The sequence below is a fragment of the Kitasatospora sp. NPDC056181 genome, from assembly GCF_042266225.1.
Taxonomy (GTDB): domain Bacteria; phylum Actinomycetota; class Actinomycetes; order Streptomycetales; family Streptomycetaceae; genus Kitasatospora.
The window spans coordinates 1-56,137 of the sequence record NZ_JBHJUK010000018.1 but is presented as its reverse complement, the minus strand read 5'-3'; the positions used below and the strand labels follow the sequence as shown (position 1 = coordinate 56,137).

Here is a 56,137-nt window from a genome sequence, read left to right as displayed (position 1 = left end):
GCCCTCGTTGTCCTGGTTGGGCCACTTGCGGTCCTTGAGCAGGTAGTCCAGGTTGCCGCCGGCGGCGGGGTCGAGGAACTCCTTGGACGCCTGCGGGTTGTGGCTCATCGCCCGCATCAGGCCGCCCATCGGGTCGGTCGACCTGTCGCCCGCCACGGAGTAGAAGGGCCCCCAGAGTTCCTCGCCCTTGCGCTTGCTGTGCCTCTCGTAGTCGACGAGGTCGTTGCCGACCCTCTCCAGGAACCCCTTGTCGTAGTTCCCGCCGGCACCCATCAGCTGGGTGAGCGCCGGGTAGTTCTCGTTGAAGCCGGCCGCCGAACCACCCTGCTTGCGGGCGGCCTTGAGCAGGTTGTCCTCCCAGTCCTTGCCCATGCCGCCGTCCTTGGTGGCGGTGGCCAACACCTGGGAGAGGCTGCCGTAGATGTCCTGGTAGTCCTTGGCGTCGTGGTCGCCGTGGGCGTAGCCGTTGTAGGCCTTCGAGTACTCCAGCAGCGCCTCGGGGCCGGTCTTGCCGCCCAGGTTGAGGCTGTTGAGCAGCGTGGTGGAGAAGTCCTTCGAACCGGAGTCGGCGGCCATCAGGTTCTGCAGCCGCTTGCGCTCCTCGTCGGAGAGGGTGCCGCCCTTGCCCATCAGGTCGGCGGCCCGCCGGGCGTCGGCCACGTCGCCGCCGCCGTACGGGTGGGCGTTGAAGGCGGTGGTGCTGGTGCCGACGTCGCTCTGCAGGGCGGACGAGGCGCGCTGGTCGGCGGCGGTGGCCTTCGCGACGGCCTGGGCGATCCGGGTGGTCATCGCCTCGCCCTTGGCCTTCATGTCGGCCTGGTACGCGCGTACGGTGTCTTGGAAGTCGGGGTCGTTGTGGCCCTCGCTGGACAGCGGCGGCCAGCTGACCGTCCCGTCGTCGGCGACGACGAGCTTCTGCTCGTTCGCTTCCTGCAGCGCGGTGTCGAGGTCCTTGCGGGCCGCGGTGAAGTCCTCGCCCGCGTCCCGGATGATCGCGGCGAGGGCGTTGGCGACACCGGTGGCCTGGCTGAAGTCGGTGTCGATGCCCTGGAGGGCCCGGCTCGCGTCGTCGGCGGCCCCGCCCTGCCAGCCCGCCCGCTGCGGGGTGTTGACGAGCTCCCGGCCCACCCGGCCGTCCAGTGACTCCAGCGCCTTGGCCATGTTGGTCCAGGCCTCGGCGGTCTCCGTGACGCCGGAGAAGTCGGCCTCGCGCAGTTCCTTGAAGGACACCATGATCCCTGGGCTCCTCTCTCTTCTCGCGGGTCTCAGGCGCCGAAACCGGCGGTGGTGGCGTGCTCGTTGGCGTGGTAGTTGCGCTGGGTGCTGTCGAGCTTCTCGGCGGTGCCGGTCAGCTTGTCGTGCAGCGTCCTGCACTGCTGCAGCCAGCGCTCGGTGGAGGCGGTGAGCGCGCCGCCGAAGGAGAAGCCGCGGATCCTGGTGGCCGCCGTGCTCGCGTGCTCGGCGAGGTTGTTGCCGCCCTTGCCGTTGGCGTTGTCGAGATCGGTGGCGATCTGCCGGGCGATCCCGGCCGAGGCGTTGAGCTCATGCGGGTTGTCGAGCCGGGTGGTGGGCGCGGTCGGGGCCGGGCCGGGGGAGGGGCTCGGCGTGGGGGCCGCGAAGGGGGAGGTGCCCGGCGCGGAGATCGGGACGACGGTGCCCGGTGCCGGGTTGAGCGGCGCGCCCGGCGGGGACGCCGGTGCGACCGGTCCGGTGGTGAATCCTGGGTTACCCATGTGCGTCTGCTCTCTTTCCTCCGGCTGGGGGCCGGAACCCCTCCGAGCAAGCAGGACGGCCCTGTTGGTCCCTCCGTCGGTGTACCGACGCACCCTTCGTGGTCGCGGTTGCACGGAGCGCGTCAAGGATCCGCGAAGGAGGGGAAGGGCCTGGTGCGGGGGCGATGGCCGGGCCTGGTGCGGGGGTGGCGGCGGGGCCGGGCGTCGGGGGGCGGGGGATGAGGCGTGGTGTCGGGGCGGCGGAAGAGCCGGGTGCGGGGGTGGCGGCGGGGCCTGGTGTCGGGGCGGCGGAAGGGCCGGGTGCGGGGGTGGCGGCGGGGCCTGGTGCCGAGGGCGCCGGAAGGGCCGGGTGTCGGGGGCCGAAGGTCTTGTTACCGGCGAGTCGCTTCCCTATCATCGCGAGTGTGACAGCTTTACTGTCAAACCCCGAAAGGGCTGTAGCCAGTGCATGACTCCAGCAGTCCCGGCCCGCTGGCCGGCGTCCGGGTGGTCGAGCTCGCGGGGATCGGGCCCGGCCCCTTCGCCGCCATGCTGCTGGCCGACCTCGGTGCCGACGTGGTCCGGGTGGACCGGCCCGACCCCTCACCGGTCGCCCCCGACCCCGCGTTCGACGTCACCAACCGCAACAAGCGCTCGGTGCTGGTCGACCTCAAGTCCCCCGAGGGGCCCGGCCAGGTGCTCGACCTGGTCGGGCGCGCCCACCTGCTGATCGAGGGCTACCGCCCCGGCGTCGCCGAGCGCCTCGGCGTCGGCCCGGAAGCCTGCCTCGCCCGCAACCCGGCCCTGGTCTACGGCCGGATGACCGGCTGGGGCCAGCACGGCCCGCTCGCCGCCCGGGCCGGTCACGACATCGGCTACTCGGCGGTGGCCGGCGTCCTCGGCATGATCGGACCGGCCGGCGGCCCGCCCGCCATCCCCGTCAACCTGCTCGGCGACTTCGCCGGCGGCTCGCTCTACCTGGTCGTGGGCCTGCTCGCCGCACTCCACCACGCCCGCGAGACCGGTACCGGCCAGGTCGTCGACGCCGCCATCGTGGACGGCGCGGCCCATCTCACCTCCGTGTTCTGGGGCCTGCTCGCCTCCGGCCAGTGGCAGGACCGCCGGGGCGTCAACCTGCTCGACGGCGGAGCCCCCTGCTACTCCGTCTACCAGGCCAAGGACGGCGGCCACCTCGCCGTCGGCGCGCTGGAGCCGCAGTTCTACGCCGAGTTCGCCCGGCTGCTGGGGCTCGGCCCCGACGCGCCCGGCCAGTGGGAGACGGCCCGCTGGCCCGAACTGCGGGCCCTGATCGCCGCCCGCTTCGCCACCCGGACCAGGGCCGAGTGGGAGAGCGTCTTCGCCGGCTCCGACGCCTGCGTCGAACCGGTACTGACGCTGCACCAGGCCGCCGCGTCCGAGCACCTCACGGCCCGCCGGACGTACGTCGAGGCGGACGGCTTCACCCAGCCCGCCCCCGCACCCCGGTTCTCCGCCACCCCCGGCGCGCTGCGCCGCCCGCCCGCCAGGCCGGGCGCGGACACCGTCGAGGTCGCCCGGGACTGGGGCGTGCCCGGACTCCTGTCCTCCGAGACCTCATCCGACTCCCAGGCCCGATAAGGAGCTTGCCGTGGAACGCGACATCTACACCGAGGAGCACGAGGACTTCCGGACGACCGTCAGGTCCTTCCTCGCCAAGGAGGTGCTGCCGCACTACGACCGGTGGGAGCAGGCCGGCATCGTGGACCGCTCCGCCTGGCTGGCCGCCGGCCGGCAGGGCCTGCTCGGCCTCGCCGTCCCCGAGGAGTACGGCGGCGGGGGCAGCACCGACTTCCGCTACGCGGCGGTGCTGGCCGAGGAGTTCGCCCGGGCCAGCGCCTCCGGCCTGGCGCTCGGCCTGCACAACGACATCATCGGCCCGTACCTCACCTCGCTCGCGACCGACGAGCAGAAGCGCCGCTGGCTGCCCGGGTTCTGCACCGGCGAGCTGATCACCGCCATCGCGATGACCGAACCCGGCGCCGGCTCCGACCTCCAGGGCATCCGCACCCACGCCGTCGACCAGGGCGACCACTACCTGCTCAACGGCGCCAAGACCTTCATCTCCAACGGCATCCTCGCCGACCTGGTGGTCGTGGTCGCCCGCACCACCCCCGAGGGCGGGGCGCACGGCCTCAGCCTGCTGGTGGTCGAGCGCGGCACGCCCGGCTTCGAGCGCGGCCGCAACCTCGACAAGATCGGCCAGAAGTCCCAGGACACCGCCGAGTTGTTCTTCGAGGACGTGCGCGTCCCGAAGGAGAACCTGCTCGGCGAGGAGAACCGCGGCTTCGTCCACCTGATGCAGAACCTCGCCCAGGAGCGGCTCACCATCGCCGCCGCCGCGATCGCCGGCGCCGAGCACCTGGTCGAGATCACCACCGCGTACGTGAAGCAGCGCGAGGCCTTCGGCCGGCCGCTCGCCAAGCTCCAGCACGTCCGCTTCGAGATCGCCGAGCTCGCCACCGAGTGCGCCGTGACCCGCGCCTTCGTGGACCGCTGCATCACCGAGCACAACCGCTACGCGCTCACCCCGGCGGACGCCTCGATGGCCAAGTGGTGGGCCACCGAACTGCAGAAGCGCACCGCCGACCGCTGCCTCCAACTGCACGGCGGATACGGGTACATGAGCGAGTTCCCGGTCGCGCGCGCCTTCACCGACGGGCGCATCCAGACCATCTACGGCGGCACCACCGAGATCATGAAAGAGATCGTCGGCCGCTCCATCCTCGGCTGAGGTCCCTCTTCAACCCCCTGCCCCCGAAAGGCGTTTCCACCGTGACCACCGAAGCGTACGTCTACGACGCGATCCGCACCCCGCGCGGCCGGGGCAAGGCCGCCGGCTCCCTGCACGGCACCAAGCCGATCGACCTGGTCGTCGGCCTGATCCACGAGCTGCGCCGCCGCTTCCCCGACCTGGACCCGGCCGCCGTCGACGACATCGTGCTCGGCGTGGTCAGCCCGATCGGCGACCAGGGATCCGACATCGCCCGGATCGCCGCCATCGCGGCAGGCCTGCCCGACACGGTGGCCGGCGTCCAGGAGAACCGGTTCTGCGCCTCCGGCCTGGAGGCCGTCAACCTGGCCGCGGCCAAGGTCCGTTCGGGCTGGGAGGACCTCATCCTGGCCGGCGGGGTCGAGTCGATGTCCCGGGTGAAGATGGGCTCCGACGGCGGCGCCTGGGCGATGGACCCGATGACCAGCTACGAGACCAACTTCGTGCCCCAGGGCATCGGTGCCGACCTGATCGCCACCATCGAGGGCCTCTCCCGGACCGACGTGGACGCCTTCGCCGCCGAGTCCCAGGCCCGCGCCGCCAAGGCTCAGGCCGACGGGCTGTTCGACCGCTCGGTCGTCCCGGTCCTCGACCGCAACGGCCTGGTCGTCCTGGAGCGCGACGAGTTCATCCGCCCCGGCACCACCGTGGAGACCCTGGCCGGCCTCAAGCCCTCCTTCGCCGCCATCGGCGACGCCGGCGGCTTCGACGCCGTCGCCCTGCAGAAGTACCACTGGGTGGAGGCGATCGACCACGTCCACCACGCCGGCAACTCCTCCGGCATCGTGGACGGCGCCGCCCTGGTCGCCATCGGCAACCGCGAGGTCGGCGAGCGGTACGGGCTGCGCCCGCGCGCCCGGATCGTCTCCGCCGCCGTCTCCGGCTCCGAGCCCACCATCATGCTCACCGGTCCGGCCCCCGCCACCCGCAAGGCGCTCGCCAAGGCCGGGCTGACCGCCGCCGACATCGACCTGGTCGAGATCAACGAGGCCTTCGCGGCCGTCGCCCTGCGCTTCATCCGCGAACTGGGCTTCCGGCACGACCAGGTGAACGTCAACGGCGGTGCGATCGCCCTCGGCCACCCGCTCGGCGCCACCGGCGCGATGCTCCTCGGCACCGTGATCGACGAACTGGAGCGGCGCGACCTGCGCTACGGCCTGGTCACCCTCTGCGTCGGCGGCGGCATGGGCATCGCCACCATCGTCGAGCGCATCTGACCCCGTCGCATCCGACCTCCTCATTTCCCCGGAGACCCGAACATGAGTGACACCACCACCATCCGCTGGGAGCAGGACCAGGACGGCGTGGTCACCCTCGTCCTCGACGACCCCACCCAGTCCGTCAACACCATGAACGAGGCCTTCACGGCCGACCTCGGCACCACCGTCGAGCGCCTGGCCGGCCTCGGCGACGAACTGCGCGGCGTCGTCATCACCTCCGCGAAGAAGACGTTCTTCGCCGGGGGCGACCTCAAGATGCTCTCCGCCGCCCGCCCCGAGGACGCCGCCGCCGTCTTCGAGAAGTCGATGCGGATCAAGCGCGCCCTGCGCCGGCTAGAGACGCTCGGCAAGCCGGTGGTCGCCGCCGTCAACGGCAGCGCCCTCGGCGGCGGCCTGGAGCTCGCCCTGGCCTGCCACCACCGGATCGCCCTGAACACCCCCGCCAGCCGGATCGGCCTGCCCGAGGTCACCCTCGGCCTGCTCCCGGGCGGCGGCGGGATCGTCCGCACGGTCCGGCTGTTCGGCATCGCCGACGCCCTGCTGAAGGTGCTCCTCCAGGGTCGCCAGTACCGCCCGGCGCAGGCGCTCCAGCACGGACTGGTCCACGAACTGGTCGACACCCCGGAGGAGCTGGCCGCCCGGGCGCGCGCCTGGATCGATGCCAACCCGACCGCCGTCCAGCCCTGGGACGTCAAGGGCTACAAGATCCCCGGCGGCACCCCCAGCACCCCCGCGCTCGCCGCCAACCTGCCCGCCTTCCCGTCCAACCTGCGCAAGCAGCTGGCCGGCGCCCCCTACCCCGCCCCGCGCAACGTGCTGGCGGCGGCGGTGGAGAGCGCCCAGGTGGACGTCGACACCGCGATGGTGATCGAGGCCCGGTACTTCACCGAGCTGGCCTGCGGGCAGACCAGCAAGAACATGATCCAGGCGCTCTTCTTCGACATGCAGGCGGTCAACTCCGGGGCCGGCCGTCCCAGCGCCTTCGAGAAGCGGACGGTCCGCAAGGTCGCCGTGCTCGGCGCCGGCATGATGGGCGCGGGCATCGCCTACACCTGCGCCAGGGCCGGCATCGAGGTGCTGCTGAAGGACGTCACCGTCGAGGCCGCCGAGCGCGGCAAGGCCTACTCCGCCGGCCTGCTGGAGAAGGCCGTCGCGCGCGGCCGCTCCACCGAGGCGCAGCGCGAGGAGCTGCTCGCCCGGATCACCCCCACCGCCGATGCCGCCGATCTCGCCGGCTGCGACGCGGTGATCGAGGCCGTCTTCGAGAACCCCGAGCTGAAGCACAAGGTCTTCCAGGAGATCGAGGGCGTGGTGGCGCCGGACGCGCTGCTCTGCTCCAACACCTCCACCCTGCCGATCGGACTGCTCGCCGAGGGCGTCCAGCGCACCACCGACTTCATCGGCCTGCACTTCTTCTCGCCGGTCGACAAGATGCGGCTGGTGGAGATCATCCGCGGCCCGCAGACCGGTGACGAGGCGCTGGCCCGCGCCTTCGACCTGGTCCGGCAGATCGACCGGACGCCGATCGTGGTCAACGACTCGCGCGGCTTCTTCACCTCCCGGGTGATCGGCCAGTTCATCAACGAGGGCGTCGCGATGGTCGGCGAGGGCGTCGACCCCTCCTCCGTCGAGCAGGCCGCCGCCCAGGCCGGCTACCCCGCCAAGGTGCTCTCGCTGCTCGACGAGCTCACGCTCACCCTGCCCCGCAAGATCCGCAACGAGTACCGGCGCGCGGCCGAGGCGGCCGGCGGCAGCTGGACCGCCCACCCGGCCGACGCCGTGGTGGACCGGATGGTCGACGAGTTCGGCCGCCCCGGCCGCAGCGGCGGCGCCGGCTTCTACGAGTACGGCGAGGACGGCAGGCGCGGGCGGCTCTGGCCCGGGCTGCGCGAGCACTTCACGCGTGCCGACGTCGCGGTGCCGTTCGAGGACCTCAAGGAGCGGATGCTCTTCAGCGAGGCGCTGGACTCGGTCCGCTGCCTGGAGGAGGGCGTGCTGACCTCGGTCGCCGACGGCAACGTGGGCTCGATCCTCGGCATCGGCTTCCCGGCCTGGACCGGCGGCGTCTTCCAGTACATCAACGGGTACGAGGGCGGCCCGGCCGGCTTCGCGGCCCGCGCCCGCGAACTGGCCGCCGCGTACGGCGAGCGGTTCGCGCCGCCCGCCCTCCTGGAGCGGATCGCGGCGGAGGGGCGGACGTTCACGGACTGACGTTCACCGACCGGTGGTCACGGACCGGTGGTCACGGACCGGTGGTCACCGACTGGTGATCACCGACTGGTTCGGGCGCCTGAGGTCGGGGGCTGAGGTCGGTGCCTGAGGCCGGGGGCTGGGGCCGGGTCCGGGTCCGGGTTCCGGGGCCGGCGCCCGGCGGGTCCGGGCGCCCGGTCAGCTGGGCGAGTCCGTGGTGTTCCTCGCGGCCTCGCCCAGCTCCTCCTTGAGGGAGCGCTGGAACGCCGTCACCAGCGCCTGCGCGACCATCGGCTGGATGTGGTCGGTCAGCGCCTTCATCCGTTCCAGCTCCGCCGGCCCGGGCTCGCTCTCCCGGTACGGCTTCCACACGGTCTCGCGGAACAGCCGCTGCAGCTCGTGCGCCGTCGCCCGGCTGTGCTCCAGCACGACGGCGCGCGCGGCCAGCAGCGTCTCCAACGGGATCGGCACGTCCAGGATCCGCACGCCGAGCGGCAGCAGCCCCGGGTCCACCCGGAACACCTCGGCGTCCGCCGTCCGCTCCAGCGCCCCCATCGCGCCCAGCCGGTCCAGCTGCGCCTCCGACAGCGCCTGCCCGGCCCGCCGCTCCAGCTGTGCCCGGCTGACCTCCTCCACCGCCTCCGGCGTCCACGACGCCACCAGGGCCCGGTGGATCGCCAGGTCCAGGGAGGTGCTGTCCTGCGGCAGCCGCGCCAGGTACCGCTCGATCGCCGCCAGCGTCAGCCCCTGTCGCTGCAACTCCTCGATCAGCTCCAGCCGGTCCAGGTGCTCCGGTCCGTAGAGGCCCACCCGCCGGGGCCCCAGCTCCGGCGGCGGCAGCAGACCCTTCGTCCCGTAGAACCGCACGGTCCGCACCGTCACCCCCGCCCGCGCCGCGAGCTCGTCGACCGTCAGCCGCGCCTCCACGCCCTCCCGCGCCCCCATCCGACGTCTCCACCTCTGTAGCACCAGTGCTGTGACAGCAGCAGTGTGACAGTGCTGGCCCACACGGGTCCACCACTGCCCCGGGGCAGCCGGGGCCCGTAGGCCGTGCCTGCGGCCGGGCTTGCGGGGGCCCGCCAGGGCCCTGCCGGAGCCTTCGGCGGGGCCTGCGGGGCCTGCGGCGCGAACCCCGTCGGTGGGGGACGGCCTGCGGCCCCTCGGGCTGGGGCGGAGGGGGCGGAGGGGGCGCAGGCCGGCGGTGGGTCGGCGTCGGGCCGGCGTCGGACCGGTTCAGGGGCGGGCGGGTGCGGGCCCGCTCAGGAGCGGGCCGGTCCTGCCGGGGCGGACTCGGCCAGCTCGGGGTGGTGGCGGCGGGTGACCTCGGGGTGGGCCCGGGTGTAGCCCTTCCACTCGTTGAGGCCGAACTCGGCGAAGAGCGGGTTCGCCGGGTCCTGGGTGGCGCCGGGGGCGTGGTGCGCCAGGGGGAAGTCGAGCGGCTCTATGTGGGCGTCGAGGCGCGGGTTGTAGAAGAACGGGACGGAGAAGCGCTCCCGCGCGCCGGGCGGGCTGACCACGCGGTGACTGGTCGCCTTGAGGTAGCCGTCGGTGGCGACCTCCAACAGCTCGCCCAGGTTGACCACGAAGGCGCCCTCCATCGGCGGGACCTCCAGGAAGCCGCCGTCCGGACGTTCCACCTGGAGGCCGCCCACGGTGTCTTGGAGGAGGAGGGTGATGAAGCCGTAGTCCTTGTGCGCACCGACTCCCTGGCCGGCGCCGTCGGGGGCCGTCCCCGGGTAGCGGACCAGCTTCAGCCGCAGGTGCGGGTGGCCGTCGAAGGCGTAGTCGTAGAAGTCGGGCCGGGCACCGATCGCGGTGAGCAGCTCGTGCAGCAGCCGCTTGGCGACGTCGCCGAGGCGGTCGATCCAGCCGAGCGCGGCGGTGCGCAGCTCCGGGAGCGCCGCAGGCCACTGGTTCGGACCCTCCAGCCACCAGTACGGCGGCTCGCTGCTGCCCGGGACGTGCGGGGGCAGCTCGGCGCCGATGTCCAGCTGGTCGCGCCAGTCCTGGCTGCCGCCGGTGCGCTCGTCGCCGGTGCGGGTGTAGCCGCGGTAGTGCGGGGAGTTGAGGTTGCTCACGCCGAGCCGGTCGGCCTCGGGCAGGGTGAAGAAGGCCCGCATCGCCGCCGTGAGGGCGGCCGTCTCGGCCGGGGTCACTCCGTGGCCGACGAGCTGGAAGAAGCCGACGCCGGTGGCCGCGGCCCGCAGCTCGTCGTGCAGCCGGAGGCGGTCCTCGGGGCTGCCGTCGGCGAGCGAGAGGTCGATCACCGGGAGGGCGCCTGCGGAGGCGTCGGCGGAGGTGCCGGCGGGGGCATCCGTGGGCGTGCCCGCAGGGGTGGTCGAGCGGGCGTCCGCGGAGGCGGACGGGGTGGTGGAGGAGTGCTGCTGCGTCATGGGTGACATCCGCTGGGTCTCGTCCCGACCGTTCCCGGTGATCGACCGGGGGCGCCGGGCCACGCCTGGTGCGGCGGGTGCCCGGGGGCCGGGAAGGGGGACGCGGTCTGTTGACGACCGCGCATGAGGGTGGGAGGCGCGAGGTTCAGCCGGAGCGTCGACAGGACATGGTCGTCACGCGGAGCAGGTCCACGTGGCGGCGGCGAACAAGGATGAGCACGTCACCAGCGTAAATGACGGTGGTAGCGGCGGGGAGACCCCGGTCCGAATCTGTTGTCGTGTACGTGTCGAGTGGCGGAAGTTGGTCAGACATGGAGGCTGCCGATCCCCCTGCGGTCACTGCGGTCGTTGCGGTCACCGTGATCACCGCGACCGTTCTGGTCCCCGTGGTCGTTGTGGTCGTTGAGGTAGGCCAGTACGGCGAGAACCCTCCGGTTGTCGTCGTCCGAGGGCAGGAGGTCCAGCCGGACGAAGATCGACGCGGTGTGCTTGGCGACCGCCCGTTCGGTGATCACCAACTGCTGGGCGATGGCCGCGTTCGACCGGCCCTCCGCCATCAGCGCGAGCACCTGCCGTTCGCGCGGGCTGAGCGACGCGACCGGACCCGACGAGGAGTTGTGGGTGAGCAGCCGGCTGATCACCTCCGGGTCCATGGCCGTGCCGCCCTGTGCGACCCGCCGTACCGCGTCGAGGAACTGGGTGCCGTCCATGACACGGTCCTTGAGCAGGTAGCCGATCCCGCCGCTGCCGTCCGCGAGCAGCTCGCGGGCGTAGAGCTGCTCGACGTACTGCGAGAGCACCAGGACCGGCAGCCCGGGCAGTTGCTGGCGGGCGACGAGGGCGGCCCTCAGGCCCTCGTCGGTGAACGAGGGCGGCAGCCGGACGTCCACGACGGCGATGTCCGGCCGGTCCGCGGACACTGCCGCGAGCAGCTCGGCACCGGTCTCGACGGCCGCGGTGACCGTCATGCCGTTCGCCTCCAGCAGCCGGGTCAGGCCGTCCCGGAGGAGGAAAAGGTCTTCGGCGATGACAACGCGCACGGAATCTCCAGCTGTGCGATGGTCGGGCCGCCCGGCGGGCTGCTGACGGCGAGCACCCCGTCGAACGCGGCCAGCCGGCGCTCTGTTCCGCGCAGGCCGGTTCCCTTGGACGGGTCGGCGCCGCCGTGCCCGTCGTCGGTCACCGATATCCGCAGCAGCCCGTCGGCGTCGTGGCCGATCTCGATCCAGACCCGGCCGGCCCCGGCGTGCTTGACCACGTTGGCCAGCAGCTCGCTCACCGCGAAGTAGGCCGCGGACTCGACCGGTGCGGGGGGCCGGCCCGGCAGCCCGCCGGTGACCCGGACCGGCAGCGGCAGGTCGAGTGCCATGGCGTGGACTGCGTCGGCCAGACCGCGGTCGGCGAGTACCGGTGGGTGGATGCCCCGGACCAGGTCGCGCAGTTCGCCCAGCGCCTTGGCCGAGGACGTCCGGGCCTCGGCGAGCAGCGGGCGCAGAGCCTGGGGGTCGTGGTCGAGCAGCTGCTCGGCCACGCTCAGCAGCATCCCCAGCGCCACCAGCCGGGCCTGTGCTCCGTCGTGCAGGTCCCGCTCGATCCGGCGCAGTTCGGCCGCTCCGGCGTCGATGGTGTCGGCCCGCGTTCGGGTCAGATGGCTGACCTGGAGTGCCAGCTCGGTCCGGCGGGAGGACCCCAACAGGGCACGGGCGGCCCGCTCGTGCAGCGTCAGCACGGGCCGGGCGGCCCACAGCGCGACAGGCGGCGCCAGCCAGAGCGCCATCGTGTACAGCATGAGCAGCGAGATGAACCGGCTGCCCCGGCCGAACACCTGGACCAGCGCCGGGACCATGAGCAGTGCCACGGCAGTGAGCACGACGGCGCAGCCGGACAGCACCGCCCAAGCCGTGTCGCGCCACGTCGCCGGATCACCCGGCCAGCTCCCGGCCTGGCGCCACAGCCTCCGCCAGCGCGGTCCCCTGGTGACCGTCGGCCGGTACGGCGGCGCTATCGCCGTGCCGCTCCAGAGGCCGACCAGCCGCCTCGTCTCCGCCGCCACCCAGCGCGCGGCGAGCATCCCGATCACGAGCATCGGAAGCGCCAGCAGCAGCGCCCCGGAGCGGCCGCTCGGCGCCGCGCCTCCGTAGATCACCGTGGCCGTCACCGCCAGCAGTCCCGGTGCGAGCAGCGCGGCTCCCGCCGCCCGGCCGGCCGCCCCGGTGGCCCAGCTCAGCGCCCAGACGGCGACCGGCAGCGTCGCCAGGAACATCGCGGTCAACGCACGGAACCGGTTGGGCGCGGACGAGTCGTCAGGGCCCAGCAGGGCGGCGAGCACCAGGACGGGAGCCGCCAGCACGGCAGCCGCTCCTGCCACTGCCAGGGTGACCGCGTACAGCGCGCGCACGCCGTCCCTGAGCGCTTGACCCACCCGTGCGGCCGCCCTCGCCACCACCACCGTGCTCATCACGCACCTCCCGCTGTTGCCGTGTCGTTCTGCATCGTTCCCGGCTGAGCCCGGACCGGGCCCGTCGATCAATGCGGTGGCCAGTCTGCCGGGCGGTCCACGGGCGGCGCACGGTGTCTGAACCCCGAATCCGAGGTGTACCTGAGTACACCTCAAGGAGGCCGTCCAGCCGTCTGTCGAGGCCTGGCCAGCGGTTCGTAGCGTCGTTCCCGTCAGCCGGCCCAGGGCCTTCCGAGGTCGGATCCGCTTCCGCCCGCAGTCCGGGCCGCCCTGATCCGTCCGGGGACCCGGAACCCGTTCCCGCTCCGTCATTCGTCCTCTGTCCGCTCCCACCCCGTCCTCGAACACGCCCCGTATCCCCGTTTCCGAACCGCCCCTGTTCCCGTCTCTGGAGGGCCCGTGACCGCGCCGATCATCCGGCTTCGCGATGTCAACAAGACCTACGACACGTCCGGTACCGCCCGCCCGGCGCTCGCAGGGCTGGACTTGGAGGTCCGGGCCGGCGAGGCGCTGGCCGTGCTCGGCCGCTCCGGCAGCGGCAAGTCCACCCTGCTCAACCTGATCGCCGGCCTAGACCGCCCCAGCACGGGCAGCGTGACGGTGGACGGGGTCGCCGTCCACAAGCTGGGCGAGGCCGCGCTGGCGGGGTACCGGCGAGCCCGGATCGGCATGGTGTTCCAGTTCTTCAACCTGCTGGACGACCTCACCGTCGAGGACAACGTGCTGCTCCCCGCCCAGCTCTCCGGGGTCAGCCGCGCGCGGGCCCGGGCCCGGGCCGCCGAGCTGATGGACCGGCTCGGCGTGGCCCGGCACGCCCGGACGTTTCCCGCCCTGCTCTCCGGCGGCGAACGCCAGCGCGTCGCGGTGGCCCGGGCCCTGATGAACCGGCCTCCGCTGTTGCTCGCCGACGAGCCGACCGGCGCACTGGACACCGCCTCCGCCGCCGATGTCCGGTCACTGCTCGGCGAGTTGAACGCGGAGGGCCAGACGATCCTGCTGGTCACCCACGACACGGCCCTCGCCGGGGCCTGTGCCACCCGGACGATCGAGCTCCTCGACGGCGTCCTGCACCGCGACACACTCCGTGCGGGGGCCGCCCGATGAGCGCGCTCGGCAAGGTGGTCCGGGCCGGCGTCGGCCGCAAGCGGGTGCAGACGCTGGTCATGGTGCTCACCACGATGACGGCCGTCACGGCCTGCGTCCTCGCCGCCGGGCTGCTGGCCGCGGCCCAGGGGCCGTTCGACCAGGCCTTCGCCCAGCAGCGCGGCGCTCACCTCAACGTCCTCGTGGACCAGGCGAAGGCCACCCCGACGCAGCTCGCCGCCACCGCCCACGCCCCGGGGGTGACGGCGCTGGCAGGCCCGTATCCGGCGCTGCCGCTGCGGCCGCGCGTGGGCGAGAACACCAGCGTGCTCCCGGTGGGCGGCGCACTGCCCCCGATGACCCTCGTCGCCCGTACCCTCGACGAGCCGTTGGACGGCCTACGGGTGACTCTCGGCCGATGGCTCGCAGGGCCGGGTGAGGTCGTCCTCCCGGACGGCCGCTCCCCGCTGGCCCTCGGTGACCGGATGACCTTCCCCGACCTGCCCGGCAGCCCGACGCTGACCGTGGTCGGGCTGGCCGCCTCGGTCTCCTGGAGCGCGGACGGCTGGGTCGCCCGCGAGCAGGCCGCCGCGCTCACCGCACCCGGCAGTACGGCGCAGCTGCAGCTGCTCTACCGCTTCGACCACGCCCGCACCGACACCGAGGTGGACGCCGACCGTGCGGCGCTCGCCGCCGCCCTGCCGCCGGGCGCGCTGACCGGAGCCACCTCGTACCTCCCGGCCAAGCGGAATGCCGACCGGACGGCCGAGACGTTCGTCCCGTTCGTCGTCGCCTTCGGCCTGCTCGGCCTCGCGATGTCCCTGCTGACCATCGGGGTGGTGGTCAGCGGTGCGGTCACCGCCGCCACCCGGCGGATCGGCATCCTGAAGTCGCTGGGATTCACCCCTGCGCAGGTCGCCCGCGCCTATGTGGGGCAGGCGCTCGTCCCGGCATCGGTCGGGACGGCCCTCGGCGTCCTCGGGGGGAACGCGCTGGCGGTTCCCGTCCTCGGCCTCGCGGACAAGGCGCTGCGCAGCGGATTGCTCGGCATTCCGCTCTGGGTCGACCTGGCCGTCCCGGCACTGGCGCTCGCGGCGGTCGCCGTGACGGCACTGGTGCCGGCACTTCGGGCCGGCCGGTTGCGCACCGTCGAGGCGCTCGCCGTGGGGCGGACGGCGCCGGGCAACCGACCCGGGGCCTCCCGGACCGTCGCGGCAGCCCAGCGGCTGCTGGCACGGATGCCGGTGCCACGCGCGCTGAGCCTGGGCCTGGCCGGTCCGCTCACCCGGCCGGTGCGCACGGCCACCACCGCGGCGGCGGTGCTGCTCGGAACGGTCGGGGTGACGCTCGGAGTAGGCCTGGCAGTCTCCCTGAACGGGATCCAGGACGGGCTCAACGCCGACCATGCGGGCGCGGTCGTCGCGGCTCCTCCGATGGACGGTCCGCCCGAAGCCGTCGACCGCCTGGACGAGGCTGCTGTCGCGGCCGCGATCACCGCCCGCCCGGGCACGGGGGCCTGGTTCAGCACCGGTCTCGCCCCGGTCACCGTGGCCGACCACACCGGGCGGGCCGACGTGGTCGCCTACGGGGGAGATTCCTCGCGGAGCGGGTACCGGATGATCTCCGGCCGGTGGTTCCACAGCGGGGGAGAAGCGGTGGTGGGATCCGGGTTCCTGGCCACCAACCAGGTACGGGTCGGCGACACGATCACCCTCATCGGCAACGGCCGCCGCAGCGCCCCGGTGCGGATCGTCGGCGAGGCGCTCTCCACGACCGACGTGCTCCTGACCGACCGATCGACCTTGACCCCCCTCGGTACCTCCGTCCTGCCGTCGTCCGTACGGTTCCACATCGACCTCGTGCCCGGCGTCGACCGGCAGGCCTACGCGGACGCGCTTGGCGACGCGCTGCGGCCGCTCGGCCTTGAGGCGGAGCTGGGCGGGACACAGCTGAACATCACCGTTCTCGCGATGAACTCGCTGGCCGCCGTACTCACCTTGCTGTTGGTCGCGGTGGCCGGTCTCGGGGTGCTCAACACCGTCCTGCTGGACACCCGGGAGCGGGTCCACGACCTCGGGGTGCTGAAGGCGCTCGGGATGTCGCCCCGGCAGACCGTCGGGATGGTGCTCACCTCGGTCTGCGGCAGCGGTCTTCTCGCAGGCCTGGTGGGCGTCCCGTTCGGGGTCGCCCTGCACCACTGGATAGTCCCGGCGATGGCCCGCGCCGCCGGGACTGGCGTACCCGAGGCGGACCTCGCGGTCTTCGAACCGCGCGTTGTCCTGCCGCTGATACTCGGCGGGCTGGTGATGGCGCTGCTCGGCGCCCTGCCGCCGGCCACCTGGGCGGCCCGCACGCGGACGGTGACGGCGCTGCGCACCGAGTGATGGCGCCCCGACGGCGGCACATCGCCTGACGGAGGCTTGAGCAGTTGCGCACCGTGCGGCGGCGCAGCAGGCCGCCCGGTGCCGGGCCGTCGCCCCGGAACCCGTCCTTCCAGGGCGACGGCCCGGCCCGGCCCGAGCTGGCCCGGCCCGAGCTGGCCCGGCCCGAGCTGGCGCGAGCCGGGCGAGCCGCCCGCCTCGCGCAGCCCGCCTCAGGTCAGCCGGGTGGTGGCGTACGCCTCGATGGCGTCCCGCTGGTAGGCGGCGAGGCCCGGGGCGATGGCCTCGTACGCGGCGCGCCACTGCTCGTTCTCCACGCACGAGCGGCCGATCGCGCGGTACTCCTCGGCGGAGAGCGGGCGGAGCGCGGCGACCGCCCGGTACTGCCCGTCGACCTCGGCCTGTACGGCGTCGGCGTCGGCGGGGGTACCGGCGGCCATCAGCTCGGCCAGCCTGATCATCAGCGCGGTGCGCTCGCGCTGCCCGGCCTCGATCTCGGCGTCGGTCATCGTCGCGGTCGCCCGCCCGATCGACTCGGCCAGCTCGGGGTAGTCGCGCAGGCTGTCCTCGTACTGGGCGGGCTGGATGCCCTCGAAGAGGTTCTCCGGTCGGTTGATGCCGGTCATGGGCTTACCGTCCTTCCTGGACTGTTCCAGTTCGGTGATCGTGCGGGACACGGTGGCGGCCAGGGCGGTGAGCCGGTCGCGCTCGGCGAGCAGCTGACGGTGGTGGCCCCGCAGGGCCTCCAGTTCGTCCACCTGCGAGGCCAGGATCCGGCCGACCTCGGACAGACTCACCCCGAGCGCCCGCAGAACGAGGACCTGCTGCAGCCTCAGCAATTCACGCTCCTCGTAGTAGCGGTGACCGTTGGAGCCGATCCACGCCGGTGGCAGCAGCTCGATCTCGTCGTAGTGCCGGAGCGTCCTGGCGGTCACACCGGACATCCGGGCCACCTCAGCGATCGACCAGGCCATCGCCGCCTCCTCCCACTGCGGGCGACCGGCGGCCACCGGGCGAGCCCCGGCCTCCGGCCATCACCGTTCCCACGTGTGTCACCGGGCCGGTCCGTCCGGCCCTGAACAGGACGGTAGAAGCTGCCGTTGCGGCAACTTCAAGTCCCGCGGTCGAGTCCCCGGCCCGCACCAGCCGCGCCGGCCTGATCTCAGTACTGATCGCCGAGCCAGTCCAGGGACTGCCCGTGCGGCCCGGTGAGCGCCACCGGCTGCTCGTCGAGGGCGAGTGCGAACAGCGTGCGGTCGTCCGGCACCCGCGCGGGCGGGAGCCGTCGGCCCACGGCGGGCAGGACGGCCGGAGCCTCGTTGGAGATCCAGTGCCCGGGCAGTGTCCGCATCGTCTCCGTGAACCGTTCCACCGCCTCCGGTGGCAGGTAGCTGAGCACGGCACTGTGGAACACCACCGGCGTCGCCCCTTCCGGGACCAGCGCCACCAGCTCGCATACCGCTTCGTTGAGATCACCGCGCACCAGGGCCGGCGGCTCCGCCCGGGCGACCTGCACGGCGCCGCGCAGCCGTTCCAGCCGGTGGGTCTGCTCCGGCCAGACCAGGGCCTCCAGCCAGCGCACGTCGTCCTCGTCGTGGACGTCGAGCGGGTTGAGGTCGATCCCGGCCCGCCGGACCACCTCGGGCAGCCGCGCCGGGAAGGGCACCGGGCCGGACGTCGCGCAGTCCAGTGTCACCGGGCTCTGCGCGTCGCCGAACTCCGACCGCCCGTCGTACCGGTAGCGGTACCGGTCCGGGTAGAGGCAGAGCCCGGCCGAGGCGCCCACCTCGATCAGGGCGAGCGGCTGCGGCAGGCCGGCCAGCACCGGCAGCAGGGTGGCGCAGCGGCCCGGTTCGTTGGTCTGCGTCCGGCGGCGCAGCATCGCCGCCCGGACGTCGCCCCAGTGCGCGGACGTCCAGGCCCGGAACGCCGGGTAGCCCAGGCCGGTCGGTCCGCCGAGGAGGCGGACGACGCCGAGCAGCAGGTTGGGCTGTCGTTTGCCGGCGGGCAGTTCGCCGACCAGCTCCATCAACGCCACGTCCTCGGCCGCCTGTTCGGCGAGTTCCTGGTAGCTCGGCGAGTGCCCGCGGGCCTCACGCGCCGCAAACGCCCGGTACAGCTCGCCCACGTCCGGTGCTTCCGCGCTCCGCGTCATGGTCTTCTCCTCCGTACGGTCCTCGGGGCGCCGCCTCGCGTACTCCCGGCGCGGTTGTCCGGCTACGGACGCTGCGCCCCTCACGCCCCTCATGCCCCTCGCGCCCCTCGCGTTTCCAGCGGTCCCGATTCCGGTGGTCCCCGTGATTTTGGCAGAGCCTTGTCCGCGCCTTTGCCGTCCGCTGTACGGGTGCTAACCCGCTCGCCGCGAGAGTGAATCCACGTCCGACACAGCCAACTCCCCGGAGCAGGAGCCCCGATGAACCCCAAGATCCGCACCCGCACCGTGATCGCCACGGCCGCGGCCGTCGCCGCCGTCGGCACCTTCACCGCCGGCGTCGGCGTGGCCCAGGCCGGCGACGAGCAGAGCCGGCGCGGCAAGGTCACCGAGCGCGAGATAGCCGGCCTCTTCGACCAGTGGAACGCGGCCCTGCAGACCGGCGACCCGGAGAAGGTCGCCGACCGCTACGCCCAGGACGCGGTGCTCCTGCCGACCGCCTCGCCGAAGATCCGCACCAACCACGCGGAGATCGCGGACTACTTCGAGCACTTCCTGCAGAAGAAGCCGCGCGGCGAGAAGATCCGTTCGGTGATCAACATCCTGGACGCCAACTCGGCCGTTGACGCCGGTCTCTACCGCTTCCACCTCACCGACCCGGCGACCGGTGCGACCAAGGCCGTCGAGGCCCGCTACACCTACGAGTACGAGAAGCGCGGCGGCAAGTGGCTGATCGTCAACCACCACTCCTCGGTCCTCCCGGCCGAGGGCTGAGCCCGCGCCGTACGCCGACGCCCGGGTCGTACGCCGGCGCCCGGGCCGTATGCCGGCGCCCGCGCTGTACGCCGGCGCCCGGGCGTCGGTGGCCACGCATCAACGACCGGACCAGTGGTCAGCCCGCGTCGGCTTCCGCCCTCCACATGGAGCGGAGTTGCGCGTCGACGTCGCCCGCCTGGCGAAGACCCGCCTGGTAGGCAGGTTCCCAGGCTGCGAGGTCGCCCATGTCCGGGCCGAAGGCGCGCACCGAGGCCGGGTCGGGCCCGATGGTCGCCACGGTGCCTGCCCCTACGGCCGCCAGCTGCTGGTCGAGTGGCTCGCGCGGGAACAGGTGGGCCATCGGCTCGATCACGACCAGCGTGCGGGCTCCAACGGCGAGATCGGCGTTGGGGCCCGCACGCAGGGCACCGTCCATGTACCGCCGGCCGTCGATGGCAACGGGCGGCGCGGCCCCGGGGAAGGCGCTACTCGCTGCGACCGCGTGCTCCAACGGCACGCCGCTGTCGCGGTCCCACACCACGGGCTCGCCGGTGGTTGCGTCCACGGCGGGGATCAGCAGCCGCCGCTCGGGCCACGCGTCCGCACCGATCAAGGCGGCGCGCCCCGCGATCAGCGCCTCCTCGGCCTGGGGGTCGGCGCCGTCGAGCGCGAGCCGGCCGACGCGACGCCGGGCCTCGCCGGGTTCCAGGCTGCGGTCGCCGAGTACGGCGAACACCTCGCCCCTCCGGCCGGGGTCGGTCTTGAGCCGGTGAGCCGGCTGGCGGGCCGACGTCGCGAGCCGCCCCGGGTCCTGGCCGGTGGCGAGCAGCGCTCCGACGATCGCGCCGGCCGACGTCCCGACGATCAGGTCGGCTTCGCCCAGTTCCACCCCGGCGCGGCGCAATCCGTGGGCCAGCCCTGCCATCCAGGCGGTGCCGGCGTGAGCCCCGGGACCCAGGACGAGTGCTCGGTCGAAGGTGTGCACGGTGATCTCCCCTCGTTATTGAAACAGTCGTACCATATACTCACTGATGCAGGGTCAAGTCCGAGTTGCCGAGAGGGGGTCCACCGTGGGGCGACCCGCTGATCCCACCCGGCGCGAGCGCACGCTGGAGCAGGCGACCGACTACGTGCTGGCGCACGGCTTGGCCGGGCTGAGCCTGCGGCCGTTGGCCGCAGCCCTCGACACCAGCCCACGGATGCTGCTCTACGACTTCGGCAGCAAGCAGGAGTTGGTCGCGGCGGTCCTCGCCGAGGCCCGTCGCCGAGGTGCTGTGCGCCTGGCCGGGCGCCTTCCGAGAAATACGGGCTCCGTACAGGAGCGGCTGCGTGGCATCTGGGCGTGGATCAGTGCGGACGAACGTGCGCCGTTCGTCCGGCTGTTCTTCGAGGTGCACGCCGACGGACTGGTGCACCCCGAGAACTACCCCGACCAGGGCGAGGCCATCACGGACTGGTTCGACACGCTCGGCGCCACCTTCCGCGACGTCTCCACCGGTCCTGACGACACCGTCACGCCCACGTTGGTCATGGCCGTTGTCCGGGGTCTGCTGTTCGATCTCACGGCCACCGGCGACCGCCACCGCGCCGATCGTGCGCTGGACCGCTTCGCCGAACTCCTGAACCGGTGAGCGGTCCCGGCAAGGACTCGAGGTCGAATCAAGGGTATGGATGACGGAGGCGTGGCGCTCGCAGTGGCGGGCGAGGCGGGTGGGTGGGTGGGAGGCGTTTTGCCAGGCGTGGGTGCGTTCCACGCGCCACCCCGACGTGCCACCCCGACGTGTCACCCCGGTGTGCCCGGATCCGCGCCTTCCCGCCCCTGCGCGCGATGTGGCCGAGCGGGCGCCGCGTCTGTCCTGCGGCCGGGCCACCGCCGCCGCGCCTGTCCGCGCGCCCTCTAAACCTTGGGCTGCGGGCTAAACCCGGGGCCGCGGGCTAGACCCGGGGCCGCGGGCCGGTGCGGGCGTCGGTCCGCAGGCCGGTCGCCCGCAGGCCGATCCGGACCGCCAGCCCGCCGCCGGACGCGTCCCGCAGGGCCACCGTGCCGCCGTCGTCGGTCACCAACTGCTTGACGATGGCGAGCCCGAGCCCCGAACCCGAGCGCCCGGTGAGGCCCTGACCTCGCCAGAACCGGTCGAACGCCCGGGACTGCTCGGCGGCGGACATGCCCGGGCCCTGGTCGAGCACCTCCAGCACCACCTCGTCCCCGGCCGCCGCCTCAAGCCGGACGGTGATGGTGGCGCCGTCGGGGGAGACCTCCAGGGCGTTGGAGAGCACGTTGTCCAGCACCTGGTCCAGGTTGCCGGGGCCGGCCAGGACGTGCAGGCGTTCGTCGGGGTCCCCGGTGAGCGCGATGGTCACGCCGCGCTCGTCGGCGGCGGGCCGCCAGACGCTGAGCCGCTCCTCGACCAGCTCGCGCAGCGCCAGCGGCTCCGGGGCCGAGACCTTGGCCTCGGCCCGGGCCAGCACCAGCAGGCCGCTGACCAGCCGGCTCATCCGGACGACCTCGGCGGTGGCCTGGTCCACGTCCTCGCGCACGAACTCGTCGTCGACGCCGTCGGCGATGTTGTCGAGGGAGAGCCGCAGCGCGGTGAGCGGGGTGCGCAGTTGGTGCGAGGCGTCCGCGACGAAGATCCGCTGGGAGGCGACCAGGGTGTCGAGCCGCTCGGCGCCCTGGTTCAGGGTCCGGGCCAGCGTCCGGGTCTCCTGTGGGCCGGTGACGGGGGAGCGGGCGGTGAGATCCCCGTCGCTGAACCGGCTGGCCATGTCGTTGAGCTGCCGCAGCGGCTTGGTGAGCAGCCGGGCCACGATCGCGCCGAGCCCGGCGGCCACCGCGATCACGCCGACGGCGAGGATCGCGCGGAAGCCCCAGATCCGCCAGAGCCGGTCGCTGAGGTCGGCGGTCGCGTACCGGATGCGCACCGCGCCGACGATCCGCCCCCCGCCGGTGGCACCGGTGGTACTGGTGGCACCGGCAGTGCTCCCGGCAGCACCAGTACTGGCAGGACCACCAGTGCTGGCAGGAACGGCAGTACCGGGCGCACCGACTGCACCCGCGGCACTGACGCTCGCGCCCGTTGTGCCTGTCGCCGCGCTTGCTGTTGTGCCTGTCGCCGTGCCCGCCCCGGCGCCCGCCGCATCCGACCGGGCGTGTGCGGGGACGGTGACCACCAACTCCGGTCCCCAGACGAGGCTCGAACCCCAGTCCGCCGTGCTCCGCCCGCTCCGCAGCGCGTCGGTGAAGGCCCGGTCCGCGGGGTGGGCGGGCAGGGGCAGTGGCGGAACGGCCGTCCCGTCGGCGGCCACCGCCTCCACCGTTCCCGGGGTCTCGTCCGCGTACGCCCCAGCGACCCGGGCCAGCGCCTGCCGGGCGGGCTCGTCGCCGTCGCCGAGCAGCAGCGCCATGGTGGTCGCCTCGCGGCGCACCGACTCCTCGGTGTCGCCGCGCAGCTGGGCGGTGAGCGTGAACGCCACCGGGACGGTGAACGCCGCCAGCGCCACGCCGACCAGCAGGACGTAGCTGACGATCAGCCGGCGGATCACGAAACGCGCCCACCGTCTGCCGCCGGGCCCCCAAGCGCCGGTCCCCCAAGCGCCGGTCCCCCAAGCGCCGGTCCCCCAAGTGCTGGATCCCCATGTGCCGGGCCGCCGTTCCCCAGGTTCCCGAGCGCCGGGCCCCCGTCTCCCGGGCCCCCGTCTCCCGGGCCCCCGTCCCCCGGGCCGGCGATCACCAGCCGGAAGCCCACGCCGCGCACCGCCTCGATCGCCACGGCCCCGGCGAGCTTGCGCCGCAGCGCGGCCACGTGCACGTCCAGCGTCTTGGTCGGCCCGAACCAGTTGGCGTCCCAGACCGCCTCCATGATCTGCTCGCGCGACATCAGCGCGCCCGGCTCCTCCGTCAGGAAGGCCAGCAGGTCGTACTCCTTCGGCGTGAGCGCCACCTCAGCCGCGTCCAGCCACACCCGTGCGGCCTTCCGGTCGACGGTGAGCCGTGCGCCGTACCGCTCAGGACCGGTCGTCGGCTGGGCCTTAGGTTGCACCCGCCGCATCACCGCCCTGATCCGGGCGATCACCTCGCGCACCCCGAACGGCTTGGAGACGTAGTCGTCCGCACCGATCTCCAGCCCGACGACCCGGTCCGTCTCGTCGCTGCGCGCGCTGATCACGATGATCGGCACGTCCCCGCGTCGGCGCAGTGCCCGGCAGACGTCCAGCCCGTCGGTGTCCGGCAGCCCGAGATCCAGCAGCACCAGGTCGTAGGGTGCGGCGGCGGCCAGCGCGGCCGTCCCGGTGGTCACCCACTCGACCTCGAACCCGTACCGCACCAGCCCGCGCTGCAGTGACTCCGCGACCGGCTCATCGTCCTCCACCAGCAATACACGCACGACCCGAACCCTATTGACCCGTCCCGGCCCTCCTGACACCGCCACCCCACGCCGCCACCCCACGCCGCGAAGCCGGCCGGCAGACCCCACTGGCAGACCCACTGGCCGGCAGCTGTGAAGTCGCCCGCCCCACGCCCGGGCCACCTCTCCGCCGAACGCCAGGGCCGGCGGACGGCCTGTGCCCGCCGGCGGCAGAGCGGGCGGGGCCGTCGGAACGGGTGGGGCCGGCTGGACCGCTCCGGGACTGACGCTGTCCCTCACCGTCTCGGTACCGCAGGGACCCGCACCGGACCGGTGGTGGTCCGTTCGTCCCACCGGGACGGGCAGCCCCCACAGGTCTGCACGACGCGCGCGAGTGTCCGGTCATCCGCCGTCCCCGCCGTCCCCGCCGTACCCGCCGTACCCGCCGTCCCCGCCGTACCCGCCGTCCGTCGAGCGCGCCACGATGGGTCGTTCGGGGGCGGCCGCCTCGGCTCGAAAAGCAGTTGCCGGTGTGCGGCGGCGCGCGGCGATACTCCCGCATGAGCAGAATCGCGCAGGTCATCGTTCTCGCGCACTACGCGGATGAGGTCATGGAGCCGCTGACCAGGCCCGACGAGTCGCGCAGCTGGTGCGGCCAGTTCACGCCGCTGAACCTCTTCGTCGGCGGGTGGGTCATCGAGTTCGAGCGGATGCGGCCTCGTACCGGGCTGCTGAAGCACCTCGAATCGCTTCCGTGGCCCGACCCGGGGAAGGTCCAGGTGCTGATCCACGACGAGGAGGACGACTGCTTCGGGCTCTGGATGATCCACGACGGTCGGCTGCTCGAAGTCCCCCTGCCGCGCACCCGGCGTTTCCATCCCGCTGCGCCGCCCACCGACGAGTTTCCACCGAGCCCCGGTTACCTGTGGCGGACGGACGCGGGCATCCCGCCACCTGACGGCCTCTCCGCCGAGCGCCAGGATCCGAGGCCGGCCTGGTGACCGCCGACGGCGGAGCGGGCGGGCCGGCCTGGTAGCCACCAAGGGCAGAACGGGTGGGGCCGGCGGCGCCCTCGGGGTTGGCGGCGCCCTCGGGGTTGGCAGGGCCGGACGGACCGCCCTATGACACCCCGGCCCCGGGCGCCAGCTCCGGACCGGCTGCGGCGAGGAACCCCGTGAGGCCGATGATGCCGCCGTCCCCGCCGTCCCCGCCGTCCCCGGAACGCCCCTCAGGCCCGTGCCGTCGCCTGGAGTGCGGCCACGAGGCGGGTGAGTGCCGGCCGGCCCCAGGCGGTCTTCCGGACGGCGGCGTGGATGGAGCGGACCGGCTCGGGGGTGCGCAGCCTCCGTACGGTCACGCCGGGGTGGCGCCGGGCGGCAAGCCCCAGCAGGGGGACCAGGGCGACGCCGAGGCCGGCCGCGACGAATCCCTGGGCGGTCGGGTAGTCCTCGCTGTCCACCGCGAAGCCGGGGCGGAAGCCGGCGGCGGCGCAGGCGTCCAGGACGGTGTCCTGGCAGGCGCCGGGGCGTTCGCTGCCGACCCAGGGTTCGCCGGCGAGGTCGGCCAGGTCGAGGACGCGCTTCGCGGCGAGCGGGTGTCCCTTCCTGAGAACCGCGCGGTACGGGTCGTCGAGCAGGTGGACGAGGTGCAGACCGGGATGGTCGTGCTCCCTGGGGCGGACCACCACGGCGAGGTCGGCCCGGCCCTGGAGGACCTCGTCCAGCGGGTCCTCGGGGTCGGTCATGCCGAGGTCGAGGCGGACGCCCGGGTGGTCGGCGCGGAATGCGGCGACCGCGGGGGCGACCAGGGCGGCGCCCGCGGTGGCGAAGTAGCGGACCGTCAGCGAGCCGCTTCGCCCGGCCAGCAGGTCGGCGAGCGCGGCCCCCGCCTCGGCCACCTGCCGTTCGATGACGGCGGCGTGCTCGGCCAGCAGCCGCCCGGCGGCGGTCGGCCGGACGCCGCGGCCGACGCGTTCGAGCAGTGCCGTCCCGGTCTCCTTCTCCAGCACCGCGACCTGCTGGCTGATGGCGGACGGGGTGTAGCCGAGGGCGGTGGCGGCCGCGCTCACCGAACCGCCGCTGACCACGGCACGGAGCACCTGGAGACGTCGCACGTCGAGCATGTAGGCCAGCTTAAAGGTGGTGCAGAACATTTCACTTGTCCTGTCGCATCCGGGCGGGCAGCGTTCGTAGCACCGCCTCGGAACCGGCCGAGGACCGGATGAGAGACAGGTGTCCCGTGGTACGGATGGCCGTTCTTGCCCTGCTGTGGGGCTCGGGCTTCCTATGGACCAAGCTCGCGCTGCGCCACGGGCTGTCCCCCGTGCAGATCACCGTGCTGCGTTCCGCCCTCGGAGCCGCGGTCCTGCTGGTCCTCGCCCGTTCCGCCCGCCAGCGCCTGCCGCGCGGCGCCGTGATCTGGCGCCACCTCGTCGTCGCGGCCTTCCTCTGCAACACGCTGCCGTTCTTCCTGGCCGCGCAGGGCGTGCAGGCGGTCGGCTCGGGGCTGGCCGGGGTGCTCAACGCGACGACCCCGCTCTGGTCCCTGTTGATCGGCCTCGCCACCGGCACCGAGCGCCGCCGGAACCCGCTGCGCCTGGGGGGCCTGCTGCTCGGCTTCGCGGGCGTGCTGCTGATCTTCTCGCCCTGGCAGGAGAACCCGGCGGGGGACGGCGGCGCGTTCGGCTGGGGCGTCCTGGCCCTGCTCGGCGCTGCGGCCGGGTACGCCGTCGCCTTCACGTACATGGGGCGCGTGCTCACCGGCACCGGCACCGGACCACTCGCCCTCTCCGCCGCGCAGCTCAGCGCCGCGGCCGGTCTCAGCACGCTGGCGCTGCCCGCCGCCGAGGGTACGACGTCCGGGCTCAACGTCCGGGCACTGCTGGCCGTGGTCGTTCTCGGGGTGTTCTGCACGGGGCTCACCTTCCACCTCAACTACCGGCTGATCGCCGTCGAGGGCGCCACCGGCGCGGCCACCGTCGGCTACCTGCTGCCGGTCGTCTCGACGGCGCTCGGCGCGCTGTTCCTCGACGAGGCGTTGAGCGTGCGGACCGTGGCGGGAATGATCGTGGTGCTGGCCGGGGTCTTCCTGACCCGGCAGCACCGCGAACCACCTGCCGGCCCCGCCAACCCGCCACCCGGGCCGGTCACCCCCACGGTCGCCATCCCCACCGCCGTGCCGACTCCCGCCCCGACCCCCACCCCGACCCCCACCCCGACCCCGACCCCGCCCACGACCCGCACCCGCACCTCCACCCGCACTCCCACCTCCACCCCGCCCCCCACGGCCCGCGACCGGACGGATGGACCATGGGCCCCGAAACACCTTGGCGGATAGGCGACTTCCGCACCCTCTTCACCGCCACCGCCACCGCACTCGCCCGGCTCGGCACCGGCATCGGCTACGTCGCCCTCCCGCTCAGCGCCGTCACGGCGCTCGACCCGAGCGCCGGGCAGGTCGGGGCGCCGGACACGTCGAGCACCCTCGCGTTCCTGCTGATCGGCCAGCCCGCCGGGGCCTGGGCGGACCGGATGCGCCACCGTCGCGTGCTCGTCGGCCCCTCCCTAACCAGCCGGCCGGCGCGGCGGAGGCGGGCCCCGGGTGTCCACGATCCGCCCACCCGCTGAAAGCCATTGACCTCAAGCGCACTTGAAGATCAATCATGGACACCATGAACACGAACCAGGGAAGCACCGCCGAGATCGAAGCCATCAAGCAGGTCGTCGCCACCGTCGAGCACGCCCAGGTGAACGAACTCGCCGAGGAGTTCATCGGGCTCTTCCGTGAGGACGCGATCTGGACCACCGGCCACGGCAAGCGCCTCACCGGTCGCGAGGAGATCGCCGAGTTCACCCGGAAGGTGCTCCCCGGCACCTTCGCGGGCAGCGGCAACACCGCCTCCTACGAGGTGGTGCACGTCCTCTTCATCCGCCCCGACGTCGTCGCGGTGAAGGTCCGTCAGCGCTACCTGGGCGCGGACGGCGTGCAGATCGGCGCCGAGGGCAGCCCGCTCTACGTCATGGCCAAGGAGGAAGGCCGCTGGCTGCTGACGGCAAATCAGAACACCCTGGTGGTCGAGGAGTAGCGGGAGCATTCGGGGCTGCGGGGGGAGGGGGAGTCTGCCCGCCGCGAGGAGGCCCCGGTGGCGGTCGGCGTGCCCGGTGAGGTCCCGGCCGGTGATCCTGCGCGTGTCGTGGACGGCGAACGGGGGGCGGTGGGGCATGCGGGTGAGGTGGGCGGTGGCGTCGAAGAGGGCGAGGAGCTCGGCGACGGTGAAGCGGTTGGAGCCCGCCCGCTCCCGCCCGGCAGCGCTCCACCGCCGGGCGGGAGCAGGCCTGAGGGCGTTCGGCCCGGGACCCGTTCCGGTCCTCCGGGGCGTTCAGCTTCCCGCGGCAGGACGGCTCTCGGCCGCCGGGCCCCCGGCGTGCGGGAACGGGCAGCCGCCGGAGGGCCCGGGCCCGTCCTCGAAGGTGCCCAGCTCACTGACCCGGTAGCCGCCGGGGTAGCCGCGCACCTGGCGGCCGTCCCGGGCCAGGTGCGGCTTGCGGCGGGGCGGGAGGAGACGGACCAGGCGGCCGCGCAGCCACATGCCGGTCCGGACGGCGCGCCGCAGGGCGGCCGGCGGCGCCGGGTAGCCGAAGGCCTCGCGCAGCGGGTCGTCGAGGAGGCAGAGGGAGGAGGTGCGCATGGACGGGCGTGCCGGGGCCGGGTACCAGGAGGCCATCAGCCCGAGGGTGGCGTCCGAGACGTCGCGGCCGCCCTGGTCGTAGCCGAAGTGGACGCGCTCGTAGTCGTCCAGCAGCCGCTCGAACTCCTCGTACGTCTCCGGGATGCCGCTCAGGCCCATGTGGCGGCCCAGTTCCCGGTAGTAGTTGGTGGTGGCCCGGACCTCGTGCGGCGAGTACGGCCGCCAGCCGTAGTCGTCCAGCCAGCGCTTGGGGACCACGACGAACGTGGCGAGGACGTACACGAAGTCCTCGTTGGAGATGTCGTACCGGCGGTGCATCTGGTTCATCCGCCGGATCGCCTCCCGCCCCTGCTCGGAGGCGAAACCGTGCTCGACGACGGCCTCCAGGATCAGCACGGTGTCGTCGTAGCGCTTCTGCGCACGCCGGGTGAACTCGCCGGTCTGCGCGAGCAGCTGGCCGATGCTGGGCACGGCGTAGGTGCGGTAGAGCGCGAAGCTGAGCGACTGGGTGGTGTCCCAGGGGAACTCGTACCAGCTGCTGATCCGGTAGATCTCGGTGAACTCGGTCTCCGGGTCCATGCGCTGAATTTTCTTCAGCCAGTCGTATCGCTGCACAGGCCGACCTTAGGGGCCGGTCAGGGGCGGGTCAACGCGCTCCGGCCGACGGGGCGGGGGCGATGAGTGGGGGGCGACGGGGCAGGGGAGGTGCCCAGGTCGGGCGCCGTGCCGGGCACCGCTGCCGGGCCGCCGTCGGTGGCTCCCGCCACCCCCGTGGAAGAGGATGGTGAAGTCACCCTGCGCCCGCTCACCCGCCCGGGCGGCGGCGTCGCGGTGATCGCCCACGGCACCCCGCTCTGGGCGCAGGACGAAGACTGTCCGGGCAGCACCTCCCGCTCGGCATCCGGGGGCCGGTGGCGACGCAGCCTGCCAGACCCGGCCGCTCATCGGCCGACCTCCCCGGGGCGAGCCTGGTGGCGAGCCGGGGGCGGGGCAGGTGGTTCAGGCCAGCAGCCCACCCGTGTACGGGTCCTCGGCGAGCATCCGCCAGGAGTGCGCGGGCGTCGCGAACGCCTCGGGGTCGACCGCCATCACCCGCGCGTCGACCACGCTGAGCAGCAGCGCGTGCGGGTCGAACACCTCCCACTCGGCCTGCCCGTCCCCGTCCTCCCAGCGCTGCCACTCGGCGCGCAGCCTCTCGTACGTCCAGAGCGCGTACAGCAGCGCCGAGAGGTCCCGGTTGAGGTAGGCCGCGGGCTCGCCGTCCTCGTACCAGTCCGGCAGTTCCAGCCGGCCGGTGACGCCGTCGAGCGCGATCAGCAGGTCGTGCGGCCACCAGCCGATCGCGAGGAAGCCCCGCTGGTAGTCGCGGTCGACCCCGGTCTCCGCGTCCTCGTAGGCCGCGGGGTGCGCCTGCTCGACGGTGACCAGCGGCCCGTCCTCCGACACCCCGAACATCTCCCCGCCGAGCGGCAGCCCCACCTCGGTGAGCAGTCGTCTGGTCGGCTCGTGGACCAGGCCCGCCGGCAGCTCCTTGGGCCGGTAACGACGCACCTGCCCGTCGTCGTCGGTCAGCGCTGCGAGGTCCTCGACCAGGTCCGGACCGAACTCGTAGGCGAGGCCGTCCGTGCCGGCGCCCGGTCGGGCGCCCCAGGCCAGCGAGGCGACCAGCACCGCGGTGCCCCAGTGCGCCGGAGGCCGCTCCCCGCCTCCGGCGAACAGCCGTGGATCGATCTCCCGCATCCGCTGCCCGGTCGTCGCGGCGACGGCGGACGCGATCCGCGCACCCCGCCGTCCGTCGGCCGCCTCCCGGTCCGCGGCGGCCAGGGACACGGCCTCGGTCTCCCGCATCAGCCCGGCGAGCGCGGGCAGGTCGGTCGCGAGCAGGTCGTGGCGGAGCGTCCCGCCCTCCTGCTCGACGAGCCGGACCTCTCCGCCCACCCCGTCGAGCACCACCAGGCTGCCGCAGTAGTCCGTCTCCCCGAGGACGAACAGCCGCCCGTCGCCCAGGACCTCACCACCCTGCCGGGCAGTGAGCAGCTTCGGCGGGCCCGCGGCCAGCCGCCGGAAGTCCAGCAGCGCCGCCCGCTCCGGCAGCCCCTCCGTCACCAGGAACTCCCGGCTCCCCGCATGCGTCAGCCCCGCCGGCAGCTCAGCTTCCAGCATCACGTCACTCCCCACCCCGACTCACACCGACCTACGCCGACTCACATCGACCTACGCCGACTCACATCGATCACGTCCGGAGCCCGACCCTAAACGCTGCCGTGCGGGGGTTCACGGCAGTGCTCCTGGTAGGAGCGGTCGGACGGCGGGCCCGGCCGGAGGGCCGGGCCCGTGAGCCGTGCGGCTCACGCCCTCCGCGGGGCCGTGCGGCTCACGCCCTTCGAGGGGCTGTGCCGCTCAGGCTGACGGGTGGAGGACGGCCTCGACGATCTCGCGGACCCGCTCCGGGGTGATGCCGGTGCGCTGTTCGACGGCGAGCGGGTGGTCGGTGGGCTCCAGCTCGATGGTGGGGCGCTCGCCGACCGGACGGGTGTGGACGTGGGTCTTGAGGTTGAGCGTGCCGGGGGAGTAGACGAGGAGGTCGGTGGTCAACCAGCCGAAGTAGGGCGGCTCGCCCTCCCGGCCGGGGGTGGTCCACAGCTCGGTCGCGCGGGCGAAGTTGGGCTCGCTGAGGGAGACCCAGACGCCCCACGAGAACACGTCGGTGGTGCCGAGCACCGGTATCTCGATCAGGCCCTTGACGAAGAAGTGCTTTCCCTTGACCACGCACTGGTCCTCGGACAGCATGCTGTCGCGCCGCTTCCCGTACTTCTCCTTCCAGACGTGGGGCGCCGCGGCGGAGAAGCCCATGGGCGGTTCCGCGTGGTACTCGCCACAGCAGGAACAGGTGAAACCGGGGACGTCAGCCATGGGCGGGAGCTTAACGACCGATGATGCACCGCTCTGACCTGGGGTGATGCTCGGCCATGGCCATGGCCATGGCCGTGGCCGTGGCCGTGGCCGGTCACCGTGTCGTGGTGGCCAGCCCCGCCTCGTAGGCGATGATCACCAGCTGGACGCGGTCGCGCGCGTCCAACTTGCTGAGCAGTCGTGCCACATGGGACTTGGCGGTGGCGACGGAGATGAACAGCTCGTCGGCGATCTCGGTGTTCGAGCGGCCCCGGCCGACCAGGGTGAGGACCTCCCGCTCGCGTTCGGTGATGCCCGCGATCGTTCGGGACGGCGCGGGGGCGCCGCCGGGTGCGGGGCGGTCGAGGAAGTCGGCGATCAGGCGCCGGGTGACGCCCGGTGCGATCAGGGCGTCCCCGGCGGCGACCACGCGGACCGCCGCCAGGATGTCGTCCACCGCCATGTCCTTGACCGCGAAGCCGCTGGCGCCCGCCCGCAGCGCGCCGTAGACGTACTCGTCCTCGTCGAAGGTGGTCAGGACCAGGACGCGGGTGGAGCCGGAGGCGGCGGTGATCAGGCGGGTGGCCTCGATGCCGTCCATGCCGGGCATCCGGATGTCCATCACCACCACGTCCGGGCCGACCTCCTGGGCCAGCCGGACCGCCTCGGCGCCCGACCCGGCCTCGCCGACGACCTCCAGGTCGGGGTGGTCGGCCATGATCACGCGCAGGCCGGAGCGGACCAGCGGCTGGTCGTCGACCAGGACGACGCGGATGCTCATCGGACGCCCGCCCGCCCGGTCCCGGGCGCCTGCGGAGCCGGCCGCGAACCCGCTCGGGGTTCCGGCTGCGACACCGCCGGGGGGACCGGTCGCGAACCCGCCTGCGGAGCTGGCTGCGGCACCGCCCGCGACAGCGTCCGAGGGAGTGGCAGCCGCGCCGCCACCCGGAACCCGCCCTCCGGGCGCGGCCCGGCGCTGAACCGTCCGTGCAGCAGGCTGACGCGCTCGCGCATGCCGGTGATGCCGAAACCGGACCCCGCCGGACTCGGCGTCCCGCGCCCGTCGTCGAGGACCTCCACCGACAACTCCTCCACCCCGTAGTCGATGGCCACCCGGCAGCTCCCGGTGCCCGCATGGCGGACCACGTTGGTCACCGCCTCCTGCACGATACGGTAGGCGGACAGGTCGATGTCGGCCGGCAGCCGGCGCCGCTCGCCGGCCCACTGCACCTCGACCCGGACCCCTGCGTCCGCGGTCGCCGCCACCAGCCGCTCGACGTCCGCGAGCCCCGGCGTCGGAGCGAGCGGAGCCGACCCCGACCCGGCCCCCGGTCCCGACCCCGTGCCGGTGTCCGCATCGGCCTGACGGAGCGCCACCAGTGTCCGCCGCAGGCCCGCCAGGGTCTCCCGGCTGGTGGACTCGATCGCCCGCAGCGCCTCGCGCGCCTCGGCCGGCTGCGTCTCGATGACCCGGCTGCCCACCCCGGCCTGGATGGCGATGATCCCGATGCTGTGCGCGACCATGTCGTGCAACTCGCGGGCGATCCGCAGCCGTTCCGCGGTCACCGCCTCGGCGATCTCCTGCGAGCGCAGGGCCACCGCGTGCTCGCGGCGCTCGCGGAGCAGCAGGCCGACCACGCAGCAGGTGACCAGCGCCAGGAGGGCGACCAGGGCGACGCCCACCATGTTGTCGGGGCGGGTGAACAGGCCGACGGCGAGGAACTGCAGCAGGAGCGCCACCGTGACGGCGGCGATCGAGGTGCGCCGTGACCGGGTGGCGACCACCAGGCCCAGCACGAGGTCCACCGTCAGGAACGGCAGGAACGTCATCGCGCTCTGGCCCGGGCTCAGCACCACCACACTCAGCGCGCCGAACAGGGTCAGTGCCAGGGCCGTCAGCGGACGGCGGCGCAGCAGACCGAGGAGCAGGCTCCCGGCGAGCAGCCCCCCGAGGGCGTGCAGGTCGCCGTTGGCCCGCGGCGCGCCGGTCATCAGCAGCAGCACCACGACGGGGTAGCACGCCCCGCCGGCCCAGGCGGCGAGCCGGTGGGCCCGTGCCACCTCGGAGGGCGTGCCGGCCCCGGTGGCCGCACCCGCATCGGTCCCTCCGCCCGCTTCGCTCGCCCCGTTCGGCCTGGTCGTTCCACTTGCTCCGCCTGCTCCGCCCGCCCCGCTCGTCATGCCGCGAGACTAGCCGTCCGCCGCCCGTCGGACATTGGCCCCAGGGCGTACGCCCCCGGGCGAAGCGGCCCGTGCAACTGTCGTCCCCGGCCTGATGCCCGGTGCGGGGTCCGGCCGGAAGAGTCGGTGCCGTGATCGAAGTCAACGAACTCACCAAGACGTACGGCGGCAGGACCGCCGTGGACGACCTGTCGTTCACCGTCCGGCCCGGTCAGGTCACCGGGTTCCTCGGGCCCAACGGCGCCGGCAAGACCACCACCCTGCGACTGATCCTCGGCCTGGACGCGCCCACCGCCGGCACGGCCACCGTCGGCGGCGTCCCGTTCCGCAGCCACCGGCGCGGACTGCGGCACGTCGGGGCCCTGCTGGACGCGGGGCACGTCCACGGCGGGCGGACCGCCGAGGCCCATCTGGCGGCGCTGGCCCGCAGCAACGGCATCGCGCGGAGCCGGGTGGCCGAGGTGCTGGCGGAGGTGGGCCTGGCCGAGGCGGCGCGTCGCCGGATCGGCGGGTTCTCGCTCGGCATGAAGCAGCGGCTCGGCATCGCCACCGCCCTGCTCGGGGACCCGCCGGTGCTGCTGTTCGACGAGCCCGTCAACGGCATGGACCCGGAGGGCGTGCTCTGGGTCCGCCGACTCTTCCGCCGGCTGGCCGCGGAGGGCCGGACGGTGTTCCTCTCCAGCCACCTGATGGCGGAGATGGAGCAGACCGCCGACCAGCTCGTCGTCATCGGGCAGGGCCGGCTGGTCGCCGCCGAGCCGGTCCGGGCCTTCGCCGCCCGCGGCACCCGGCTCGAAGTCGTGGTCGGTACCCCGCAGGCCGCCGAACTGACCGTGCTGCTGACCGCGGCCGGCGCCTCGGTCGAACCGGAGGGCTCGGCCGGGGCCGAGCGGCTCGTCGTGACCGGGGCGGCGGCCGACCGGATCGGCGCACTCGCCGCCGAACACCGCATCGTGCTCACCGAACTCACCACCCGCAGCTCCTCGTTGGAGGAGGCGTTCATGGAACTGACCGCAGACCGCGTCGACTACCAGGCAGGACGGACCCGATGACCGCACTCGCCCCCGAGCCCGCCGGCGTCTCCCCGGCCTCCTCGTTCCCCTCCTCCCCTTCCTCCTCCACCTCCGCCGCCGGCCGGACGGCCGAGCCGCCCGCGCGCTTCGGTGACGTGTTCGCCGCCGAGTGGATCAAGCTGCGCTCGCTGCGCTCCACCCCGTGGATCCTCGCCTTCACCGCCCTCTTCGTCGTCGGCTCCTCCGCGGCGGCGGCGCTGGCGGAGTCCGCCAACCTCGTGGGGGTCGAGATGGCGGCCCGCCCCAACGAGGGCTTCCTGGTGTTCGACGCCTATCCGGTGCCCGGCTACCTGACGTTGATGCTCGTCGCCGGCAGCCTCGGCACGTTCAGCGTCGTCAACGAGTACGGCAGCGGGCTGATCCGCACCACCATGGTGGCGGTGCCCGCGCGCCGCGAGGTGGTGCTGGCGAAGGCGGCGGTCGTCACCGCGGTCTGGACCGTGGCCGGCACGGTGACCTCGATCGGCTCGTTCACCGTCTCCCAGGCGATCCTGAACGGGCATCAGGCGGGCGTGCCGATCGGTCACCCCGGTGTCCTGCGCGCCGTGGTGGTGTCCGCGCTGGTGGCCCCGGTCTGCGCGCTGGTCGGACTGTGCTTCGGCGTCCTGGTCCGGCACGGCGCGGCGGCCACGGTCACCACCGGCTTCGTGCTGCTGATGCTGCCGGTGTTCTTCTCGACCTCGGTGCGCTGGTCCGCCGACGTCAACCACCTGATGGTGTCCTCCGCCTGGAAGCGTCTGGTCCAGCACTGGTCGCCGCCGCCCGGCAGCGGCTTCGACTACCCCACCGTCTCCGGCTCCTGGGCCGTGCTGGCGGTCTGGCCGCTGGCCGCCGTCGTCCTCTCGCTGGTCGTCGTGCGGCGCCGTGACGTCTGAGGTGCCGTGACGGCCGAGACGCCGTGACGCCCGAGGCGCCGTGAGAAGTGCTGACGTGTGATCAAAGCCGCGGGTTGCCCTAGGATCGACAGCCCATGGACGCCAATGCGGAAAACCTGATGATCACTGTTCCGTCGGGCCGGGTGACACTGTCCGACCGGCGGACCCAGCGCAGTTGGCCGGTGGATCTCGCGCCCTACCGGCTCGCGGCGTTCCCGGTCACCCAGGCGTTGTACGCGGAGGTGACCGGCGACCGGCCGGGCACCGTCGAGGGGGACCGCCTGCCCGTCGAGAGCGTCTCCTGGTGGGACGCGGTCCGCTTCTGCAACACCCTCTCCCACCGCGACGGCCTCACCCCCGCCTACCACCCCGACCCCGAGGCCGAGACCGTCACGTGGGACCAGGACGCCGACGGGTACCGGCTGCCCACCGAGGCCGAGTGGGAGCACGCCTGCCGCGCCGGTACCACCGGGCCGCACTACGGCCCGCTGGACGAGATCGCCTGGTACCGCGGCAACTCGGACGAGCGGATCCACGAGGTGGGCGGCAAGCAGCCCAACCCCTGGGGATTCCACGACATGCTCGGCAACGTCTGGAACTGGTGCTGGGACGTCTACGACGCCGAGGTCTACGGCAGCTACCGGGTCCTGCGCGGCGGCGGCTGGTTCGACGAGCACTGGAGCTGCCGCGCTTCCGCCCGCCGCCGCAGCCACCCCACCTACCGCGTCGACGACGTCGGCTTCCGCATCGCCCGTTCCCTCACCTCCTGAGGCCACAGGGCAGTTCGGCGCGTTCAGCGCGGTTCAGCGCGGTTCAATGCGGCCGCAGGACGGCGCAGGACGGCGCAGGACGGCGCAGGACGGTTCAGGCGGTTTGGCGCGGAGAGGGCGGTGACCGGGGTACGGCCGGTCGGAGCCGGGCCGTGCCCCGGTCGGGCCCGCGCAGGGCCCGACGCCGCCGACTGGGAGGATCTCCGGCATGACCTCAGGCCTGACCTCCCCGTTCCGCGTTCTCCACGTCCTCGGCGACCGCCCGTTCGCCGAGGTCGGTCAGCCCGTCCTCGCCGTGTCCGACGAGGGTCGCGGCCTGCTCGCCGTCGCGGGCGAGCCCGGGTTCGCCGGGGCGGCGACGGCGGGGGTGTACGGCACGGGGGACCTCGGCTGCCGGGCCGTGCTCCGGACGCGCTTCCCGGTCCACGCGCTGGCCTTCCACCCCACGGAGCCCCTGCTCGCCGTCGGCACCGGGGAGTACGACGGCGGCTACTTCTTCGAGGGCGAGCTGTTCCTGCTCGACTGGGAAACGGGCGCCACCACCTCCCTCATCGAGCACAACCTCGGCCGCCAGGTCCTCGGACTGACCTGGCTCGACGGGCAGGCCCTGCGCGTGCTGATGGCACCGCCCGACGACTGGAAGGACCGGAAGGCGCACGTCGAGGGCCACGCAGCCGTCGTGCGGCGGCCCGACTGGCGCGCCGTCGCACCCCGTTCGCTCACCGGCGCCGACCTGGCCGGCCCCCGGATGCCCGCCCCGCGCACCGACGGCGAGGACGCGGCCCGCCGGGTGCTCTCCGCGCTGGGCCCGGACTGGGAGCCCCGGCGGCACGTCCTCGCCGTCGAGGAGCTGCTGGACGGCGCGGTCCTGGCCACCCTCGACCGGGAGGAGGAGGACGGCCCGGAGCCGCCCGTGTGCACCGCCCTCGCCGACGGCCTGCTGATCCAGCACCGGACCACGGCCTACGTCGACCGGCACGAGCGCCTGCGGATCCGTTACGGCAGCCGGGACTACGTCAACCGGGCCCCCGGGGCCGGCCGGAAGCCGAAGCCGCACTGGCTCTCGGTGCGGTCCCCCGAGGGGAAGGGCGTCCAGCCCCTGTTCCCGTTCTCCTGGGAGCCCGGGGAGACGCACTTCCCCGGCCCGGGCGTGGAGACCGACGACGGCGACCTGGTGCACGCCGGCACCGTCTACGACGGCCGCGGGCTGCAGCCCGGCGGCTCCTTCGTCGTCCGCCGCGCGGCCACCGACGGCGCGCCCCGCTGGGTCTTCCGGACCGACCACGTCGCCACCGACCTCGACACCGGGCCGGACACCGGGCCGGACACCGGGCCGGACACCGCCTACCTCGCCTACCGCAACGGCGAGCTCCTGGCCCTCGACCTCCACGACGGCACGCTGCGCTGGCGCCACCGGCTGACCGTCGCCGGTGTCCCCGCCGTCCCGACGGCGCTCACCGTCACCGGCCCCGGCCGCCTGCTCGTCGGCACGGCCGACGGCCGGGTCCTGGACTGCGCGACCGCGTGACCGGCCGCGTCCTGCGGCCCGTGCTGAAGCCGCCGGCCGTCTGCCGCCTGCCCGGCTCTCACCCCGCGCAGGCTGAGTGACCGACAGGGCCCAGCAGGCCTGGGCGGCATAGGGAGAGGTGGCTTGTCGGCGCCGCTGCCTGGAGTGGCCGCGCGAATGCGTGGTGATCATCATCTGCGCGCGGGGGGAAGGTCGGTGTCATGGGTGACGGCATTCAGTGGTTGATGGATCGCGATGACTGGTGTTACGGCATCGTCTTCGCCCGTGGCCTCACGCCGGAGGAGCTCGCCCTGCGGATGGGTGGCGTGCCGGGATCCGTCCTGTCGCGGATCACGGGCATGGAGGCGTGGGACGTGGTCATGGACGACGGGACGGATGACGAGGATCTGGTGCGCGTCGGCGCGGACGCGGGGTGGTCCTTCGCCCTGGAGTACGGCGTTCCCACAGCGGCGGAGCGGTTGGCGGACATCTCGCGGGGCGGGGTGGAAGTCGTCCATCTGGATCCTCAACCCGACCATCCGCCGAAGCAGTTCGCCTACGCCAGGGACGGGGAGGACATCTGTTCCTTCGGCCTCGGTGAAGAGGTCTGGCGGTGGGGTCGGCAGCCGGACTTCCTGCTGGCCGATCTGGTGCGGGCCGGTGTGCTCCTCCCGGACGGCGAGTCCGCCCGCCCGGACGAGGAGCGCGTCGAGGACGAGGGCCGTGCCGCACTGGCGATGTTCGAGTCCCGGTTCGGCCTCGCTCTGCCCCACGACGTGGAAGGGCGGCGGCTTCCAGCGTTCGTGATCCGGTGATCCTCGGCCTGGGGAACGCATCCCTGCCGTCACCTCGCTCACCGAACAACCGAACAACCTCGGCGCGACCGGTCGGACCTCGGTCGGATGCGGCAGCACGGATGTCCTGTCTCGGTGAAGGATGAGTGATCTCACCGAAGTCTGACTGCTGGTGAGTTCGCCTCCGCCCCCGACTTGGGCAGCAGGCAGGGCGCCGCCAGGTCGCACACATCCGAACGAACCCGGGGGCCGGTCCGCGTACTCGTGCGAGGACGACACCGTTCGGGGATTCCGCCCGGGGCGGGATCCCCGAACGGGGACCACCCTTCAGGCGGCAATCACCTGCGAGAGTGGCGAGAGTCGTCAGGGCGCCGGGCTCACTTGCCCAGTTGCCACGCGGATGCGTAGGTGATGTCCATAATGCCCAGGTGCTGGTCAAGGACGCTCAAGTCGCTGTAGCTGGCGAGCTGCGTCCCGGACGCGTCCAGCACGGGGATCCCGTTGGGGATGAACCTCCCGCCGCGGACGGTCAGCACGGGCTGTCCGTCCTTGTACTCCAGTGTCAACGTGCCGACCTCCTCGGGCTTGACCTCGGACGCCGGGACAGGCGTCGGTTGCAGGGGCGCCGTTGCCTCGGGGGTGGGAGTCAGCCCGAGGCGTGCCATCTGCTCGGGTGACATCTGGGTCTTGGCGGGGCCCTTCGAGTTGGGCGTGGTCTCGGACATGGCTGTCTCCTCACTGGTCGGCTTGCTGCCGAAGCGCCTGGATCATCCCATGACGGACCGTCAGCGGGTCGTCACTCCCGCCATGGTGCTGACGGTCTGTCATAGCCGATTTCCGCCGAGAATCACGACCTGCAGCGGCCCGGTCCGCGCCCCGCACGGCAATGCTCGGGACGAGGCGAGATTGCCCCCCGGGACAAAGCCTGCCGCGCCGGCGCGGCGCAGGCAGGAATCCGACAGTACGGATGAGGCCGGGTGGGGATCTGCCGGCTGCACGGGGGTGGGATGCATGGAAGAGGCCGTTCTGCGCCTTGCCGTGGCCCTGCCAACAGGGGCGGTCAAGCTTCGACGAGACGATCCGGCCGGTCGTCGGCCCTCGATGGGATCGATCGACCTTCGACACCATGCGGCAGCACGGAGCGTGACCGGCCGGGTGGGCGAATCGGACTTGAATCTTTGCGAACGAATGTTCGATCCTGGGGGTGTGCCCGTTTTCGAACCTGTTTTCGAATCCACCGCCGAGCGGCAGCCGCTCCGCCCGGTGGTGCCTGCGGCTGCGCTCGTGGGCGTCGCCGGGGAGGGAGCCGGGCGGCGGGGGCTGCTGCCGGTGCTGCCGGCGTTGGGGGAGGTACTGCCGGAGGGCGGGCTGCGGCGGGGGACGGTGGTGTCGGTCGGGGGCGGGGACCTCGGGCTGCTGCTGGCGCTGGCGGCCGGAGTGGGGGAGTCGGACGGCGGGTGGGCGGCGGCGGTGGGGCTGCCGGACCTGGGGCTGGCCGCGGCCGCCGGGTACGGGCTGGACCTGCGGCGGCTGCTGGTGGCGGACGACCCCGGACCGCACTGGGCCGAGGTGGTCTCGGTGCTGGCCGGGGCGGTCGAGCTGATCATGCTGCGCCCGGACGGGCCGGTGGCACCGAAGCCGGCCGCCCGGCTGGCGGCCGTGCTGCGGCGCAGCGGGTGCGTGCTGCTGGTGGCCGGGCCGTGGCCCGGTGCGGGGCTGCGGCTGGGTGTGCGGTCCGGGCGGTGGTTCGGGCTGGGGGACGGGCACGGGCAGCTCACCGGGCGGCAGGTGGAGGTGGTGGCCGAGGGCCGCGGTTCGGCGGTGCGCGGGCGTACCGCCCGGCTCTGGCTGCCGGACGAGCACGGCGAGGTGCGGGCGGTGGCGGAGGCCGCCGAGGTGATCGGGACGGGGGAGGACGTGACGTCGGGGGCCGGGGCGGCTCTCGAACGTATGGCGGTGGTGTGAGGTGACCGGAAGCGGAGTGGCCGGGGCGGCCGAGGAGGCCGGCGCGGTCGGTACGGCGGGAACGCCGCGGGTGCTGGTGGTCTGGTGTCCGGACTGGCCGGTGACGGCCGTCATGGGGTCCGCGGCGCACGGCGAGGCCGGTGACGACGCCCCGGTGGCGGTGGTCACCGGTGGGCGGATCCTGGCGTGCTCGGAGGCGGCCCGGGCGGCCGGGGTGCGGCAGGGGCAGCGCCTCAAGCTGGCCCAGCGGCTCTGCCCGGCGCTGGAACTGCGCGACCGTGACCCGGAGGCGGAGACCCGGCGGTTCGAACCGGTCGTCGCGGCGGTGGAGGCGTTCACGTCCCGGGTGGAGGTGCTGCGCCCGGGCCTGTGCGCGATCCCGGTGAAGGGGCCGAGCCGGTACTTCGGCGGCGAGGAGGCGCTGGCGGCCAAGGTGCAGGGCGCGGTGGCGGCCGCCCTGGCCCGGCCGATGGACGGGGCCGGGGGCCAGGTCGGGGACCAGGTCGAGGACGGGAGCGGGAGCGGGAGCGGGAGCGGGAACGGGCATCGGGGTGGGAACGGGTTCCGGGACGAGAACGTGTCGGGCGACGCCGGGCCGGGGCCGCAGGACCACCCCGCCGACGCCGCTGCCGGCCGTCCGGAGGTGCACCCCGCCGACGCCGACCGGGCCGGAGCCCGCCGCCGGGCCGCGGCCGTGGACGAGCTGTTCGCCGCCGCACCGGCGGCCCGGGACGGTGCACGGGGCGGCTTCGCCCACCCGGCCGCGTACCCGCCGCCGGTCCGCCCCGCCGGAACCACTCCCGCCGGTACCGCCCCGGCGGAGGCCACCCCCGCCGGAACGCCCCCCGCCGGAACCACCCCCGCCGGAACCGCCCCCGCGGAGGCGGCCCTCGCCGGAACCGCCCCCCACGGCCAGGTCGGCGTTGCAGACGGCCTGTTCGCCGCCGTGCTGGCCGCCCGCGCCGGGGTGCTGGTGCCGGCCGGCCGGACGGCCGAGTTCCTCGCCCCCTACCCGGTGGCCGCGCTCGGCGACGAGGTGTTGGCGGAGCTGCTGGACCGCCTCGGCCTTCCCACCGTCGGGTCGTTCGCCGCGCTGCCCGCCGAGTCGGTCGCGGACCGGTTCGGCCCGCCCGGGACGGCCGCGCACCGGCTGGCCCGAGGCCTGCAACCGCGCCCGCTGGTACCGCGTACGGAGGGCCCGGACCTCTCCGTCGAGCAGCGCTTCGACCCGCCGGAGCCGCTCGCCGAGCCGTTGGTGTTCGTCGCCCGCACGCTCGCCGAGCGGTTGCACCAGAGGCTCGCCGGGGCGGGGCTGACCTGCCAGCGGGTCGCGGTCGAGGTGTCCTGCGCGGACGGGCGGACCGTTTCGCGGCTCTGGCGGCACGAGGGCCGGCTGTCGGCGACGGCGCTGGCCGAGCGGGTCCGCTGGCAGCTCCAGGCCTGGCAGGGCGCGGGCACCTTCGCCGTACCGGGCGAGGCGGAACACGACGCGGGCTTCACCGCCCTGCGCCTCGTCCCCGACGACCTCTCCCCCGACCAGGGCCGGCAGTTGGCGCTCTGGGGGCAGGCGGTTGCGGACGACCGGGTGGAGCGCGCGGTGGCCCGGGTGCAGGCGGTGCTCGGGCATGCCGGGCTGCGCCGGATCGAGCCGGCCGGTGGGCGGGGGCCGGGCGAGCAGGCGGTCCGGGTGCCGTGGGGCGAGCCGTATGACCCGGCGGCGCCGGCCGACGCGCCGTGGCCCGGCCGGCTGCGCGACGTCTGGCCGGCGGTGGTGCACCGCACCCCGGTGCCGGTCGTGGTGCTGGACGCGGACGATCGGCCGGTGGTGGTCGACGGGCGGGCGGGCGTGTCGGCCAGGCCGGCCCGGGTGGCGGTGCGGGGGCGGGAGCTGGTGGTGGACGGCTGGACCGGGCCCTGGCCGGCGGTCGAGTACTGGTGGGACCGGTCGCTGGCCCGCCGCCGGGCGCGTTTCCAGGTCACGGTGGCGGACGGCCGGGCGCTGCTGCTCACGGTGGAAGGCGGTGAGTGGTTCCTGGAGGCCGGTTACGACTGACCCGGCCATCCGCGCCAGGGGGGCAGGCAAGGGGGGAGGCACCAGAACAGGCACGTCACGAAAGCAGGCACGAAACAGGAACCGCAGGCACGAAACAGGCACCGCAGGCACGACACGGCATCACCGGCACGACACGGGCACCACGCGCACGACACAGGCACGACCGAAGGCAACACCCCCGATGGGATTCACCAGCCACCCCACGCTCCCCTGGAGCGAACTGCACCGACGCCTGGCCGGCGACGGCCCGGGCCCGGAGGGTGGCGCGGTCGTCCCGCTGCGCCGCCGCACCGAGGCCCACCTCCCCGCACATCCCGCAGACCCGGCCGACCAAGCCGGCCCCACCGCCCCGGCCTGGGCCGAGCTGCACGTGCACTCCGCCTTCAGCTTCCTCGACGGCGCCAGCGACCCCGAGGAACTGGTCGCGGAGGCCGCCAGGCTGGGTGTCGAGGCGCTCGCGCTCACCGATCACGACGGCCTCTACGGCGCGGTGCGTTTCGCCGAAGCGGCCCGGGAGGCGGGGGTCGGCACGGTGTTCGGCGCCGAGCTGACCCTGCGCCGGGACGAACGGACCGAGCACCTGCTCGTCCTGGCCCGCGACCCGGCCGGTTACCGCCGTCTCTCCGCGGCGATCAGCGCCGCCCAGCTGGCGGGCGGGGCCAAGGGCAGGCCGGCGTACGACTTCGCCGCGCTGGCGGACGCACACGACGGCCACTGGGCGGTGCTCACCGGCTGCCGCCTCGGCCGGGTGCCCGCCGCCCTCGGCACGGGCCGGCCACCGGTCGCACCCACGAACGGCGCAGCCCGTGGTGCCGGTGACCGGCTCCTCGCCGGTGGCCCACTCCGCACCGACGGCCGACCCCCCGCCGGCAAACTCCCCGCCGGTGGCAAACTCCCCGCCGAAGGCCGACCCCCCACCGGTGGCCGGCTCCGTGCCGAGGAGCAACTCCTCACCCTCACCGAGGCGTTCGGCCGCGACAACGTGTACGTCGAGCTGATCGACCAGTGGCTGCCCGGCGACGACCTGCGCAACGACGCCCTGGCCGCCCTCGCCGCCCGGCTCGGCCTGCCCGTCGTCGCCTCCACCAACGCCCACCACGCCGGCCCGGCGCAGGGCCGGCTGGCGCAGAGCCTCGCCGCCCTGCACGAGCGCCGGACCCTCCAGGACGCGGCGGGCTGGACGCAGGCGGCCGGCACGGCGCACCTGCGATCGGGCCGGGAGATGGCCGCCCGGCTGGCCCGTTTCCCGGGGGTCCGGGAGGCCACCGTCGACCTGGCCCGGTCCTGCGCCTTCGACTTCACCCGGCTCGACCCCGAGCTGCCCGGCTTCCCCGTCCCGCCCGGGCAGACCGAGATCGGCCATCTGCGCGCGCTGGTCGCCGAGGGCGGCCCGGTCCGCTTCGGCCCCGGCAACGGGCCCGCCCGCCGTCAGCTCGCCAAGGAGCTGGACGTCATCGAGGACCTGCGGCTGGCCGGCTACTTCCTGATCGTCCACGACATCGTCGAGTTCTGCCGCCGCGAGGACATCTGGTGCCAGGGCCGGGGTTCGGCGGCCAACTCGGCGGTCTGCTACGCACTCGGGATCACCGCCGTCGACCCGATCCACTACAAGCTGCTCTTCGAACGCTTCCTCTCCACCGCCCGCGACGGGCCGCCCGACATCGACCTGGACATCGAGAACCGCCGCCGCGAGGAGGTCATCCAGTACGTCTACCGCCGCTACGGGCGCGAGCACGCCGCCCAGGTCGCCAACGTGATCACCTATCGGCCCCGGCTGGCGCTGCGCGACGCCGCCCGGGTCCTCGGCTACCCGCAGGGGCAGGTGGACGCGTTCAGCCGGCAGAGCGACTTCCGTTCACCGCCCGGCGCGGACGCCGTCATCCCCGCCGACGTGCTCGCCCTGGCCGGACAACTCCACGGCCTGCCCCGCCACCTGGGCATCCACTCGGGCGGCATGGTGCTCACCAAGGAGCCGATCGGCGAGATCTGCCCGACCGAGTGGGCCCGGATGCCGGGCCGGTCCGTGCTGCAGTGGGACAAGGACTCCACGGCCGGCGCCGGGCTGGTCAAGATCGACCTCCTCGGCCTCGGCATGCTCGCCGCACTGCACGACACCTGCGACCTGATCGCCGAGCACCACGGCGTGCGCCACACCCTGGCCACCATCCCGGACGACGACCCGGGCGTCTACGCGATGCTGCGCCGGGCCGACACGGTCGGCGTCTTCCAGGTCGAGTCGCGCGCCCAGATGGCCACCCTGCCGCGCCTCAAGCCGGACCACTTCTACGACCTGGTGGTGGAGGTGGCACTGATCCGCCCGGGGCCGATCCAGGGCGGGTCCGTCCACCCGTACCTGCGGCGCCGGGCCGGGCTCGAAGCGGCGGGCTGCCCGCACCCGTTGATGGAGAACGCGCTCGGCAAGACCCTCGGGGTGCCGCTGTTCCAGGAGCAGATGATGCAACTGGCCATCGACTGCGCCGGGTTCACCCCCGCCGAGGCCGACCGGCTGCGCCAGGCGATGGGCTCCAAGCGCTCCCACGAACGCGTCGCCCGCCTGCGCGAGCGGCTGCTGGGCGGCATGGCCGCGCGCGGCATCCCCGAGGAGACCGCCGAGGACGTCTACACCAAGATCGAGGCCTTCTCCAACTACGGCTTCCCGGAGAGCCACGCGATCAGCTTCGCCTACCTGGTGTACGCGAGCGCCTGGCTCAAGTACCACTACCCGGCGGCCTTCACCTGTGCTCTGCTGGCCAACCAGCCGATGGGTTTCTACTCGCCGCTCAGCCTGATCGCGGACGCCCGGCGGCACGGTGTCCGGGTCCGCGGCGTCGACGTCAACGCCAGCGGTCCCCGGCCCACCCTGGAGCCGTACCGGGGGCCGACGCCCACGCCGCCGCTCACCGCGGGCAAGCCGCAGCCCGCCGTCCGGCTCGGCCTGGACACCGTCCGCGGCATCGGCGCCCCGCAGGCCGAGGCGATCGCGGCCGGGCAGCCGTACGCGGACCTGGAGGACTTCGCCCGTCGGACGGGACTGCCCGCGCCGGTGCTGGAGGCGCTGGCGACGGCGGGCGCGTTCGGCTGTTTCGGGCTGGGCCGGCGTCAGGCGCTCTGGGCGGCCGGGGCGTACGCGGGCGTCTCGGCGGCGCTGATCCCCGGCACCACGCCCGGCACCGAGGCGCCGCCGCTGCCGGAGATGACCCCGGTCGAGGAGACCATCGCCGACCTCTGGGCCACCGGCACCTCCGCCACCAGCCACCCCGTGCAGCACCTGCGCGCCCACCTGGAACGCGGTGGCGCACTGTCCGCCGCCCAACTCCCGGACGTCGAGCCGGGCGCCGCCGTGGTGGTGGGCGGCCTGGTGACGCACCGTCAGCGCCCGCCGACGGCCGGCGGGGTGCTGTTCCTCAGCCTGGAGGACGAGACCGGCCTGATCAACGTGATCTGCAGCCGCCCCGTCTGGGAGTCCCAGCGCCGCACCGCCCTCGACCGGGCCGGCCTGCTGGTCCACGGCCACGTCGAGCGGGACCGTGGCGCCACCAACCTGGTCGCCACCCGGCTGAGCCCGCTGCGGCTGGGGGTCTGAGGCCGCCGCGCGGGTGGGGGTAGGCTCGTGATCAAGGGGGCTTCCGCAGCGGGAAGTTCATGGAAGCAGGACGTCAACGCGGGGGGCACGCCTTGGGCGAGCAGATACGTTCACGGGTTTCGGCGTACGCGATCGCCACGTCGGAGCGGCGGCTCCTGCTGACGCGACTCTCCGACGCCTCGCCGGTGTTCCTGCCCGGGCTCTGGCACCTGCCCGGTGGCGGGATCGACCCGGGGGAGCAGCCGCAGGAGAGGCTCGCGCGTGAGCTGCACGAGGAGACCGGCCTCGAACTCCGCAGCGCCCGGCTGGTGGACGCGCGGAGCTACTCGGCCCACCGGCTCGGCGTGCACTGGCACCTGGTGGGGCTGTTCTACCGCGTCGAGCTCGAGCCCGGCCGGCCGGTCGTCACCGAGGTCGGCGGATCGACCTCGGGCGCCCGGTGGATGCCGCTCTCCGGCCTGACGGAGCCGATGCTCTCCCCGGCGGCGGTCGACGCCCTCGGCCTGCTCGGGCAGCCGTAGAGCCCGGGCCGCCGCGCCCGTTCGTGCAATGATCGTCCCCATGGACTCGACGACGCCGACCGGAATCCGCCGGACGCCGCTGCTCGCCAGGACGGGCCTGCGGGCGGGCGTGCGCGTCGGCCTGCGCGTCGGCCTGCTCTGTGCGGGGGCCGCCCTGGCGGCCGGGTGCGGCAGCACGAGCGTGACCGGGGCGGGCGGCGTGACCGGGGCGGGCGGAGGGACGCCGGGGCTGGTGACGCCCGATCCGCTGGTCACCGAGACGGTCACACCCACCCCCACTCCCGCCGCGGCCTGTTCGCCCGAGGGCGTGTCGCTGGCCGCGGAGGAGGCGAACGCCGCGATGGGCCTGCGGGTGATGGGGATCCGCCTGACCAACTGCGGGACCGGGCCGTACACCCTGAACGGCCACCCGGACGTGCGCGTGCTCGACGCCGAGCGGGCGCCGCTGGACATCGCGGTCCGGCGCGGTTCGGCGGGCATCGCCACCCTGGACTCCTTCGACGCCGCGCCGAAGCCGGTGACGCTCCAGCCGGGGGAGTCCGCGAGTTTCGCCCTGGCCTGGCGCAACACCGTCACCTCCGGCACCCGGCCGGCCGACAACGGCCGCTTCCTCGACGTCGCCCCGCTCCCCGGCCGCCCCCGCCTCACCGTCCCCGCCGAGCTCGACCTGGGCACCACCGGCAAGCTGGGCCTCTCCGCCTGGACGAAGTCGGATCCCGCGCGCCCGGCCACCACGCCTCCGCGGCCCGCCGTCCCTCCGCGGCCCGCCGTCCCTCCGCGGCCCGCCGCCCCTCAGGCCGGGTGACCGGCGCGACGCAGTCGTGGGGGGTGCCTGCGCCGCGCCGGGGCTTCTGACGGGACGGGGTGCCGGGATCGGAAGGCAGGCGTCGTCCGCCTCGACGATCCGCCGGTCGACGAGGCGGATCGTGGGGGAATTCCATCATTCGCCAACGAACTCCGCCTATCGCCGGAAAGGGTGGTTTGTCCTTCCGGCGTTGGGCTTTGACGATTAATCAGCCGTTCGCACCGAATCGGCCGGCCGGGGCGCGTCGGCCGCCCCGGGTCCGGGGAAGAGCCGGCCGAGGTGGTAGTGCAGGACCGCGGTCGCGTCGTCCGCCGTCCGCTGGCCGAGCAGGACGCTCAGGCCGAGGCCGGCGGAGACCGCCAGGAGGACGACGGCCTCCTGGCGGGCGTCCATGCGCGGATCGGCGTCCCCGGCCTGCTGGGCGGCGGTCAGCAGGCCGACCAGGAAGCCCTCCATCTCGTTGGGTGCCGCGAGGAACGACTGGTCGGCGAGTGCGGGGTCGGTGACGGAGAGCACCGCGTACTCGGTGTAGACGAGGTGGAAGGTCCGGCTCTCCTCGTCGGTCGGCACGGCTTCGAGCAGGATCGCCTCGATGACGTCCCGCGGGGCCGCCGAGGGGCCGGTCAGCCTCGTGCGGTCGCGGACCCGCTCGCCCATGCGGACCGCCAGGCGGGCGAGCGCCGCGAGCAGCAGCTGCTCCTTGGTGTCGAAGTAGTACTGCACGAGCCGCACCGAGACGCCCGCCTCGATCGCGACGGACCGCATGGTGACGGCGTGCAGGCCTCCGCTCGCCGCCGCGCGGAGCAGTGCGTCGATGATGTGGGCTCGCCGTTCCTCGTGGTCCACCAGCTTCGGCATCGGGTTCCCTTCGAACATTTTTATGGTACAAACATACCATCAAGTGCTGCTGTTTCGTGTACCGGGAGGGGACATGACCAGGACGAGCGTCGGGCACTTCGTGAGCGAGGAGGCCCGGGCGAAGTTCCTCAAGGCGTACGACCGTGCGATGGGGCTGTGGCCGGGCCCCCGCCGGGAACTCGACGTCGAAACCACCTACGGCACCGTCCACGTCCACCACTACGGATCCCGGACCGGCGAACCGGTCGTGCTGCTGCACGGTCATGCCGGACACGCGTCCAACTGGTACCCGCAGATCGCCGCCCTGGGCGAGCACCACCCGGTCTACGCGATCGACACGCTGGACGACCCCGGCCGCAGCGTCCAGCGCGTCGTCGCGGCCGGCTCCCGGGAGAACGCGGCCTGGCTCGGCGAGGTCTTCTCCGGCCTCGGGCTGGAACGGATCCACCTGATCGGTGTCTCCTACGGCGGCTGGCTGGCCCTGAACCAGGCCGTCCACGCACCCGGGCGCCTCGCGTCGGTCGCGTCGCTGGACCCCGGCGGGATCGAGAAGGTCCCCGCGCGGTTCTACGCGCACATGATCGGCGGCCTGTTCGGCATGCTCGCCCCGCGGCGCCTGCGCCCCGCGCTGGGACGGCTGCTCGCCAACCCCGCGCTCAGCTCGCCGCCCGAGATGATCGCGCCCCTGATGCTGGCCATGCGGACCTACAAGCCGAACACCCGCCCCGCGGCCCGGCCGTTCACCGACGAGGAACTGGGCTCCATCCGGCTGCCCGTCCTCGCCCTGCTGGGCAGCCGCAGCGCCCTGCTCCGGCCGCGCCAGGCGCTGAGGAGGGTGGCCGCGCTGGTTCCGGGAGTCCGGGCCGAGATCGTGCAACGAGCCGGCCACGGCCTCAACCTGGAACGCCCCGAGCTGGTCAACGCACACCTGCTGCAGTTCATCGCCTCCTGCGGGCGGGAGGCGCGGAGCTGACCGGGGGCTGCCACGACGAGCCCGCGTCCGAGCGCGTCGTGGCAGCCCCCAGGATGACCCCGGCCGCCCCCTGGATGTCCTCCGGACGACCCGGCGGGCCAGGGGCTGTGGCCGGGGGCTCCCGTGTGCCCGGCGGCGACGGGCCCTACTCCGCGGACCCCGCCTCCCGCCCCTTCCCGGGGGCGCCCGCGAAGACCTGGGCGATCGGCAGCCAGGCCGCCGCCGTCGCGCCGGTGGCGGCCAGGGCCAGGTCGTCCCGGTGCCGGCGCTGGGTGACCAGCAGGCAGAAGTCCAGTGCGGGCCCGGTCACCCGGTCCGCCGCGTCCGCCGGGCCCCACGACCACAACTCGCCGTTCGGGGCGGTCAGTTCCACCAGGACCGGGGTCTGCGGGGCCGGGAGGCCGTGCAGCGAGAAGGCGAACCCCATGGTCCGCACCCCCAGGTGCGCGATGTGCCGCAACCGTGCGGTCGGCTCGCGGACCGCGCCGAGCGCGTCCGCGACGTCCTGCCCGTGCGCCCAGGTCTCCATCAGCCGCGCGGTGGCCATCGACGGAGCCTTCATCGGCGGCCCGAACCACGGCAGCCGGACGTCGCCGGGCACCGCGGCCAGGGCGGCCAGCAGCCCCTCCCGTCCCGCCCGCCAGCGGGCCAGCAGCGCCGCCGGATCCTCGGCCGCACCCCGCGCCGCGCCCTCGTCCACCGGGTCCAGGCCCTCCGACCGCAGTTCGCCGAAGACCCGGCCGGCCTCCGCGGCGAAGCCCTCCGGGTCGCGCGCGGAGAGCCCGCTCCACTCGTCCGTCCAGGCGAGGTGGGCGATCTGGTGCGCGATCGTCCACCCCTGGGCCGGGGTGTCGCGGGCCCAGGCCTCCGGCTCCAAGCCGGCCACCAGGCCGTCCAGTTCCGCGCTCTCGGCCCGCAGGTCGTCGAGGAGGCCGGTCAGCACGTCCGCGGGGCGCGGCTCCTTCGGTTCCGTCGTCATGGGCAAACCTCTCGCATCCGTAGTGATCGCATCCGTGGTGACTCGCCGGTAACCCAGGCCCGCACCCTACGCCGCACCCGACGCCGCCACCGGCCACTCCACCGAACACGCATGTCGCAACCCTCGCCACCGGCCGCACCGCGTGTGAGAATCGCGCGGTGACAAGGGCAGCGGACACCCCCACCAGGGAGGCCGACGACCTCGCCGCGCGGGCCGCCGCGCTGGTCCGGGACGCCGTGCTCGGCGATCTCGCCCGCCGGGTGGTCGCCGACTGCGGCGTCGACGTGGGGCTGGTCGGCGTGCCCGAGCCGTCCGGCCCCGCCCGGGACCGGCGGACCGGCGGCCCCGACGGCATGGTGCTGCGCCACTGGGACGGCACCCGGGCCGACCTGCTGCACGACCTCGCCGTCCCCGCCGGGACCGGCCTCGGCGGTCTGGCGCTGGCCGAACGCGCCCCCAGCTGGGTGCCCGACTACCGGGCCGCGACGACCATCTCGCACCACTACGACGCCGCCGTCACCGCCGAGGACCTGTACGCGATGCTCACCGTCCCGCTGCTGCACGGCGGCACGGTGCACGGCGTGGTGTACGCGTCGCTGCGCGCGGTCGTCCCGTTCGGGGACGTCCGGATCGCCGCCGTGAGCAGGCTCGCCGCGGCGGCCACCCGGGCGCTGGCGGGAGCCGCCGCCTGGGCCGGGTCCCCGACCCGGAGGGCGCTCCCCGCCACCCCGCTCACCCCGCGCGAGCACGAGGTGCTCCGCTGGGCGGCGACCGGCCGGACCAATCCGGAGATCGCCGCCCAGCTGGGCCTCACCTGCAACACCGTCACCGGCTACCTGAAGGCGGCCATGCACAAGCTCGGCGTCCGCAACCGGACCGAACTCGCGCTGGCGGCACGCGAGTCCGGCCTCCTGGAAGCCGCTAGTTGACCATCCGGTCCCGGTTCGCCCAGTACGGCTCGCGGAGCCGGAACTTCTGCAGCTTGCCGGTGGTGGTCCGCGGCAGCGCGTCCCGGAACTCCACCGAGGTGGGCGACTTGTAGCCGGCCAGCCGCTGCTTGCAGTGCGCGATGAGCTCCGCCTCGCCGGCTTCGGCGCCGGGCTTGAGCACCACCAGCGCCTTGACCGTCTCGCCCCACTTCTCGTCCGGCACGCCGATCACCGCGACCTCGCCCACCGCGGGGTGGTCGTACAGGCAGTCCTCCACCTCGATCGAGGAGACGTTCTCCCCGCCGCTGATGATGACGTCCTTCTTCCGGTCCGAGATGGTCAGGTAGCCGTCGGTGAGGGTGCCGCCGTCGCCGGTGTGGAACCAGCCGTCCCGGATCGCGTCCGAAGTCTCCTGCGGCTGCTGCCAGTAGCCGTCCAGCACCACGTTGGAGCGGACCAGCACCTCGCCCTGGTCGTCCACCCGGACCTGGTTGCCGATCGCCGGCGCACCCGCCTGCACCAGCTTCTCCGCCCGTTCGGCGGCGGGCAGTCCGTCCCACTCGTGGCGGGTGCGGTTGACCGTCACCACCGGCGAGGTCTCGGTGAGGCCGTAGATCTGCATGAACTCCCAGCCGAGTTCGGCCTCGATCCGCTGTACCACCGAGGTCGGCGGCGGGGCGCCGGCCACGATGATCCGCACCTTGTCCCGGCCGGGGACGGGCCCGTCCCAGTCGGCGGCGGCGTCCAGCACCATCTGGATCACCGCCGGCGCGCCGCACAGGAAGGTCACACCGTGCCGCTCGACCCGGCGCAGGATCTCGGCGCCGTCCACCTTCCGCAGCACGATGTGCTGCGCGCCCAGCCCGGTGAGCGCGAACGGCAGGCCCCAGCCGTTGGCGTGGAACATCGGCAGGGTGTGCAGGTAGACGTCCCGGTCGCCGGCCCCGAAGTGCAGGCCCATCAGTACGGCGTTCAGCCAGATGTTCCGGTGGGTGAGCTGAACGCCCTTGGGGCGCGCGGTGGTTCCGCTGGTGTAGTTGATCGTCGCGGTGTCGTTCTCGCCGATCTCGTACCGGCGCGGCGCGTGGTCGAAGTCGTACAGCAGGGCGTCGCTTTCCGGGCCGATCACGAACTTGTGCTTGGCGGCCACCCCGGCCAGCGGCTCGGCGACCTCGGGGTCGACCAGCAGCACGGACGCGCCGCTCTGCTCGACGATGTACGAGACCTCCTCGGCCCTCAGCCGGAAGTTCACCGGCACCAGCACCCGGCCGTGCCCGCTCACGCCGTACAGCGAGGTCATCAGGCGGGCCGAGTTGTGCGACACGATCGCGACCCGTTCGCCCGGCCCGACGCCGAGCCGGTCCAGCCCGGCCGCCTGGGCCCGCGCGAGCTCGGCGACCCGCCGGTAGCTGAGCTCGCCCCAGGATTCGGCCGGTTGCACCGGCTCGTCGACGATGCCGACCCGGTCGCCGTAGACCAGCTCGGCCCGGTCGAGGAAGTCCATCACGGAGAGTGGAATCTGCATGCGCCCACTGTCCTCCGCCCGCCGCTCCCTGCACACCCCCGATCGGGGGTGTCGGGGGCGTCACCCGTACGCGCCGCCGGCGGCCCCCGCCGTCTCCCGCTCCGCCGCCCCCGCGGCCTCCCGCTCCGCAGCTCCCGCCGGCCCCTGCTCCGTCGTCCCCGCCTCCGCCGCCGCCGCCAGGGCGGTGACCAGCCGGTCCCGGGCCGCGGTCTGCGCGGCGATCCTGCGCTCCAGCACGGCCAGGCGTTCCCGGGCGAGCCGCACCGCCGCCGCCGACGGCGGCCCGGCGAGCACGTCCCCGTCCAGGCAGGGCAGGAAGAGCCGGACGTCCTCCAGGGTGAACCCGGCGGCCAGCAGGCCGCGGATGTTGTGCACCCGGACGGCCGCCGCCTCGTCGTACTCCCGGTAGCCGTTGGCGGCGCGGGAGGAGCCGATCAGCCCGGCCTGCTCGTAGTGGCGCAACGCCCGGGCCGTGCTGCCCGTCGCCCGGGCCAGCTCTCCGATCAGCACGGCTCCCCGCTCCCTCGCCGGTCCCGCCGGCCTCAGCAGCCCCGCCGGCCTCAACAGTCCACCGGCCGGACCGGTCCCACCCACCGGGCCCGGCCCGGCGGTCTCATCCGACGACGGCGCCGCCGTCCACCGGCAACACTACTCCGGTGACGAACGAGGCCTGCGGGGAGGCGAGTTGCGTGATCGCCCAGGCCACCTCGGCGGGCCGGCCGATCCGCCCGAGCGGGGTGTGGGCGATCTGCCACCGCCGGACGGCCTCCCGCTGCCCGGCGCTGAGCCCGGAGTGCTCGCCGATCGGCGTGTCGACCGCCCCCGGCGCGACCGCCACCACCCGGACGCCGCGCGGCGCCAGCTCCACCGCCCAGCTGCGGGTGACCGACTCCAGCGCCGCCTTGCCCGCCGCGTACACCGAGTTGCCCGGCCAGCCGCGCTGTCCGACGGACGTCGTGACGTTGACGATCACGCCGCGACCCGCCTCCAGCGGCGGCAGGGCCGCCTGGCCGAGCAGGACGGCGGCGGTCAGGTTGGTGGCGAGCTGTGCCTCGACCCCGTCCCGGGTGAGGTCGCCGACGGCGCCGCTGCGGACGATCCCCGCGTTGTTGACCAGCACGTCCAGGCGGCCGTACCGGTCCAGCACCTCGGCCACGATCCGCTCCGGCGCGCCCGGATCCGTGATGTCCGCGACCAGCGGGCGGATCCGCCCGGGGTGGCCGCCGGCCGTCTCCGCCAGCGGCTCGGCCCGCCGCCCGACCGCCACCACCGCGACCTCCGGCCCCTGCCCGGCGAAGGCCTGCGCGGTGGCCCGCCCGATCCCCGTCCCCGCGCCGGTGACCAGCACGACCCGGGACACCGGGCTCTGCTGCGCGTTCTCCTGCTGCGCGTTCTCCTGCTGCGTGTTCCCGTTCATGTCCGCGAGCCTCCAACCCTGCCGCCAGCGTCAAGGTCAAACCGGGGGCCGGGGCTCCGTTTGCTGAGCCGGACGCGAACAGGGGCCACCGGGGGGAGGCGGCGGGCGCCGGAGGCTGTTAGGTGGGTGCCAACGCACCCACGCACGGGGAGAACAAGCATGAGTGACGAACGGTCCGAGAACCTGTACGAGGCCATCGGGGGCATCGACACGCTCCGGCGGCTGAGCAACACCTTCTACGAGGGCGTCCTCGCCGACCCGGTCCTGGCGCCCGTCTTCGCGAACTTCACCACCACCCACATCGAGCACGTCGCCGTCTGGCTGGGCGAGATCTTCGGCGGTCCGGCCCGTTTCACCGGCGAGCTGGGCGGCCACCAGTCGCTGCTCCGCTCGCACCTGGGCCTCGCCATCACCGAGGAGCAGCGCGGCCGTTGGATGGAGCTGATGGGCGCCGCCGTCCAGAAGGAGCTGCCCGACGACGAGCTGCTGCGCCGCCGGGTGCTGGAGTACTTCGACTGGGGCACCAGGATCGCCAAGGACGTCTCGGCGGCGCCGGCCGGCACGGACCTCGGGGACCCGGGGCCGACGCCGCGCTGGGGCTGGGACGGACTGGTGAAGTGACGGCCACCGTCGAACTCCCCGCCGCCGGGGGCCTGCTGCTGAGGCCGTTCCGGGACGAGGACGCGCCCGCGCTGATCGAGATCTACCGCGACGAGACGCTGCGCCGCTTCACCCGGAACTCGGTGACCGACGCGGAGGAGGCGGCCCGCTGGCTCGACGTGCAGTACCGCGGCTGGGCGGACGGCGACCGGTACAGCTTCGCCGTCCTCGAACCGCGGGGCGCGCATGACGGCCCTGCCGAGCTGGTCGCCAACGTGGTGCTCAAGCGCGCCGATTCCGGCGGGCCGTCCGCCGAGGTCGGGTACTGGACGGCGGCCGCCGCGCGGGGCCGGGGCGTGGCGCCCCGCGCGCTGGAGGCGGTCACCGGCTGGGCGTTCGCGGCCTTCGCGGGGGAGGGCCTGCTCCGCCTCGACCTGCTGCACCAGGTGGACAACCAGGCCTCCTGCCGGGTGGCCGAGAAGGCCGGGTACGGCTTCGACACGGTCCTGCCGGCCCTGCCGCCGGAGTTCCCGCTGGACGGCCACCTCCACACCCGTCACCGGGGAGACGCCGCCGGGCCGGCCGGGTTAACCGCTGGACGGGGGTGAGGGGGCGGGGTCAGAGTGGCCCTCATGGCTTCTCTCGTACGACATGTGACGATCGACTGTTCCGACGCCTTCCGCCTCGCCGGGTTCTGGGCTGAGGTCCTGGACAGCAAGGTCAGTGAGGACGACAACCCGGGGGATCCGGAGGCGCTGGTGGAGTCGCCGGGTGCCGCGTTGCTGTTCATCCAGGTGCCCGAGGGCAAGACGGTGAAGAACCGCGTCCACCTCGACCTCCAGCCGCAGGACCGCACCCGCGACGAGGAGGTGGAGCGCCTGCTGGCGCTGGGCGCCACCGTCCACGACGACCGGCGCACCCCGGACGGCAAGGGCTGGGTGACCATGCTCGACATCGAGGGCAACGAGTTCTGCGTCGAGCGCGGCGCCGCCGAGCGGGCGGCCACCTCCTGACCCGTCGTCACCGGTCGTCGACGGCCGCCCGCCAGGTCCACGAGGCCCTGCGCGGGCGGCCGTTCAGCTCTCCGCGCCCGGTGCACCAGAGCAGTACCCCGGCCGGGTCCCCGTCGTCCGGCGCCTCGGGGAAGAGCCGCCCGAGCACCCCCGCGCAGAGTCCGGCGGGCGGCTCCCAGGGCAGACCGAGGCCCAGGGCGATGTCGTGGGTGTGCAGCAGGGTCTCGGCCACGCCCATCGCGGCGAAGCCGGGCGGGTCGCACGGCCCGTGGTGCCAGGCGCGGAGCCCGGGCGGTGCGGCGTCCAGGGCGGTGGCCAGCAGCTGCCCGGCGGCCGTCACCACCGTCAGCACCTCGGCGGGCCCGGCCTCCGGGTGCACGGTGAGGTCGAACGGCAGGTACCGGCCGACGGGGCGGGCGGCGAGCTGGCCGGCGTAGCCGAGCAGGTCGTGCGCGACGTGGGCGGCGGTCTCCCGGCAGCTCCAGTCCAGCGGTCCGGCGGGCGCCGTCCAGTCGTGGGGGGCGTCGGTGAGCGGACCGAGGGCGTGCAGCAGTTCGCCGAGCGCGGCCCGGACGTCGTCTCCGTTCATGGCGTCCAGCCTTCCATCCGCGAACGCCCGGGGGGCGGGTTCGCGTCG

General features: G+C 73.9%; 49 protein-coding genes and 2 pseudogenes (1 of these 51 cut by a window edge). 27 read left to right on the top strand and 24 right to left on the bottom strand.

All coding sequences use genetic code 11. The features are described from left to right. On the bottom strand, window positions 1-1,233 hold the 5' portion of the coding sequence (locus tag ACFC1F_RS10435; protein WP_376157056.1) for a hypothetical protein. Its footprint begins 933 nt before the window's first position; the window shows 1,233 of its 2,166 coding nt (coding positions 1-1,233); it begins with the start codon at window positions 1,231-1,233; the stop codon falls past the left edge of the window. A 32-nt stretch (window positions 1,234-1,265) separates the two neighbouring features. Continuing rightward, a complete protein-coding gene (locus ACFC1F_RS10430; protein WP_376157054.1) occupies window positions 1,266-1,733 on the bottom strand; it encodes a hypothetical protein in 468 nt (155 codons plus the stop codon). Between the two features lie 444 nt (window positions 1,734-2,177). Between ACFC1F_RS10430 and ACFC1F_RS10425 the strand changes: the two genes are divergently transcribed. Genes ACFC1F_RS10425 through ACFC1F_RS10410 form a run of 4 tightly spaced genes read left to right on the top strand, consistent with a single transcriptional unit; the run spans window position 2,178 to window position 7,952 of the window. Then, window positions 2,178-3,329: a CaiB/BaiF CoA transferase family protein gene (locus tag ACFC1F_RS10425; protein WP_376157053.1), complete on the top strand. Its 1,152-nt coding sequence runs from the start codon at window positions 2,178-2,180 to the stop codon at window positions 3,327-3,329. A gap of 10 nt (window positions 3,330-3,339) precedes the next feature. Then, the gene (locus ACFC1F_RS10420) at window positions 3,340-4,482 is read left to right on the top strand and encodes an acyl-CoA dehydrogenase family protein (protein ID WP_376157052.1); all 1,143 of its coding nucleotides are present in this window, start codon (window positions 3,340-3,342) and stop codon (window positions 4,480-4,482) included. Between the two features lie 41 nt (window positions 4,483-4,523). Continuing rightward, the gene (locus ACFC1F_RS10415; RefSeq protein WP_209414368.1) at window positions 4,524-5,738 is read left to right on the top strand and encodes an acetyl-CoA C-acetyltransferase; all 1,215 of its coding nucleotides are present in this window, start codon (window positions 4,524-4,526) and stop codon (window positions 5,736-5,738) included. Window positions 5,739-5,780: 42 nt separating this feature from the next. After that, the gene (locus ACFC1F_RS10410; RefSeq protein WP_376157051.1) at window positions 5,781-7,952 is read left to right on the top strand and encodes a 3-hydroxyacyl-CoA dehydrogenase NAD-binding domain-containing protein; all 2,172 of its coding nucleotides are present in this window, start codon (window positions 5,781-5,783) and stop codon (window positions 7,950-7,952) included. A 177-nt stretch (window positions 7,953-8,129) separates the two neighbouring features. Here the strand turns inward: ACFC1F_RS10410 and ACFC1F_RS10405 are convergent, their stop codons facing one another. From ACFC1F_RS10405 to ACFC1F_RS10390, 4 genes and pseudogenes are all read right to left on the bottom strand, one after another. Further along, entirely contained in the window at window positions 8,130-8,876 is a 747-nt protein-coding gene (locus ACFC1F_RS10405; protein WP_376157050.1) for a MerR family transcriptional regulator, read from the bottom strand. Window positions 8,877-9,190: 314 nt separating this feature from the next. Next, window positions 9,191-10,324 carry an isopenicillin N synthase family dioxygenase gene (locus tag ACFC1F_RS10400; RefSeq protein ID WP_376157048.1) on the bottom strand — a complete coding sequence of 378 codons (1,134 nt, stop codon included), beginning with the start codon at window positions 10,322-10,324 and terminating at the stop codon, window positions 9,191-9,193. 383 nt (window positions 10,325-10,707) lie between these two features. Further along, a pseudogene (locus ACFC1F_RS10395) lies at window positions 10,708-11,364 on the bottom strand (LuxR C-terminal-related transcriptional regulator); the annotation flags it as partial. Beyond that, entirely contained in the window at window positions 11,316-12,782 is a 1,467-nt protein-coding gene (locus ACFC1F_RS10390; protein WP_376157046.1) for a histidine kinase, read from the bottom strand. The pseudogene ACFC1F_RS10395 and the gene ACFC1F_RS10390, both read right to left, overlap by 49 nt. Before the next feature lie 399 nt (window positions 12,783-13,181). On the opposite strand from ACFC1F_RS10390, the gene ACFC1F_RS10385 reads away from it, so the two are divergent. After that, window positions 13,182-13,886 carry an ABC transporter ATP-binding protein gene (locus ACFC1F_RS10385; RefSeq protein WP_376157045.1) on the top strand — a complete coding sequence of 235 codons (705 nt, stop codon included), beginning with the start codon at window positions 13,182-13,184 and terminating at the stop codon, window positions 13,884-13,886. Then, window positions 13,883-16,249 (top strand): FtsX-like permease family protein, encoded by a 2,367-nt coding sequence (locus ACFC1F_RS10380; protein WP_376157043.1) that lies wholly within the window; start codon window positions 13,883-13,885, stop codon window positions 16,247-16,249. The genes ACFC1F_RS10385 and ACFC1F_RS10380 overlap by 4 nt, the downstream gene beginning before the upstream one ends. Before the next feature lie 209 nt (window positions 16,250-16,458). Here ACFC1F_RS10380 and ACFC1F_RS10375 read toward each other — a convergent pair whose 3' ends face one another. Next, on the bottom strand, window positions 16,459-17,220 hold the full coding sequence (locus ACFC1F_RS10375) for a MerR family transcriptional regulator (protein ID WP_376157042.1): 762 nt from the start codon (window positions 17,218-17,220) through the stop codon (window positions 16,459-16,461). A 188-nt stretch (window positions 17,221-17,408) separates the two neighbouring features. Further along, window positions 17,409-18,401, bottom strand: a complete 993-nt coding sequence (locus ACFC1F_RS10370; RefSeq protein WP_376157040.1) for a DUF2332 domain-containing protein — start codon at window positions 18,399-18,401, stop codon at window positions 17,409-17,411. A 258-nt stretch (window positions 18,402-18,659) separates the two neighbouring features. Between ACFC1F_RS10370 and ACFC1F_RS10365 the strand changes: the two genes are divergently transcribed. Continuing rightward, entirely contained in the window at window positions 18,660-19,172 is a 513-nt protein-coding gene (locus ACFC1F_RS10365; RefSeq protein ID WP_376157038.1) for an SgcJ/EcaC family oxidoreductase, read from the top strand. A gap of 118 nt (window positions 19,173-19,290) precedes the next feature. Here the strand turns inward: ACFC1F_RS10365 and ACFC1F_RS10360 are convergent, their stop codons facing one another. Then, a complete protein-coding gene (locus ACFC1F_RS10360) occupies window positions 19,291-20,139 on the bottom strand; it encodes a patatin-like phospholipase family protein (protein ID WP_376157036.1) in 849 nt (282 codons plus the stop codon). Between the two features lie 85 nt (window positions 20,140-20,224). Between ACFC1F_RS10360 and ACFC1F_RS10355 the strand changes: the two genes are divergently transcribed. Then, window positions 20,225-20,785 carry a TetR/AcrR family transcriptional regulator gene (locus ACFC1F_RS10355; RefSeq protein WP_209414392.1) on the top strand — a complete coding sequence of 187 codons (561 nt, stop codon included), beginning with the start codon at window positions 20,225-20,227 and terminating at the stop codon, window positions 20,783-20,785. A 304-nt stretch (window positions 20,786-21,089) separates the two neighbouring features. On the opposite strand, the gene ACFC1F_RS10350 is transcribed toward ACFC1F_RS10355, so the two are convergent. Together ACFC1F_RS10350 and ACFC1F_RS10345 are read right to left on the bottom strand one after the other, a co-directional pair. Then, a complete protein-coding gene (locus tag ACFC1F_RS10350; protein WP_376157035.1) occupies window positions 21,090-22,697 on the bottom strand; it encodes an ATP-binding protein in 1,608 nt (535 codons plus the stop codon). Further along, a complete protein-coding gene (locus ACFC1F_RS10345) occupies window positions 22,694-23,539 on the bottom strand; it encodes a response regulator transcription factor (protein WP_376157033.1) in 846 nt (281 codons plus the stop codon). The genes ACFC1F_RS10350 and ACFC1F_RS10345 overlap by 4 nt, the downstream gene beginning before the upstream one ends. A gap of 521 nt (window positions 23,540-24,060) precedes the next feature. Between ACFC1F_RS10345 and ACFC1F_RS10340 the strand changes: the two genes are divergently transcribed. After that, window positions 24,061-24,501 (top strand): hypothetical protein, encoded by a 441-nt coding sequence (locus ACFC1F_RS10340; protein ID WP_376157032.1) that lies wholly within the window; start codon window positions 24,061-24,063, stop codon window positions 24,499-24,501. 227 nt (window positions 24,502-24,728) lie between these two features. Here ACFC1F_RS10340 and ACFC1F_RS10335 read toward each other — a convergent pair whose 3' ends face one another. Next, window positions 24,729-25,622 carry a LysR family transcriptional regulator gene (locus tag ACFC1F_RS10335; protein ID WP_376157030.1) on the bottom strand — a complete coding sequence of 298 codons (894 nt, stop codon included), beginning with the start codon at window positions 25,620-25,622 and terminating at the stop codon, window positions 24,729-24,731. Window positions 25,623-25,747: 125 nt separating this feature from the next. On the opposite strand from ACFC1F_RS10335, the gene ACFC1F_RS10330 reads away from it, so the two are divergent. From ACFC1F_RS10330 to ACFC1F_RS10320, 3 genes are read left to right on the top strand one after another with little or no spacing between them, the layout of a single operon-like run. Beyond that, window positions 25,748-26,836, top strand: coding sequence for a DMT family transporter (locus tag ACFC1F_RS10330; RefSeq protein ID WP_376157028.1), 1,089 nt, complete (start codon window positions 25,748-25,750; stop codon window positions 26,834-26,836). Next, window positions 26,809-27,126 carry a hypothetical protein gene (locus ACFC1F_RS10325; RefSeq protein ID WP_376157027.1) on the top strand — a complete coding sequence of 106 codons (318 nt, stop codon included), beginning with the start codon at window positions 26,809-26,811 and terminating at the stop codon, window positions 27,124-27,126. Before ACFC1F_RS10330 ends, ACFC1F_RS10325 begins: the two co-directional genes overlap by 28 nt. Window positions 27,127-27,170: 44 nt before the next feature. Further along, complete coding sequence (locus ACFC1F_RS10320) at window positions 27,171-27,584, top strand: SgcJ/EcaC family oxidoreductase (RefSeq protein WP_376157026.1); 414 nt, start codon at window positions 27,171-27,173, stop codon at window positions 27,582-27,584. A gap of 294 nt (window positions 27,585-27,878) precedes the next feature. Here ACFC1F_RS10320 and ACFC1F_RS10315 read toward each other — a convergent pair whose 3' ends face one another. From ACFC1F_RS10315 to ACFC1F_RS10295, 5 genes are all read right to left on the bottom strand, one after another. Continuing rightward, window positions 27,879-28,802, bottom strand: a complete 924-nt coding sequence (locus ACFC1F_RS10315; protein WP_376157025.1) for an oxygenase MpaB family protein — start codon at window positions 28,800-28,802, stop codon at window positions 27,879-27,881. Between the two features lie 384 nt (window positions 28,803-29,186). Further along, window positions 29,187-30,350 (bottom strand): SUKH-4 family immunity protein, encoded by a 1,164-nt coding sequence (locus ACFC1F_RS10310; protein WP_376157023.1) that lies wholly within the window; start codon window positions 30,348-30,350, stop codon window positions 29,187-29,189. Window positions 30,351-30,587: 237 nt separating this feature from the next. Then, window positions 30,588-31,100: a DUF2199 domain-containing protein gene (locus ACFC1F_RS10305; protein ID WP_376157022.1), complete on the bottom strand. Its 513-nt coding sequence runs from the start codon at window positions 31,098-31,100 to the stop codon at window positions 30,588-30,590. Between the two features lie 94 nt (window positions 31,101-31,194). Next, the gene (locus ACFC1F_RS10300) at window positions 31,195-31,860 is read right to left on the bottom strand and encodes a response regulator (protein ID WP_376157021.1); all 666 of its coding nucleotides are present in this window, start codon (window positions 31,858-31,860) and stop codon (window positions 31,195-31,197) included. Further along, entirely contained in the window at window positions 31,857-33,140 is a 1,284-nt protein-coding gene (locus ACFC1F_RS10295) for a sensor histidine kinase (RefSeq protein ID WP_376157019.1), read from the bottom strand. Before ACFC1F_RS10295 ends, ACFC1F_RS10300 begins: the two co-directional genes overlap by 4 nt. A 251-nt stretch (window positions 33,141-33,391) precedes the next feature. Here ACFC1F_RS10295 and ACFC1F_RS10290 point away from each other — a divergent pair, with 251 nt between their 5' ends. The 5 genes from ACFC1F_RS10290 (at window position 33,392) to ACFC1F_RS10270 (ending at window position 38,300) form a co-directional block, all read left to right on the top strand. Beyond that, entirely contained in the window at window positions 33,392-34,312 is a 921-nt protein-coding gene (locus ACFC1F_RS10290) for an ABC transporter ATP-binding protein (RefSeq protein WP_376157017.1), read from the top strand. Then, window positions 34,309-35,208, top strand: a complete 900-nt coding sequence (locus tag ACFC1F_RS10285; protein ID WP_376157015.1) for an ABC transporter permease — start codon at window positions 34,309-34,311, stop codon at window positions 35,206-35,208. The genes ACFC1F_RS10290 and ACFC1F_RS10285 overlap by 4 nt, the downstream gene beginning before the upstream one ends. A 119-nt stretch (window positions 35,209-35,327) precedes the next feature. After that, a complete protein-coding gene (locus ACFC1F_RS10280; protein WP_374106102.1) occupies window positions 35,328-35,978 on the top strand; it encodes a formylglycine-generating enzyme family protein in 651 nt (216 codons plus the stop codon). Window positions 35,979-36,186: 208 nt separating this feature from the next. Further along, a complete protein-coding gene (locus ACFC1F_RS10275) occupies window positions 36,187-37,506 on the top strand; it encodes a hypothetical protein (RefSeq protein ID WP_376157014.1) in 1,320 nt (439 codons plus the stop codon). A 200-nt stretch (window positions 37,507-37,706) separates the two neighbouring features. Further along, window positions 37,707-38,300: a DUF6461 domain-containing protein gene (locus tag ACFC1F_RS10270; RefSeq protein WP_376157013.1), complete on the top strand. Its 594-nt coding sequence runs from the start codon at window positions 37,707-37,709 to the stop codon at window positions 38,298-38,300. Between the two features lie 356 nt (window positions 38,301-38,656). Here ACFC1F_RS10270 and ACFC1F_RS10265 read toward each other — a convergent pair whose 3' ends face one another. After that, the gene (locus ACFC1F_RS10265; RefSeq protein WP_209414421.1) at window positions 38,657-39,004 is read right to left on the bottom strand and encodes a hypothetical protein; all 348 of its coding nucleotides are present in this window, start codon (window positions 39,002-39,004) and stop codon (window positions 38,657-38,659) included. Between the two features lie 481 nt (window positions 39,005-39,485). Between ACFC1F_RS10265 and ACFC1F_RS10260 the strand changes: the two genes are divergently transcribed. The 5 genes from ACFC1F_RS10260 to ACFC1F_RS10240 all read left to right on the top strand — a co-directional run bounded on the left by ACFC1F_RS10260 (window position 39,486) and on the right by ACFC1F_RS10240 (window position 47,206). Beyond that, a complete protein-coding gene (locus tag ACFC1F_RS10260) occupies window positions 39,486-40,244 on the top strand; it encodes a hypothetical protein (protein ID WP_376157012.1) in 759 nt (252 codons plus the stop codon). Between the two features lies 1 nt (window position 40,245). Further along, window positions 40,246-42,297 (top strand): hypothetical protein, encoded by a 2,052-nt coding sequence (locus tag ACFC1F_RS10255; protein WP_376157011.1) that lies wholly within the window; start codon window positions 40,246-40,248, stop codon window positions 42,295-42,297. Window positions 42,298-42,478: 181 nt separating this feature from the next. Continuing rightward, the gene (locus ACFC1F_RS10250) at window positions 42,479-45,880 is read left to right on the top strand and encodes an error-prone DNA polymerase (protein WP_376157009.1); all 3,402 of its coding nucleotides are present in this window, start codon (window positions 42,479-42,481) and stop codon (window positions 45,878-45,880) included. A 92-nt stretch (window positions 45,881-45,972) separates the two neighbouring features. Continuing rightward, window positions 45,973-46,401 carry an NUDIX domain-containing protein gene (locus ACFC1F_RS10245; RefSeq protein ID WP_376157007.1) on the top strand — a complete coding sequence of 143 codons (429 nt, stop codon included), beginning with the start codon at window positions 45,973-45,975 and terminating at the stop codon, window positions 46,399-46,401. 40 nt (window positions 46,402-46,441) lie between these two features. Then, window positions 46,442-47,206 carry a DUF4232 domain-containing protein gene (locus ACFC1F_RS10240; RefSeq protein WP_376157006.1) on the top strand — a complete coding sequence of 255 codons (765 nt, stop codon included), beginning with the start codon at window positions 46,442-46,444 and terminating at the stop codon, window positions 47,204-47,206. A gap of 204 nt (window positions 47,207-47,410) precedes the next feature. On the opposite strand, the gene ACFC1F_RS10235 is transcribed toward ACFC1F_RS10240, so the two are convergent. Further along, on the bottom strand, window positions 47,411-48,064 hold the full coding sequence (locus tag ACFC1F_RS10235) for a TetR/AcrR family transcriptional regulator (RefSeq protein WP_376157004.1): 654 nt from the start codon (window positions 48,062-48,064) through the stop codon (window positions 47,411-47,413). Between the two features lie 73 nt (window positions 48,065-48,137). Between ACFC1F_RS10235 and ACFC1F_RS10230 the strand changes: the two genes are divergently transcribed. Next, window positions 48,138-49,037 carry an alpha/beta fold hydrolase gene (locus ACFC1F_RS10230; RefSeq protein ID WP_376157003.1) on the top strand — a complete coding sequence of 300 codons (900 nt, stop codon included), beginning with the start codon at window positions 48,138-48,140 and terminating at the stop codon, window positions 49,035-49,037. A 145-nt stretch (window positions 49,038-49,182) separates the two neighbouring features. Here ACFC1F_RS10230 and ACFC1F_RS10225 read toward each other — a convergent pair whose 3' ends face one another. Beyond that, entirely contained in the window at window positions 49,183-50,016 is an 834-nt protein-coding gene (locus ACFC1F_RS10225) for a TIGR03084 family metal-binding protein (protein ID WP_376157001.1), read from the bottom strand. Window positions 50,017-50,174: 158 nt separating this feature from the next. On the opposite strand from ACFC1F_RS10225, the gene ACFC1F_RS10220 reads away from it, so the two are divergent. Beyond that, a complete protein-coding gene (locus tag ACFC1F_RS10220) occupies window positions 50,175-50,945 on the top strand; it encodes a LuxR C-terminal-related transcriptional regulator (RefSeq protein ID WP_376156999.1) in 771 nt (256 codons plus the stop codon). Here ACFC1F_RS10220 and ACFC1F_RS10215 read toward each other — a convergent pair. The 3 genes from ACFC1F_RS10215 to ACFC1F_RS10205 form a co-directional block, all read right to left on the bottom strand. Beyond that, window positions 50,938-52,470, bottom strand: coding sequence for an AMP-binding protein (locus ACFC1F_RS10215; RefSeq protein ID WP_209414442.1), 1,533 nt, complete (start codon window positions 52,468-52,470; stop codon window positions 50,938-50,940). The genes ACFC1F_RS10220 and ACFC1F_RS10215 overlap by 8 nt on opposite strands. 60 nt (window positions 52,471-52,530) lie before the next feature. Beyond that, window positions 52,531-52,980, bottom strand: a complete 450-nt coding sequence (locus ACFC1F_RS10210; protein ID WP_376156997.1) for a MerR family transcriptional regulator — start codon at window positions 52,978-52,980, stop codon at window positions 52,531-52,533. Between the two features lie 103 nt (window positions 52,981-53,083). After that, window positions 53,084-53,887 (bottom strand): SDR family NAD(P)-dependent oxidoreductase, encoded by an 804-nt coding sequence (locus ACFC1F_RS10205; RefSeq protein WP_376156995.1) that lies wholly within the window; start codon window positions 53,885-53,887, stop codon window positions 53,084-53,086. A 159-nt stretch (window positions 53,888-54,046) separates the two neighbouring features. Between ACFC1F_RS10205 and ACFC1F_RS10200 the strand changes: the two genes are divergently transcribed. The 3 genes and pseudogenes from ACFC1F_RS10200 to ACFC1F_RS10190 form a co-directional block, all read left to right on the top strand. Beyond that, the gene (locus tag ACFC1F_RS10200; protein ID WP_376156993.1) at window positions 54,047-54,508 is read left to right on the top strand and encodes a group II truncated hemoglobin; all 462 of its coding nucleotides are present in this window, start codon (window positions 54,047-54,049) and stop codon (window positions 54,506-54,508) included. Further along, window positions 54,505-55,095, top strand: coding sequence for a GNAT family N-acetyltransferase (locus ACFC1F_RS10195; RefSeq protein ID WP_376156992.1), 591 nt, complete (start codon window positions 54,505-54,507; stop codon window positions 55,093-55,095). Before ACFC1F_RS10200 ends, ACFC1F_RS10195 begins: the two co-directional genes overlap by 4 nt. A 24-nt stretch (window positions 55,096-55,119) precedes the next feature. Further along, window positions 55,120-55,491, top strand: a pseudogene (locus ACFC1F_RS10190) (VOC family protein); the annotation flags it as partial. A gap of 16 nt (window positions 55,492-55,507) precedes the next feature. On the opposite strand, the gene ACFC1F_RS10185 reads toward ACFC1F_RS10190, so the two are convergent. After that, window positions 55,508-56,089 carry a maleylpyruvate isomerase N-terminal domain-containing protein gene (locus ACFC1F_RS10185; protein WP_376156991.1) on the bottom strand — a complete coding sequence of 194 codons (582 nt, stop codon included), beginning with the start codon at window positions 56,087-56,089 and terminating at the stop codon, window positions 55,508-55,510. Window positions 56,090-56,137: the final 48 nt, after the last annotated feature.

Excerpts from the sequence above, each read along its gene's own strand:
- ACFC1F_RS10430 (WP_376157054.1), bottom strand. The coding sequence starts at position 1,733 with ATGGGTAACCCAGGATTCACCACCGGACCGGTCGCACCGGCGTCCCCG.
- ACFC1F_RS10410 (WP_376157051.1), top strand. The coding sequence starts at position 5,781 with ATGAGTGACACCACCACCATCCGCTGGGAGCAGGACCAGGACGGCGTG.
- ACFC1F_RS10405 (WP_376157050.1), bottom strand. The coding sequence starts at position 8,876 with ATGGGGGCGCGGGAGGGCGTGGAGGCGCGGCTGACGGTCGACGAGCTC.
- ACFC1F_RS10400 (WP_376157048.1), bottom strand. The coding sequence starts at position 10,324 with ATGACGCAGCAGCACTCCTCCACCACCCCGTCCGCCTCCGCGGACGCC.
- ACFC1F_RS10390 (WP_376157046.1), bottom strand. The coding sequence starts at position 12,782 with ATGAGCACGGTGGTGGTGGCGAGGGCGGCCGCACGGGTGGGTCAAGCG.
- ACFC1F_RS10380 (WP_376157043.1), top strand. The coding sequence starts at position 13,883 with ATGAGCGCGCTCGGCAAGGTGGTCCGGGCCGGCGTCGGCCGCAAGCGG.
- ACFC1F_RS10375 (WP_376157042.1), bottom strand. The coding sequence starts at position 17,220 with ATGGCCTGGTCGATCGCTGAGGTGGCCCGGATGTCCGGTGTGACCGCC.
- ACFC1F_RS10370 (WP_376157040.1), bottom strand. The coding sequence starts at position 18,401 with ATGACGCGGAGCGCGGAAGCACCGGACGTGGGCGAGCTGTACCGGGCG.
- ACFC1F_RS10365 (WP_376157038.1), top strand. The coding sequence starts at position 18,660 with ATGAACCCCAAGATCCGCACCCGCACCGTGATCGCCACGGCCGCGGCC.
- ACFC1F_RS10340 (WP_376157032.1), top strand. The coding sequence starts at position 24,061 with ATGAGCAGAATCGCGCAGGTCATCGTTCTCGCGCACTACGCGGATGAG.
- ACFC1F_RS10335 (WP_376157030.1), bottom strand. The coding sequence starts at position 25,622 with ATGCTCGACGTGCGACGTCTCCAGGTGCTCCGTGCCGTGGTCAGCGGC.
- ACFC1F_RS10330 (WP_376157028.1), top strand. The coding sequence starts at position 25,748 with ATGGCCGTTCTTGCCCTGCTGTGGGGCTCGGGCTTCCTATGGACCAAG.
- ACFC1F_RS10325 (WP_376157027.1), top strand. The coding sequence starts at position 26,809 with ATGGGCCCCGAAACACCTTGGCGGATAGGCGACTTCCGCACCCTCTTC.
- ACFC1F_RS10320 (WP_376157026.1), top strand. The coding sequence starts at position 27,171 with ATGAACACGAACCAGGGAAGCACCGCCGAGATCGAAGCCATCAAGCAG.
- ACFC1F_RS10310 (WP_376157023.1), bottom strand. The coding sequence starts at position 30,350 with ATGCTGGAAGCTGAGCTGCCGGCGGGGCTGACGCATGCGGGGAGCCGG.
- ACFC1F_RS10305 (WP_376157022.1), bottom strand. The coding sequence starts at position 31,100 with ATGGCTGACGTCCCCGGTTTCACCTGTTCCTGCTGTGGCGAGTACCAC.
- ACFC1F_RS10300 (WP_376157021.1), bottom strand. The coding sequence starts at position 31,860 with ATGAGCATCCGCGTCGTCCTGGTCGACGACCAGCCGCTGGTCCGCTCC.
- ACFC1F_RS10285 (WP_376157015.1), top strand. The coding sequence starts at position 34,309 with ATGACCGCACTCGCCCCCGAGCCCGCCGGCGTCTCCCCGGCCTCCTCG.
- ACFC1F_RS10280 (WP_374106102.1), top strand. The coding sequence starts at position 35,328 with ATGATCACTGTTCCGTCGGGCCGGGTGACACTGTCCGACCGGCGGACC.
- ACFC1F_RS10275 (WP_376157014.1), top strand. The coding sequence starts at position 36,187 with ATGACCTCAGGCCTGACCTCCCCGTTCCGCGTTCTCCACGTCCTCGGC.
- ACFC1F_RS10270 (WP_376157013.1), top strand. The coding sequence starts at position 37,707 with ATGGGTGACGGCATTCAGTGGTTGATGGATCGCGATGACTGGTGTTAC.
- ACFC1F_RS10265 (WP_209414421.1), bottom strand. The coding sequence starts at position 39,004 with ATGTCCGAGACCACGCCCAACTCGAAGGGCCCCGCCAAGACCCAGATG.
- ACFC1F_RS10250 (WP_376157009.1), top strand. The coding sequence starts at position 42,479 with ATGGGATTCACCAGCCACCCCACGCTCCCCTGGAGCGAACTGCACCGA.
- ACFC1F_RS10240 (WP_376157006.1), top strand. The coding sequence starts at position 46,442 with ATGGACTCGACGACGCCGACCGGAATCCGCCGGACGCCGCTGCTCGCC.
- ACFC1F_RS10235 (WP_376157004.1), bottom strand. The coding sequence starts at position 48,064 with ATGCCGAAGCTGGTGGACCACGAGGAACGGCGAGCCCACATCATCGAC.
- ACFC1F_RS10230 (WP_376157003.1), top strand. The coding sequence starts at position 48,138 with ATGACCAGGACGAGCGTCGGGCACTTCGTGAGCGAGGAGGCCCGGGCG.
- ACFC1F_RS10225 (WP_376157001.1), bottom strand. The coding sequence starts at position 50,016 with ATGACGACGGAACCGAAGGAGCCGCGCCCCGCGGACGTGCTGACCGGC.
- ACFC1F_RS10215 (WP_209414442.1), bottom strand. The coding sequence starts at position 52,470 with ATGCAGATTCCACTCTCCGTGATGGACTTCCTCGACCGGGCCGAGCTG.
- ACFC1F_RS10205 (WP_376156995.1), bottom strand. The coding sequence starts at position 53,887 with ATGAACGGGAACACGCAGCAGGAGAACGCGCAGCAGGAGAACGCGCAG.
- ACFC1F_RS10200 (WP_376156993.1), top strand. The coding sequence starts at position 54,047 with ATGAGTGACGAACGGTCCGAGAACCTGTACGAGGCCATCGGGGGCATC.
- ACFC1F_RS10185 (WP_376156991.1), bottom strand. The coding sequence starts at position 56,089 with ATGAACGGAGACGACGTCCGGGCCGCGCTCGGCGAACTGCTGCACGCC.